65 protein-coding genes, 1 tRNA gene and 1 riboswitch (1 of these 67 running past the window's edge) are annotated in these 57,215 nt (G+C 37.2%); of the genes, 27 read left to right on the top strand and 39 right to left on the bottom strand.

The window, feature by feature from the left end; all coding sequences use genetic code 11:
- Positions 1-485, top strand: partial view of an SCO family protein gene (locus KC820_RS05035; protein WP_212368796.1) — the 3' portion only. It extends 118 nt beyond the left edge of the window; the window shows 485 of its 603 coding nt (coding positions 119-603); its start codon lies beyond the left edge, outside the window; the stop codon is at positions 483-485.
- A gap of 40 nt (positions 486-525) precedes the next feature.
- Here the strand turns inward: KC820_RS05035 and KC820_RS05030 are convergent, their stop codons facing one another.
- Entirely contained in the window at positions 526-864 is a 339-nt protein-coding gene (locus KC820_RS05030; protein WP_212368793.1) for a hypothetical protein, read from the bottom strand.
- 78 nt (positions 865-942) lie between these two features.
- Here KC820_RS05030 and KC820_RS05025 point away from each other — a divergent pair, with 78 nt between their 5' ends.
- Positions 943-2,091: an aminotransferase A gene (locus KC820_RS05025; protein ID WP_212368868.1), complete on the top strand. Its 1,149-nt coding sequence runs from the start codon at positions 943-945 to the stop codon at positions 2,089-2,091.
- Here KC820_RS05025 and KC820_RS05020 read toward each other — a convergent pair whose 3' ends face one another.
- Entirely contained in the window at positions 2,092-2,265 is a 174-nt protein-coding gene (locus tag KC820_RS05020) for an aspartyl-phosphate phosphatase Spo0E family protein (protein ID WP_212368790.1), read from the bottom strand.
- Positions 2,266-2,810: 545 nt separating this feature from the next.
- On the opposite strand from KC820_RS05020, the gene lepB reads away from it, so the two are divergent.
- Positions 2,811-3,320: a signal peptidase I gene (gene lepB / locus KC820_RS05015; RefSeq protein ID WP_212368787.1), complete on the top strand. Its 510-nt coding sequence runs from the start codon at positions 2,811-2,813 to the stop codon at positions 3,318-3,320.
- A gap of 118 nt (positions 3,321-3,438) precedes the next feature.
- On the opposite strand, the gene KC820_RS05010 is transcribed toward lepB, so the two are convergent.
- The 3 genes from KC820_RS05010 to KC820_RS05000 form a co-directional block, all read right to left on the bottom strand.
- Positions 3,439-3,585 (bottom strand): YvrJ family protein, encoded by a 147-nt coding sequence (locus KC820_RS05010; RefSeq protein ID WP_212368784.1) that lies wholly within the window; start codon positions 3,583-3,585, stop codon positions 3,439-3,441.
- 87 nt (positions 3,586-3,672) lie between these two features.
- Complete coding sequence (locus KC820_RS05005; RefSeq protein WP_144088661.1) at positions 3,673-3,888, bottom strand: DUF2922 domain-containing protein; 216 nt, start codon at positions 3,886-3,888, stop codon at positions 3,673-3,675.
- 32 nt (positions 3,889-3,920) lie between these two features.
- Positions 3,921-4,139 carry a DUF1659 domain-containing protein gene (locus tag KC820_RS05000; RefSeq protein WP_212368781.1) on the bottom strand — a complete coding sequence of 73 codons (219 nt, stop codon included), beginning with the start codon at positions 4,137-4,139 and terminating at the stop codon, positions 3,921-3,923.
- A gap of 395 nt (positions 4,140-4,534) precedes the next feature.
- On the opposite strand from KC820_RS05000, the gene KC820_RS04995 reads away from it, so the two are divergent.
- The 3 genes from KC820_RS04995 (at position 4,535) to KC820_RS04985 (ending at position 7,161) form a co-directional block, all read left to right on the top strand.
- Positions 4,535-5,686, top strand: coding sequence for a zinc-ribbon domain-containing protein (locus KC820_RS04995; RefSeq protein ID WP_212368779.1), 1,152 nt, complete (start codon positions 4,535-4,537; stop codon positions 5,684-5,686).
- Between the two features lie 14 nt (positions 5,687-5,700).
- Positions 5,701-6,912 (top strand): S1C family serine protease, encoded by a 1,212-nt coding sequence (locus tag KC820_RS04990; RefSeq protein ID WP_212368776.1) that lies wholly within the window; start codon positions 5,701-5,703, stop codon positions 6,910-6,912.
- 99 nt (positions 6,913-7,011) lie between these two features.
- The gene (locus KC820_RS04985) at positions 7,012-7,161 is read left to right on the top strand and encodes a YjcZ family sporulation protein (RefSeq protein WP_144088657.1); all 150 of its coding nucleotides are present in this window, start codon (positions 7,012-7,014) and stop codon (positions 7,159-7,161) included.
- A gap of 117 nt (positions 7,162-7,278) precedes the next feature.
- Here KC820_RS04985 and KC820_RS04980 read toward each other — a convergent pair whose 3' ends face one another.
- The 3 genes from KC820_RS04980 to KC820_RS04970 all read right to left on the bottom strand — a co-directional run bounded on the left by KC820_RS04980 (position 7,279) and on the right by KC820_RS04970 (position 9,832).
- On the bottom strand, positions 7,279-8,643 hold the full coding sequence (locus KC820_RS04980) for a TrkH family potassium uptake protein (protein WP_212368773.1): 1,365 nt from the start codon (positions 8,641-8,643) through the stop codon (positions 7,279-7,281).
- 168 nt (positions 8,644-8,811) lie between these two features.
- A complete protein-coding gene (locus tag KC820_RS04975) occupies positions 8,812-9,237 on the bottom strand; it encodes a YwpF family protein (RefSeq protein WP_212368770.1) in 426 nt (141 codons plus the stop codon).
- Positions 9,238-9,301: 64 nt separating this feature from the next.
- The gene (locus KC820_RS04970) at positions 9,302-9,832 is read right to left on the bottom strand and encodes an HD domain-containing protein (protein WP_212368767.1); all 531 of its coding nucleotides are present in this window, start codon (positions 9,830-9,832) and stop codon (positions 9,302-9,304) included.
- Positions 9,833-10,020: 188 nt separating this feature from the next.
- Here KC820_RS04970 and KC820_RS04965 point away from each other — a divergent pair, with 188 nt between their 5' ends.
- Positions 10,021-11,493 (top strand): methyl-accepting chemotaxis protein, encoded by a 1,473-nt coding sequence (locus KC820_RS04965; RefSeq protein ID WP_212368764.1) that lies wholly within the window; start codon positions 10,021-10,023, stop codon positions 11,491-11,493.
- Between the two features lie 164 nt (positions 11,494-11,657).
- Here the strand turns inward: KC820_RS04965 and KC820_RS04960 are convergent, their stop codons facing one another.
- Positions 11,658-14,057, bottom strand: a complete 2,400-nt coding sequence (locus KC820_RS04960) for a penicillin acylase family protein (RefSeq protein ID WP_212368762.1) — start codon at positions 14,055-14,057, stop codon at positions 11,658-11,660.
- 163 nt (positions 14,058-14,220) lie between these two features.
- Between KC820_RS04960 and KC820_RS04955 the strand changes: the two genes are divergently transcribed.
- Positions 14,221-14,874, top strand: a complete 654-nt coding sequence (locus KC820_RS04955; protein WP_144088651.1) for a hypothetical protein — start codon at positions 14,221-14,223, stop codon at positions 14,872-14,874.
- Positions 14,875-15,004: 130 nt separating this feature from the next.
- Here KC820_RS04955 and KC820_RS04950 read toward each other — a convergent pair whose 3' ends face one another.
- Positions 15,005-15,481: a glutathione peroxidase gene (locus KC820_RS04950; RefSeq protein ID WP_336511020.1), complete on the bottom strand. Its 477-nt coding sequence runs from the start codon at positions 15,479-15,481 to the stop codon at positions 15,005-15,007.
- 160 nt (positions 15,482-15,641) lie between these two features.
- The gene (gene thiT / locus KC820_RS04945) at positions 15,642-16,211 is read right to left on the bottom strand and encodes an energy-coupled thiamine transporter ThiT (protein WP_236782532.1); all 570 of its coding nucleotides are present in this window, start codon (positions 16,209-16,211) and stop codon (positions 15,642-15,644) included.
- Positions 16,212-16,295: 84 nt separating this feature from the next.
- A riboswitch (TPP riboswitch) is annotated at positions 16,296-16,401 on the bottom strand.
- A 399-nt stretch (positions 16,402-16,800) separates the two neighbouring features.
- Between thiT and KC820_RS04940 the strand changes: the two genes are divergently transcribed.
- Together KC820_RS04940 and KC820_RS04935 are read left to right on the top strand one after the other, a co-directional pair.
- Positions 16,801-17,046, top strand: a complete 246-nt coding sequence (locus KC820_RS04940) for a TIGR04104 family putative zinc finger protein (protein WP_212368758.1) — start codon at positions 16,801-16,803, stop codon at positions 17,044-17,046.
- A 17-nt stretch (positions 17,047-17,063) separates the two neighbouring features.
- The gene (locus KC820_RS04935) at positions 17,064-17,465 is read left to right on the top strand and encodes a thiol-disulfide oxidoreductase DCC family protein (protein WP_236782531.1); all 402 of its coding nucleotides are present in this window, start codon (positions 17,064-17,066) and stop codon (positions 17,463-17,465) included.
- Between the two features lie 93 nt (positions 17,466-17,558).
- Here the strand turns inward: KC820_RS04935 and KC820_RS04930 are convergent, their stop codons facing one another.
- From KC820_RS04930 to KC820_RS04910, 5 genes are all read right to left on the bottom strand, one after another.
- The gene (locus tag KC820_RS04930; protein WP_212368755.1) at positions 17,559-18,764 is read right to left on the bottom strand and encodes a cystathionine gamma-synthase family protein; all 1,206 of its coding nucleotides are present in this window, start codon (positions 18,762-18,764) and stop codon (positions 17,559-17,561) included.
- A 40-nt stretch (positions 18,765-18,804) separates the two neighbouring features.
- A complete protein-coding gene (locus tag KC820_RS04925) occupies positions 18,805-20,013 on the bottom strand; it encodes a M24 family metallopeptidase (protein ID WP_212368866.1) in 1,209 nt (402 codons plus the stop codon).
- A gap of 228 nt (positions 20,014-20,241) precedes the next feature.
- A complete protein-coding gene (locus KC820_RS04920) occupies positions 20,242-21,960 on the bottom strand; it encodes a PucR family transcriptional regulator (protein WP_212368753.1) in 1,719 nt (572 codons plus the stop codon).
- 107 nt (positions 21,961-22,067) lie between these two features.
- Positions 22,068-22,778 (bottom strand): CAP domain-containing protein, encoded by a 711-nt coding sequence (locus tag KC820_RS04915; protein WP_336511019.1) that lies wholly within the window; start codon positions 22,776-22,778, stop codon positions 22,068-22,070.
- A 401-nt stretch (positions 22,779-23,179) separates the two neighbouring features.
- Positions 23,180-24,556 (bottom strand): dipeptidase, encoded by a 1,377-nt coding sequence (locus KC820_RS04910; RefSeq protein WP_212368751.1) that lies wholly within the window; start codon positions 24,554-24,556, stop codon positions 23,180-23,182.
- 205 nt (positions 24,557-24,761) lie between these two features.
- Between KC820_RS04910 and KC820_RS04905 the strand changes: the two genes are divergently transcribed.
- Positions 24,762-25,691: a glycerophosphodiester phosphodiesterase family protein gene (locus tag KC820_RS04905; RefSeq protein WP_212368747.1), complete on the top strand. Its 930-nt coding sequence runs from the start codon at positions 24,762-24,764 to the stop codon at positions 25,689-25,691.
- An 87-nt stretch (positions 25,692-25,778) separates the two neighbouring features.
- Here KC820_RS04905 and KC820_RS04900 read toward each other — a convergent pair whose 3' ends face one another.
- On the bottom strand, positions 25,779-26,306 hold the full coding sequence (locus KC820_RS04900; RefSeq protein ID WP_212368744.1) for a YceI family protein: 528 nt from the start codon (positions 26,304-26,306) through the stop codon (positions 25,779-25,781).
- Positions 26,307-26,440: 134 nt separating this feature from the next.
- Here KC820_RS04900 and KC820_RS04895 point away from each other — a divergent pair, with 134 nt between their 5' ends.
- A complete protein-coding gene (locus KC820_RS04895; protein ID WP_144088640.1) occupies positions 26,441-26,746 on the top strand; it encodes a winged helix-turn-helix transcriptional regulator in 306 nt (101 codons plus the stop codon).
- Between the two features lie 464 nt (positions 26,747-27,210).
- On the opposite strand, the gene KC820_RS04890 is transcribed toward KC820_RS04895, so the two are convergent.
- The 5 genes from KC820_RS04890 to KC820_RS04870 form a co-directional block, all read right to left on the bottom strand.
- Positions 27,211-28,779, bottom strand: coding sequence for an alanine/glycine:cation symporter family protein (locus KC820_RS04890; protein ID WP_236782530.1), 1,569 nt, complete (start codon positions 28,777-28,779; stop codon positions 27,211-27,213).
- A complete protein-coding gene (locus KC820_RS04885; RefSeq protein WP_212368742.1) occupies positions 28,745-29,050 on the bottom strand; it encodes a GIY-YIG nuclease family protein in 306 nt (101 codons plus the stop codon). Before KC820_RS04885 ends, KC820_RS04890 begins: the two co-directional genes overlap by 35 nt.
- 50 nt (positions 29,051-29,100) lie before the next feature.
- Positions 29,101-29,601, bottom strand: a complete 501-nt coding sequence (locus KC820_RS04880; RefSeq protein WP_212368739.1) for a DUF4871 domain-containing protein — start codon at positions 29,599-29,601, stop codon at positions 29,101-29,103.
- 198 nt (positions 29,602-29,799) lie between these two features.
- The gene (locus KC820_RS04875; protein ID WP_212368737.1) at positions 29,800-31,329 is read right to left on the bottom strand and encodes an AbgT family transporter; all 1,530 of its coding nucleotides are present in this window, start codon (positions 31,327-31,329) and stop codon (positions 29,800-29,802) included.
- 94 nt (positions 31,330-31,423) lie between these two features.
- Complete coding sequence (locus tag KC820_RS04870) at positions 31,424-31,915, bottom strand: metallophosphoesterase family protein (RefSeq protein ID WP_212368734.1); 492 nt, start codon at positions 31,913-31,915, stop codon at positions 31,424-31,426.
- A gap of 135 nt (positions 31,916-32,050) precedes the next feature.
- On the opposite strand from KC820_RS04870, the gene KC820_RS04865 reads away from it, so the two are divergent.
- Both KC820_RS04865 and KC820_RS04860 read left to right on the top strand, forming a co-directional pair.
- A complete protein-coding gene (locus KC820_RS04865; protein ID WP_212368731.1) occupies positions 32,051-32,728 on the top strand; it encodes a DUF421 domain-containing protein in 678 nt (225 codons plus the stop codon).
- A gap of 67 nt (positions 32,729-32,795) precedes the next feature.
- The gene (locus KC820_RS04860; RefSeq protein ID WP_336511018.1) at positions 32,796-33,587 is read left to right on the top strand and encodes a putative hydro-lyase; all 792 of its coding nucleotides are present in this window, start codon (positions 32,796-32,798) and stop codon (positions 33,585-33,587) included.
- Between the two features lie 125 nt (positions 33,588-33,712).
- On the opposite strand, the gene KC820_RS04855 is transcribed toward KC820_RS04860, so the two are convergent.
- Positions 33,713-34,396, bottom strand: coding sequence for a Crp/Fnr family transcriptional regulator (locus tag KC820_RS04855; RefSeq protein ID WP_212368725.1), 684 nt, complete (start codon positions 34,394-34,396; stop codon positions 33,713-33,715).
- A 166-nt stretch (positions 34,397-34,562) separates the two neighbouring features.
- Positions 34,563-34,991, bottom strand: coding sequence for a FixH family protein (locus tag KC820_RS04850; RefSeq protein ID WP_236782529.1), 429 nt, complete (start codon positions 34,989-34,991; stop codon positions 34,563-34,565).
- Between the two features lie 231 nt (positions 34,992-35,222).
- Here KC820_RS04850 and KC820_RS04845 point away from each other — a divergent pair, with 231 nt between their 5' ends.
- Positions 35,223-35,642, top strand: a complete 420-nt coding sequence (locus KC820_RS04845; protein ID WP_212368722.1) for a CBS domain-containing protein — start codon at positions 35,223-35,225, stop codon at positions 35,640-35,642.
- Positions 35,643-35,684: 42 nt separating this feature from the next.
- Here the strand turns inward: KC820_RS04845 and KC820_RS04840 are convergent, their stop codons facing one another.
- Entirely contained in the window at positions 35,685-36,239 is a 555-nt protein-coding gene (locus KC820_RS04840; protein ID WP_212368719.1) for a DUF488 domain-containing protein, read from the bottom strand.
- 157 nt (positions 36,240-36,396) lie between these two features.
- Between KC820_RS04840 and KC820_RS04835 the strand changes: the two genes are divergently transcribed.
- From KC820_RS04835 to KC820_RS04825, 3 genes are all read left to right on the top strand, one after another.
- Positions 36,397-36,636: a DUF362 domain-containing protein gene (locus KC820_RS04835; protein WP_144088539.1), complete on the top strand. Its 240-nt coding sequence runs from the start codon at positions 36,397-36,399 to the stop codon at positions 36,634-36,636.
- Between the two features lie 20 nt (positions 36,637-36,656).
- The gene (locus KC820_RS13515) at positions 36,657-37,142 is read left to right on the top strand and encodes a DUF1189 family protein (protein WP_212368716.1); all 486 of its coding nucleotides are present in this window, start codon (positions 36,657-36,659) and stop codon (positions 37,140-37,142) included.
- A gap of 419 nt (positions 37,143-37,561) precedes the next feature.
- Positions 37,562-38,443, top strand: coding sequence for a CAP domain-containing protein (locus KC820_RS04825; protein ID WP_212368714.1), 882 nt, complete (start codon positions 37,562-37,564; stop codon positions 38,441-38,443).
- Positions 38,444-38,531: 88 nt separating this feature from the next.
- Here KC820_RS04825 and KC820_RS04820 read toward each other — a convergent pair whose 3' ends face one another.
- Positions 38,532-39,824 (bottom strand): methyl-accepting chemotaxis protein, encoded by a 1,293-nt coding sequence (locus KC820_RS04820; RefSeq protein WP_212368711.1) that lies wholly within the window; start codon positions 39,822-39,824, stop codon positions 38,532-38,534.
- A gap of 309 nt (positions 39,825-40,133) precedes the next feature.
- On the opposite strand from KC820_RS04820, the gene KC820_RS04815 reads away from it, so the two are divergent.
- Entirely contained in the window at positions 40,134-40,529 is a 396-nt protein-coding gene (locus tag KC820_RS04815) for a hypothetical protein (RefSeq protein WP_212368707.1), read from the top strand.
- A gap of 302 nt (positions 40,530-40,831) precedes the next feature.
- On the opposite strand, the gene KC820_RS04810 is transcribed toward KC820_RS04815, so the two are convergent.
- A tRNA-Val gene (locus KC820_RS04810) sits at positions 40,832-40,904 on the bottom strand.
- An 83-nt stretch (positions 40,905-40,987) separates the two neighbouring features.
- Here KC820_RS04810 and KC820_RS04805 point away from each other — a divergent pair.
- The 3 genes from KC820_RS04805 to KC820_RS04795 all read left to right on the top strand — a co-directional run bounded on the left by KC820_RS04805 (position 40,988) and on the right by KC820_RS04795 (position 42,588).
- Positions 40,988-41,182, top strand: a complete 195-nt coding sequence (locus tag KC820_RS04805) for a hypothetical protein (protein ID WP_212368705.1) — start codon at positions 40,988-40,990, stop codon at positions 41,180-41,182.
- A 100-nt stretch (positions 41,183-41,282) separates the two neighbouring features.
- Complete coding sequence (locus tag KC820_RS04800; RefSeq protein ID WP_236782528.1) at positions 41,283-41,663, top strand: carbonic anhydrase; 381 nt, start codon at positions 41,283-41,285, stop codon at positions 41,661-41,663.
- A 100-nt stretch (positions 41,664-41,763) separates the two neighbouring features.
- Positions 41,764-42,588 (top strand): alpha/beta fold hydrolase, encoded by an 825-nt coding sequence (locus KC820_RS04795; protein WP_212368701.1) that lies wholly within the window; start codon positions 41,764-41,766, stop codon positions 42,586-42,588.
- Between the two features lie 423 nt (positions 42,589-43,011).
- Here KC820_RS04795 and KC820_RS04790 read toward each other — a convergent pair whose 3' ends face one another.
- The 6 genes from KC820_RS04790 to KC820_RS04765 form a co-directional block, all read right to left on the bottom strand.
- A complete protein-coding gene (locus tag KC820_RS04790; protein ID WP_212368699.1) occupies positions 43,012-43,632 on the bottom strand; it encodes a flavodoxin family protein in 621 nt (206 codons plus the stop codon).
- Positions 43,633-43,693: 61 nt separating this feature from the next.
- Positions 43,694-44,497, bottom strand: a complete 804-nt coding sequence (locus KC820_RS04785) for a (2Fe-2S)-binding protein (RefSeq protein WP_212368697.1) — start codon at positions 44,495-44,497, stop codon at positions 43,694-43,696.
- A gap of 171 nt (positions 44,498-44,668) precedes the next feature.
- Positions 44,669-45,478: a hypothetical protein gene (locus KC820_RS04780; RefSeq protein WP_212368695.1), complete on the bottom strand. Its 810-nt coding sequence runs from the start codon at positions 45,476-45,478 to the stop codon at positions 44,669-44,671.
- Positions 45,456-46,280: an ABC transporter ATP-binding protein gene (locus tag KC820_RS04775; RefSeq protein WP_144088548.1), complete on the bottom strand. Its 825-nt coding sequence runs from the start codon at positions 46,278-46,280 to the stop codon at positions 45,456-45,458. Before KC820_RS04775 ends, KC820_RS04780 begins: the two co-directional genes overlap by 23 nt.
- 36 nt (positions 46,281-46,316) lie before the next feature.
- Positions 46,317-47,369, bottom strand: coding sequence for a FecCD family ABC transporter permease (locus KC820_RS04770; RefSeq protein WP_212368693.1), 1,053 nt, complete (start codon positions 47,367-47,369; stop codon positions 46,317-46,319).
- Complete coding sequence (locus KC820_RS04765; protein WP_212368858.1) at positions 47,366-48,367, bottom strand: FecCD family ABC transporter permease; 1,002 nt, start codon at positions 48,365-48,367, stop codon at positions 47,366-47,368. The genes KC820_RS04770 and KC820_RS04765 overlap by 4 nt, the downstream gene beginning before the upstream one ends.
- 228 nt (positions 48,368-48,595) lie before the next feature.
- Between KC820_RS04765 and KC820_RS04760 the strand changes: the two genes are divergently transcribed.
- Positions 48,596-49,576, top strand: a complete 981-nt coding sequence (locus tag KC820_RS04760; RefSeq protein ID WP_212368691.1) for an ABC transporter substrate-binding protein — start codon at positions 48,596-48,598, stop codon at positions 49,574-49,576.
- A 257-nt stretch (positions 49,577-49,833) separates the two neighbouring features.
- Here the strand turns inward: KC820_RS04760 and ku are convergent, their stop codons facing one another.
- On the bottom strand, positions 49,834-50,727 hold the full coding sequence (gene ku, locus KC820_RS04755) for a non-homologous end joining protein Ku (RefSeq protein WP_212368689.1): 894 nt from the start codon (positions 50,725-50,727) through the stop codon (positions 49,834-49,836).
- 150 nt (positions 50,728-50,877) lie between these two features.
- Here ku and ligD point away from each other — a divergent pair, with 150 nt between their 5' ends.
- The 4 genes from ligD to KC820_RS04735 all read left to right on the top strand — a co-directional run bounded on the left by ligD (position 50,878) and on the right by KC820_RS04735 (position 54,070).
- Positions 50,878-52,608 carry a DNA ligase D gene (ligD, locus tag KC820_RS04750; RefSeq protein WP_212368687.1) on the top strand — a complete coding sequence of 577 codons (1,731 nt, stop codon included), beginning with the start codon at positions 50,878-50,880 and terminating at the stop codon, positions 52,606-52,608.
- A gap of 51 nt (positions 52,609-52,659) precedes the next feature.
- Positions 52,660-52,836, top strand: coding sequence for a hypothetical protein (locus KC820_RS04745; RefSeq protein WP_212368685.1), 177 nt, complete (start codon positions 52,660-52,662; stop codon positions 52,834-52,836).
- Between the two features lie 374 nt (positions 52,837-53,210).
- Entirely contained in the window at positions 53,211-53,666 is a 456-nt protein-coding gene (locus KC820_RS04740) for a LytTR family DNA-binding domain-containing protein (RefSeq protein WP_212368683.1), read from the top strand.
- Positions 53,663-54,070, top strand: coding sequence for a DUF3021 domain-containing protein (locus KC820_RS04735; RefSeq protein ID WP_212368681.1), 408 nt, complete (start codon positions 53,663-53,665; stop codon positions 54,068-54,070). Before KC820_RS04740 ends, KC820_RS04735 begins: the two co-directional genes overlap by 4 nt.
- 38 nt (positions 54,071-54,108) lie before the next feature.
- On the opposite strand, the gene KC820_RS04730 is transcribed toward KC820_RS04735, so the two are convergent.
- The 5 genes from KC820_RS04730 to KC820_RS04710 form a co-directional block, all read right to left on the bottom strand.
- Positions 54,109-54,351, bottom strand: a complete 243-nt coding sequence (locus tag KC820_RS04730) for a phage holin family protein (protein ID WP_236782534.1) — start codon at positions 54,349-54,351, stop codon at positions 54,109-54,111.
- 19 nt (positions 54,352-54,370) lie between these two features.
- Positions 54,371-55,060, bottom strand: a complete 690-nt coding sequence (locus tag KC820_RS04725) for an N-acetylmuramoyl-L-alanine amidase (protein ID WP_212368675.1) — start codon at positions 55,058-55,060, stop codon at positions 54,371-54,373.
- Between the two features lie 274 nt (positions 55,061-55,334).
- A complete protein-coding gene (locus KC820_RS04720; RefSeq protein ID WP_236782526.1) occupies positions 55,335-55,718 on the bottom strand; it encodes a hypothetical protein in 384 nt (127 codons plus the stop codon).
- A 142-nt stretch (positions 55,719-55,860) separates the two neighbouring features.
- Positions 55,861-56,517 carry a PepSY domain-containing protein gene (locus KC820_RS04715; RefSeq protein ID WP_212368672.1) on the bottom strand — a complete coding sequence of 219 codons (657 nt, stop codon included), beginning with the start codon at positions 56,515-56,517 and terminating at the stop codon, positions 55,861-55,863.
- 199 nt (positions 56,518-56,716) lie between these two features.
- Complete coding sequence (locus tag KC820_RS04710; protein WP_212368668.1) at positions 56,717-56,980, bottom strand: hypothetical protein; 264 nt, start codon at positions 56,978-56,980, stop codon at positions 56,717-56,719.
- Positions 56,981-57,215 lie beyond the last annotated feature (235 nt).

Here is a 57,215-nt window from a genome sequence, read left to right as displayed (position 1 = left end):
TAGAGAACTTCGAATATACAAATCAAGATGGAGAGACTGTCAGCCTTGAAGACCTTAAAGGCAATTACTGGCTAGCTACCTTTATCTTCACTAACTGTGAAACGGTCTGTCCTCCGATGACTGCAAATATGGCAAAAGTACAATCTGAGGCGAAAGAGGAAGATATTGACCTTCGATTTGTATCATTTACCGTCGACCCAGCGAATGACGACCCAGAAGATTTAAAAGAATATGGCAATAAATTTGGTGCAGATTTTAGCAATTGGGACTTCTTAACCGGGTTTGATCAAAAAGAAATCGAAAGCTTTGCGGCAAATTCATTTAAGACACTTGTTGCAAAAGTAGATGGTTATGATCAGGTAAACCACGGAATATCTTTTTTCCTTGTTTCTCCTGAAGGAACTGTTCTAAATATGTTCTCAGGTACTGACCAAGAAGAGTTTAGTCAGATCACAGACTATGTAAAATATTATAAGAAAGATTAAAAACGAGCTCTTCACAGCTCGTTTTTTTCTTCACTTATATTTAATTCTTGTTTTTCTTCATCTGTGATAAACTTTTAACAGTAATAGTAGCAATCAATAAAAGACCGAATAACATTAATGAAATTAAAACGTTTAATAAAAAGTGATACCTTTCGTTCGCACTTGTTAATTGCGTGGACAAAAAACTGAAATCACTGAATACCCAAAATAGCAATATGAGCGTTGTGAACATAAAGCTCAATGTCTTCGTCCCGTAACGCTTTAAACAAAAGCGAATAAATCGGTTGACTCCTAGATAACTAAAAGTCGTAATAACTAATAATAACAATACAACGAGATAATTTTCTGTAATGATTTGATACATCTCTTTCAAAAACATTTTTCTCACCCCATCAACATTATGGGCAATAAAATGACAATTCAATCAATGAATATAGACAAAAGGAATGATATACCAATGGAGCATTTACTTAATGATACTGTAAGAGGAATTGAAATTTCAGGAATTCGTAAATTTTTCAATCTGGTTGGTGATCGAAAAGATATCTTATCTTTAACGATTGGGCAACCGGATTTTCAAACGCCAAATCATATTAAAGAAGCAGCTAAACAAGCGTTAGACAATAATCATACACAATATACACCAAATGCAGGTTTGTTAGAGTTAAGAGAAGCAATTAGTCATTTCGTCTACTCGAACTACCAATTATCTTATCGACCTGAAGATGAAGTCATCGTTACAGTTGGTGCATCCCAAGCATTAGATATCGCCTTACGGACAATTCTTTCACCAGGTGACGAGGTCATTTTACCAGGACCTGTATATCCAGGCTATGAACCATTAATTCGCATGGCTGGAGCGACACCTAAATATATCGACACACGCTCCAATGGATTCAAGTTAACGGCAGACCTTTTAAAGAAACAACTAACCAGTAGAACAAAATGTGTTATTCTTTCCTATCCATCGAATCCAACTGGTGTTACTTTAACCAAAGAAGAACTTAGGGATATTGCCGATTTAATCGGTGGAAAAGAGATTTTCATTTTAGCTGATGAAATTTATAGTGAATTAACCTATGAACAAAAACACACTTCTATTGGGGTCTTTGACTCTGTTCGTAATCAAACGCTCATCGTACAAGGCCTATCGAAATCACATTCAATGACAGGGTTTCGACTTGGATATCTTCTTGCACCGAAAGAAATTCAGCAGCACGCTTTGAAGGTTCATCAATACAATGTTTCATGCGCGACTTCGATCAGTCAGTATGCTGCGTTGGAAGCATTGACAAAAGGAAAAACAGATCCGAATGTGATGAAAGATGCTTACAAAGCTAGACGCAACTATGTTCTAAAGCGACTTGATCATATGAAACTAGAGGCGGTTGCTCCAGATGGAGCTTTTTATATGTTTGTCAAGATACCTACAGATGAAAACAGTTTTGAATTTGCTATGAGGTTAGTAGATGAAGCAAAGTTAGCATTTGTTCCAGGAAGTGCATTTTCAAAGTATGGAGAAGGTTACATTAGGCTTTCATATGCTTATGATATGGACATATTAGAAGAGGGATTAAATCGACTTGAAGAGTTTCTGAGTCAATAACTACTGTTTTTTCATTCTTTGCTGAAGCTCGATGTATTCATTTATTAGTTGATCAAGCTGTTGGGAGGCTTGGATTGATTCATCACTAAGTCTTCCTTTTTCTGTTGCTTGTTCAATCATTTCTTCTCGAAGTTTTTCAATCTCTTTTTCGAGTTGGTTAATTTTATCTCTCATTTGTTACAGATCACCATCCTGAGGAATTCTTTGTCTATTTTCTCTAAAACTTTAGGGTTACGTTGCTCGCTGGCTTGAGCTCATAAAACATAAACAGTAATACTATATTATAATAACGAACGGAAAAGCAACCTTTTGACCATGCTTTCACTTAATAACTTTCTCGACATATTTTTCACCTCCGCGAAAAAGAAACATATGTTCTTATTATACATTCTAGAAGTTTGATTAGGAAGTGAAAAACTCTACGTAATTATAATTGACAAGAGGCAGTCTAAAGAAGGTTACTTCTATCTTTCTTCACCTGATTATAGAGTGTATTCGTTTAAATCGATAAAGAAGTTAAGGTAATAATACCCTTATATATTTAAGTCCAAACAAAAATTTTTAATAAAGAATTGGATGATCCGTTTAAGATTTATGTATTGGGGTATACAAAACGATGATTTAAGAGATTTACACATAGATATGGTAAACTATTAAATATACAGATTAAAACGAACTTCCTTATATAGAAGGATCAGAGCGGAAAGGAAGAACTAAAATTGAAAAAAGAGATATTAGAATGGGGTAAAGCAATTATTATTGCTTTGATTATTGCTTTTTTCCTTCGTACTTTTGTGTTTGCGACATCCATTGTTGAAGGTGCGAGCATGGATCCAACATTGGAAGACGGTGAAAGAGTTATTTTCAATAAAATTGTTTACTTTGTAAATGAGCCAGATCGCGGTGAAATTGTCATTATCTCGCGTGAAACTAAAAATTACGTCAAACGTGTTATTGGGAAACCAAATGACACTGTTGAGTATAAAAACGACACACTTTTCATAAATGGGAAAGCTTACGAAGAAGATTATCTCTCTGAATCTTTACAACATGAAACAGAAGCATTTGGCCCTGTGGAAGTACCTGAAGGAAAATATTTTGTGATGGGAGATAATCGATCGATCAGTAAAGATAGCCGAAACGGATTAGGTTTAATTGATGCCGATGATATTATCGGCCGTTCCGAATTTATTATCTTTCCTTTCGACCATATTTCAATGACTCGATAAAAAATGAATACAACCTAACAATAACCTCGGTTGGTGGACGCTTATAAGAATCGTCCATTAACCGAGGTTTATTACATCACTAACGAACGTAACTACCTGCTTACTAATTAAATCACTATTACCTTTTATACATACCAAGGTTCATCGGTAACTGAAGTAATGATTCATTTAATTCCTTCAATCGTTGATCAATTCGGTGTAATAAATAAAACGTAACTAAAATCGGAAAACCGACCTCCGGAATCCATGTAACCCATTGCTCCATGCCTATTCCTCCCTTCCCTTTCACTCCAGATTAGAAGCTAATGAAAAACGGCTGAATAGAGTCATCCTCTATCCAACCGCCTTTTAATTAATCAAGAGAAATTTCTTCGACTGTACGGTCGACGACTTGAGCACTATCCATACTGACATATGAGCCGCCGCTTGATGTAAATACATTTTGATCGATAATATCCTGCATCGCTTGTTTAACGGCAACTGGATCTACAGGCTCCTTAGGATCGTCTAGTGAAACGGTTGATAACCGACCTGCTTCATTACGAAATTTTAATTCAATTCGTTTCATTCTTGACACCTCCTTATTTATAGTCTGCTACATTAATTTTGAATATTATATGAGTTGTTTCGAACAATCTGGTGAAGTGGGTGCTTTTGCAAGTTAGCTAAAGAATTCGCTACAGTATAAAGTGCTGTCGCATCCACTTCCGTATTCACTTGGTTGAAATTTTTACGTTTGATAATGACCTCACCCTCATGGTCAATCCCTGTTTCAAACAATAACTGAAGTTGTGTATCTAACTTTAATTCGCTCGCCATTGGCTGCTCCCTCCTTTCAACCTTATAATCGTTAAGAACAGAAAAAAAGTGTGAAATGTATTGAAACATTTCACACTTTCTTTACGTCTAATATAAAGGAGTAGTTCCTTAAGTGATGACTATTGGCTTGCGTTATCAAATAGACAGTTACCAATAAACGTAACAAGAACAGCCATCATGACAATACCTAATACAACTTCCACTTTCGTTGCACCTCCTAAGGTTGCTACTAACAAAAATCTCTATACATTATATCATACCAAAAAACAAAGCTTCTATGGAAATATTCATATAAAAAGTTTTACCATTTAGCCATGAACTTCACCATTTTTTCACAAGAAATTATGCTAAAATAGAGTTAATAGACTAATGAAAGGCGAGCGACAGGTGATTGAATGAAATATTGTACACAATGCGGCACTCAAACTGAAAAAAATGAACGATTCTGTCTCGTCTGTGGTGCTGAAATACCCGACTTAGATGAACGGATTCCAGATGAGGGTTTTAACCGCTGGTGGTTATTACCAATTATTATGTTATCCATTATTTTAGCTGGCGGAATTATTATGCACTTCTATTTAGAGCACCAAAATAGTGAAACAATAAATGCTTTCGAATCAGGGATACAGCATGCAGAAGAAGGTCATTATACACAAGCTTTGGAAGCATTTGAAGAAGCCGTGTCATTAAAATCAAATTTCCAAGCTGCTAAAACTGCTAAGGAATTTATGGAAGTAGCTCTCACAGTAGAGTCTAAAATCCAATCCATTGACAAATTGATTGAAGAACAAAAATTCCATGAAGGCCTACAGCTTGCACAAGAAGCAGAAGATCAATTGGAATCTTATAAAGGTGAAGTGACGCAACGACTACTGGATCGTATTATTTCAAAAAGAAATGAAGTTCAGATTGCACAAATTGAACAACAATTCAGTGAAAGTCCATCTTTTGAAGAATTAAAAATCTTATTATGGCAAATCCATTCCATAAATGCCGAGAAATCAGAAGAGTTAGTTCAAGCAATGGAAGACCGATTTATCAATGATACGTTTTCCCGAGCAAGTGAAAATCTTCAAGACAATCAATTCACAACAGCCCTTAACATTGTGGAAGAGGGGTTAAGGTATCTACCTGAAAGTGAGCGTTTAAAAAACTTGAAATCAACCATCGAAAAACAAAAAGTAGCGTTTGAAACAGAACAGCAAAAACGAATTGAACAAGCTTTAAGTCAATATGAGCTTGAACAGGATCATAACAAAAACAATGCTGTGGAAGTTGTGAAAGTAACAGCGAAGCCCGATGAATATGGTGATATCGTTGTTAAAGGAGAAATTAAAAGTGTAGCAACAGTACCCATTCAGTCAGTTACTGTGAATTACTCGTTATATGATGAAGAAGATGAATTATTAACTGAAAACGAAACATTTTTATATCCAGAAACACTCTATCCAAATGAGACGGGTAAATTTGAATATATTCATTATGAAATGCCTGACAAAGTATCCATTGAGATTAACCAAATTTCATGGTTCCTTGATGACGAATAAAGGGAAGTGATTTGATGTACCGAGCAAAAAAAATAATTCTACCAGTCTTCTTTACCCTCCTTTTACTTATCACTGGACTGTCTCTTTATTACGTCTATTATAACCAATGGCAAGAGCAAGCCATTGGTGTCTCTTCTGATTTAGTAGGAACCGTTAAAAAAGATGAAGATGAAGATGAAACAGATAAAACAAAGGATTTACAAACCATTATCCACGATGCCGAAAAGCATGTCGTCCAGATTGAGACGACCGGTCCTTATGGTAAAAATATCGGGTCCGGCTTCGTTTACAACGATAAAGGCGATGTTGTGACCAATGCGCACGTTGTTCAAAATGCTTCAGAAGTATATGTAAAAACCTCTGATGCTCAAAACTATGTTGGTGCCATTATCGGAATTGGTGAACGTAATGATATCGCCTTAATCCGTGTACCTCAATTAGCAAACAACGGCGGATTAGAAATAGACATACGATTAACACCAAATACGGGTGATGATATTATTGCCATCGGTAGCCCGCATGGGTTTCAAAATACTGTCACGATTGGTACAATTTCAGGAAAAAATAGAAGCTTCACTGTTGATGGTTCTAATTATGAATATAACAATTTGTATCAGATTACTGCAGATATCTCTACAGGAAATAGCGGTGGGCCATTAATCCATAGAAAAACAGGTACTGTTATTGCCGTAAACTCAGCTGCCACGACAGAAGGAGATATGGGCTTCAGTATTCCTATCTCTCAAGTATATGATCGTTTGTTAATGTGGTCAGATACCGCAAGTAATGAAGAGTTAAATTACGATGGAGATCCTAACGGTTTTATGAATGTAACCGATGACCAATTATTAAACGACGTTCAATATCTCATTGATTATTTTTATGAGACATTGAATTTACGTGATTACTTTACGGCTTATTCGTTATTGGGAAGCGAAGAACAAGTCGAGTATTCATATCCGGAGTTCCGTGAACTCTACGTCGTATCAGGTGACATTAAACGGTCAGACATTGAAATTGAAATTAACAAGGACAAAAGTGCTTCTGTGACCGTTCTATCTGATCACCAAATCTTACAAAAAGAAGAAGTCCAAGAAACTCATCATTATCGCACAAACTTTATTATTGGATATGAAAACGATCAACTGAAAATACTTGACTTAAAAAGGGAACTGCTATCAAAGACAGAACATAGCAAAGAAGACGAAAATGCATCAGATAAATAATTTTTTTAAAAATTTGTTTGAAACTAGGTAGATGCCCCTTCCCTGTCATTCCATCGAAACATAGGTATATAGTGATGAATGACATGGAGGTGATGTAATATGGGAGGATACAACCACTGCGGAGGCCAAAACAACTTTGTAAGTCCTGGTTATGGAGGTAACAACTATGGTTGCGGATATAACAATTTCGCGTTAATCGTCGTTTTATTTATATTGCTAATCATTGTTGGTGCCGCATTCTATTGCTAATTGAACGAACAAAGATTATAAATACGAAAAACGCCAATCGTTCTCTGAAACGATTGGCGTTTTTTTGTATTTATTGATATCTGGAAATTTAGAGCTAGTAAATCCCATGCCATTCCATTATCCAATATTAATTTTCTCTTTCGGATAACGGTATGTTGATTCTTGGCGATCACGATTAAGTGAAAAGAGAAAGGTTAAAATACCAATTCTTCCGATGAACATCAATGTGATTAATAATATTTTACTGACATTCGTCAAATCAGGCGTAATTCCCATTGAAAGACCGGTTGTTCCAAATGCCGATGTGACTTCAAAAATAATACTAATCAATGGAAATGGCTCAATCACTCGTACGATTGTCACGACAATAAATGTCATAATCAATGCTAAGAATGTGACGACAACAGCTTTGAATAAGTCTTCTTCTTCAATTTCTCTTCCAAAAACTTTCACTCTAAACCGGCCTCTGGCAAATTGAAGGATAAAAATAATGACCAAAGCAAAGGTAGTCGTGCGTATTCCCCCACCAACACTACTTGGTGAGGCACCAATAAACATCATAGAGGATAAAAATAATTGTGTTTGTTCAGTGAATTCATTAATATCCATTGTCGTTAAGCCAGCACTTCTAGCCGTTGTCGATTGAAATAATGCATAAAAGATTGTTTCATGCCAGCTCTTATCTGCAAAGAAATGATTGAATTCCAAAAGTAATACGACTATAAAAGAGAAACAGAGCAAAACAAAGTATGTCAATGAAGTTAACTTAGTAAATAATGAGAAACGTTTCATTGTACGCTCTTGCTTTGATACTTGTAAGTACTCTTTCACTTCTATTAATACAGGAAATCCGATCGCTCCGGAAATAATTAAAAGCATAACGATGAACTGAATGAAATAATCATTTTGATACGGGATGAGCGATGCTCCAGTGATATCAAAACCACCATTGGTAGTCGCACTCACTGCCGTAAAGAAACCGTGATAAAAAGCTTCCCATATCGAATCATAATATGTCATGAAATATGTGCCGAGAATTAGGAACCCAATGAATTCGATACCCAAAATGACAAAGAACATTTCTTTAACTAAGCGCACGATACCAGAAATAGACTTTGTATTTTGATCTGTCATAATAAGGCGCCGTTCTTTAAAACCGATCTTTTTACCAAGAACAAGCCAAATTAATGTTCCTAAAGCCATGACACCCAAACCGCCAGTTTGAAGAGCCAGCGCAATGGTAAAAATGCCGAAGACCGAAAATGAATCAGCCGTAGATACAACTGTCAAACCGGTTACACTTACTGCACTAGTCGCAGTAAATATGACATCCATAAAACTTAAGTCTACACCTTCTTTTTGCGCAATCGGCAATGAAAGTAGAAATACGGTAACAGATACGGCAGCAAAATAATAAATTGAAATCAGTTGAACAACTGATAATCTGTCCAATAATGGCTTTTTTTGAATAGTTGGATTCATAGTACGTTCTCCTTTGCAGCGGCGGCATAAACCCTTATATTTTTATGTTTTGATAAGCTTCAAGGGCTCCATTTTACACTGACTTCAAGCGGCCTATTGAAAGTGAATAGGTGCTTGTTATTAAAAAATAGGAAAACCCTAACTGAACTTTTGATTTCAGATTAGGGGTTAAAGTATGCTCTCTTGATTTTTTTCCTTGAATTTAATCAATAACTGTTCACCTTGATAGCCGGCTTCGATTAAATCTTGTAATGTTTGTTCTACTAATTCACGTTCACGATTGACCATATTGCCAATGATGACTACACTGATGCTATCATCAACTTCCTCAATCGTTTCAACTTTTCCGACAAGTGTTGCTTTTGGATTTTCTGTCTTTGTAATTCGCACTTGGAAAACCATCTCTCGGTCTTTATCCAGCTTATTTCTGAAAAAGTCTTCATACGTTTTAGGCATGAAACTTTCCACAAGCCAACGATTCCGATCAATTTCACGATCGATAATTAAACCATCGTAAAACTCGATTTCTTTATTTTGCAGCTCATCGCCTAGTTTTTCTAATGTTGTAAGGGAGATTAATTTGAATGTTTTCATACAATCTTCCTTTCCTTAAATTAACCTCATTATATAAGATAGCTAGCGAATAGAAAAGCCCTTATTAATTGGATTGTAAATTGTCGCTTGCTTCCTGGATTTTTTGATCAATCGATGTTAATCGTTCAATCGCTTCTACATTTTCCATTTGCAAATAATGATGCCCACCTTTTGGTAGTTCGTCCAACTCATCCGCTTCATAAATGATTTGTTGTAATGGTGTACGAAACTCTTTTACAGAAAACGGCAAATAAGAGTCTGTATGCAGCAAAATGGCAATGGCAATTTCTTTAGCCTTCACTCTGTTTTCTCCTAAACGAATTAATAGCTTATGTGCTCGTTCGGCACCTTTAATAGCGTGGATATCGTGTCTCCGATATTCATCATAATCCCACTTTCCTTCTCTGTACCATTCAAAATGTCCCATATCATGTAGTAACGCTGCTTTTGTAGCAAGTTCGAGGTTTTCTTTTCGTTCACTTGCAAGGCGGTAAGCAATTTCGGTAACGTTTACAGCATGATGAACGCCTGATCGTCTCAAATATTTCTGGGTGATTGGGTGTTTAAATATCTCGACTAATGTAACATAGCCCATTGTACATCCCCTCCTGATTTTAACCATTAATATACCATAATTTAATGACTCGGGCGATTCCTAAAATGTATAAACTTCAAAAATTATTTACTATTATTAAAATATCGTGAAAAATTTTAAAAAAATCCTATTTAATTATCAAAAATAACCGATAAACATAGTAAAAACTGTTTTTCGGAGGTGAAAAAATGGAAAATACGGCTCAAATGATTATTACAAATACGCTTCACTTGAAGAACCGATTATCCATTATTTTTTTATTTGTTATTATGGTACTTGGCACGAGCGTGACTTATTTGATCGGACAGACGAAATTTGTTATTTTAACCATTTTAATTGGAAGCTTAATTACCTTATTATTAGTTACTACACTTGTGTATTTCAGAAAACTATCAAATACTGTTCCCTACATACTTATTTCCGGGATCGCTTTGATTATTGGAACAATCTTAATCGTTGCGACAACTTCTGGACAAACAGCTGCATTAATTTATTTTTTATTAATTACAAGTTCTTTCTATCTATCTTTACCCATTTTTTTATATGGGTTCACCATTAGTATTGGATTATTCATCACATTTATCTATATCCATGGAGAATCGTTTTTATTTGACTATGCAACGTCGTTGTTAATTTTCACATTGACAAGTGTTGTTCTATTGTTACAACTTGTCATTACATCACGAAACCAAAAAATAATGGATGAACTTCAAAAAAATAATGAAGAAGCAATTCAGAAGGAACAAAAACAGAATCAATTCATCGAGCAACAAACGAAAAAAATCCAACAAAGCATGGACGGAATTGAATGGCAATCGAACACACAAAAAGATTCCTTAAATGAGATGAACCGAGCTATACAAGAAATTGCATCAGGTACGGAAACTCAAGCAGGAACGATCTCTGATATTCACCAGTCCATCGGCACAACATCGATGTTATTGGAAAAGATGGTCAGTGATTTAAATCGGATAGAGTCAGATACTGAAACAACGAGAGCGAATGCTGAAAAAGGAAAGATCGAGTCAGATGAACTCGTTGATGAGATGAGAACCTTCCAAACGAATGTCCAAGAAATGAAGTCTGCATTCAGTGAATTAAGTGAAAAAGTAGATTCATCTGTATCTTTTATTCAGTCCATTCAAGACATTACTGAGCAAACTAGCCTGCTTTCATTAAATGCATCGATTGAAGCAGCTCGTGCAGGTGAGCATGGGAGAGGATTTGCTGTCGTTGCAGAAGAAATTCGTAAGCTAGCAGACCACACAGAGCAAACGGCGAAACAAATCTCGAATAACTTAACAAGTATGAAAGATTCCAATGAAACAACCGATCGGCAAATCCATCTTATTGACAAGCAAATGAAAGAACATATTGAATCAATTACGGAGAACAGTGAGTTATTCGGTTCGTTTTCGGTAAATGCCAATACATTAATGAACCAAATGAGAAACTTCAAACAACTAGCCGATGAAGTGAATGAGCATGCAAGACTCATAGAGGATTCTATGAATGACTTCTCATCAACTGTAGAACAATCGACTGCTTCCGTTGAAGAAATCAGTGCTACTGTTCAAAACCAAGCGAACCAGAACGAAGAGTTACATGGAGAGATTGAGCGAACAACTCAAGCGTTGCATGAATTGAATCAACGAGCTTGATAGAAAAAATCTATTCATAGAGATTTGAGATGCAAGTTTGTAAAAAAATAAAACCCGAACGATTGAAATGTAAATAAATCGTTCGGGTTTTCCTTATGAATAGCGACCCTACATAACAATTTGTTTGCTGTGGTCACTTTTTTTACTATTTGTCTATTTTTTAGTTAAGGCTGCAGGGTAAGTGGTTTACCTGAGTAATTATCGATCCGTGTCTCATGATAATTCCCCTCGATCCAATCATCTAATTGATTCTGATAGAATTCACTGCGATAATGTTCGGATTGACCAGGACCTACAATATGATAGCCTGAATTTGGATCAGCTAGGTCGTTGACAAATCGCCAACCAGCTCCATGGTTAACAATTCCATCTTCTTTGCTTCTGGCTGCCATCACAGTGACACCACTTCCACCAAGTGGCTGAGGTGGATCAGGATTGAAAAATCGTTCTAAAAAAGAGATGCCGGATAGATTGTGTGCAAAATAGATTTGGTGATAATCTCCCCACTTCCACTCATTCAGGCTTTCACCGTATTCATCTGTAAGAAGTTGAACGGTTTCACTGAATGATTTGGAGAGCAATTGATCTAATCCTCCATTTTGCTCAATCCAATGCATTTCTTCACCTTCATAAGAGCGAAGAATCAATTGGTCCGTTGTTTGACCCATTCCTTTGAACATCGACAGGACTTCTTCAGGCAATTCCTCGCCATATAAATTCTCCTCAATTTGTCTCAACATCGTATGGAAAATCAGTGGTGCAGCTTCCTCTTTGTGATCTTCAAAATCCCACTCGGCTAATAGTTTAATCGCCTGCTCTTCCGCTTGCGAATCCGCTTGGTTGCCTAGAACATCCATAAATATTGGCACGAATAATTCTGCTTGTTTATTTTTCTCATCCATTTGCAGCTCCATCATGTCTTCTGCAGTCAAATCATCTTTTGATGATAAATACTCCTCAATCCTTGAATAACGATAAGGTTGGGCCCATACATGGCTAATGTGATATGGATAAGAGTCATCAATGACTTTATTGTTTGCTGTTGCAATAAAGTTTTTATCCGGATTCACTAGTGTTGGTAGTTCATCATATGGAATGAATTCATCTAATGTATACTGACTATCCCAACCCTTCATCGGTAATAGGGCGTCATCCGGGTTTTCATAGATTGGTATTTTACCATTTGCCTTATAAGCAATCGTTCCATCCTTGGAAGCAAACATAAAGTTTTGGGCTGGTGCGTGGAATCCTTCCAATGCTTCCTCAAACTCCTCCCAATTTGTAGCCCGATTGAACTCTAATAAAGCTTTTAATTCTGTTGTAGCGTCTAAAGCTGTCCAATCAACCGATAAAACAGTATCTCCTTCAACTTCACCAACGCCATTGGCAAATTCAGATATGACCGGTCCGTGAATCGTTTCAATCACTTCATAGTCAATTGATTCTTGACCATCCACGTGAATGGTTTCCGTAATGATGTCGGCTTCATACCACTCACCGTCATACTCAAATTTTGTCGGATCGTCTTCGTGTCTTCGTTCCAAATATAATTGCTGTACATCAGGACCGACATTCGTAACTCCCCATGCAACTTGGTCGTTATGTCCTAAAATGATACCAGGTACACCAGCAAATATTACACCGGATACATTATAGTTAGGTGACTCTAAATGACTCTGATACCAAATCGAAGGTGTCGACAATCCTAAGTGCGGATCATCTGATAGAATTGGCGAACCAGATTTAGTCTTTTCACCACTCACTGCCCAATTATTACTCCCATTAAACTCATCTGGGATAACTGCTTTAGAGAGACTGGCAGTTACATCGACATATTCTTCTTCCATGATGTTTGTTGGGCCGTTTTCTGGATAAGCCGGGAATAATTCATAGGCAACTTCTTCATCGAAATGATTCATTAAATAATAATTAAACGCCTGCCGTTCCCAATGCCCACCTAAATCGAAGGCCATAAACTTTCCGATTGTCAGTGAATCCAATGGTGTCCATTCTTTCATTTCACTCAATCCTGCGAGTTTAAATTCAACTGGCATGGAATTTGTCGTTTCCATCTGCTTAATATATGCGTTTACACCATCTGCATAAGCTTGTAATACATTAAGAGATTCCTCGTCATATATTTCTAACGATTTTTCTGCAGCTCTCCGTAAGCCTAATGTACGAAAATACTTATCTTGTTCAAGCATACTTTCTCCGATCACTTCGCTTAATTGTCCAGATGCTTGTCTTCTCGATAATTCCATCTGAAAAATTCGGTCTTGTGCTGTTATGTAGCCTTGAGCATAAAATAAATCTAAATCATTTGCCGCTTGAATATGTGGGACGCCCACTTCATCATACACAACCGTCACTTCCTCTTCTAAACCATTCAAAGTTACTGTCCCTTCTGTCTGTGCAAGCGACCGGTTGATGTAAGCGTTTACGTAAATCAATAAACTTATAATGACGACAGCTAGAATCGCCAAGACGATGAGCGTCCATTTTAACCACTTATTCATCTTTTTCTTCGGATACACTGGATCCAATTGAATTGCTTCTTTCATCGACTTTCCCCCTTCAACTCTATATAGATATAATATTACAAAAATTCTATCTAATTAACAAATTTTTGTACTTTTCATGAATAGCATTTACTCACCCTCTCCCCCTCTATATAATAGATAAAGGAAGAGACACGTTGCTCTCATAAAAAACTGAGGTGATGATTTGAGTAATAAAAATAAGGTCTTTTTAGTATTCGGTATCTTTTTGCTAGGATTAATCATCGTAATCGTAACGGCTACTTATTTTGGATTACAAAAAGATCCTGAGCGAACAGAGGAAGTTAAAGTAAAAGCTGCCGACTATTTAGATAAACATTTTACAGATGAGATGGAAATCGTTGAAGTCATGTATGACAATGCTTCTATCTATGAGCAATTCTCTTATGCAGCGATTGTTCAGCCGGTCAACAATCCTGATTTCCAATTCTTAGTTTACCCTCATCGAAAAACGGGTGAATATACAGATAGTTACGTGGCTGAAGTATGGGAAGACGAATTAGAAGAATTCTTAATGCCTCGTTTGAAAGACAAATTTGGGCAGAATGTTATTAAAGAATTGTGGTTGACATATCCGAAGGACATAGGCGACCAACTGAATATATCCCATGACGATATCCCTTCATTAAAGGGACAAGATACAGGGGTCGTTATTCGTCTCACACTCTCAAGAGGTGAAAAGGATAACGATGAAGAAGCATTAGAAGAATTATTAAATGAAATGAAAAATGAGTTATCTATTGAACGTGGTCACTTTACGTTATCTTTTTCGGAGAAGTCACTATTTCTTAAAGATAAAAACATTAACAAGAATTTTTAAGTACATTAGAAATACGGATACAGTGTATAACGTCAAACCCCAGTTGGATTCAGTATCACATCCAACTGGGGTTTGACGTTAGTAAAACTTCATAGATCTTAAATCTTTTATACGCTGAATCGCTTTCGCTTTAAAGGTATTTTTTTATGTCTGCTTCGATTTTTTCTGGCTTTGTTTGGGGTGAGTATCTTTCAACGACCTTTCCTTCTCGATCAACCAAGAACTTCGTAAAATTCCATTTAATTTCACCGCCAAGCATCCCCTTCTTCTCGCCTGTTAAATATTGAAATAACGGATGTTGCTCTTTACCTTTCACATCTGTCTTTTTATGCATTGGAAACGATACACCATAATTCGTCTGGCAAAAATCCAGGATTTCATCAGAGTTATCGAATTCTTGATTCATAAATTGATCACTCGGAAAACCAAGCACGACGAAACCTTGGTCGTGATAAGTTTCGTATAACTTTTGCAACCCTTCAAATTGATTCGTAAAACCACATTTACTTGCTGTGTTAACGATTAACATTACTTGATTGGCATAGTTACCTAGGGTAGCTGTTTCCCCGTTCATTTTTTCAACGGAAATATCATACACTGTACTCACGATGTGTACCTCCATTATTTTGACTTCTACTCTTAATTATACGAGTACACTTATGACGAAACAAATAATCTGAATCTTCCACTGAACGTTCCTACCAATCTTTTAATGATTCAAAAGCTTTAACTAAAAAATCCCTTTGCTGGGAAAGGGATTTTTTATATTAGCTATTACGTACAACGAGTTGAGGTCTGGAAATGACTAGCATAATAATAATTGCTGCAGATAAAATAAAACCGGGAATCAAATAAGTCGAGTTATACACTAATGAATAAATCCATACAGGTTGACCTTCCGGTGCAAAATGAGCAAAGAAAATTACCCCTGCTAAATAGTGAGCAACGAAACGGATAGCCATGCCTATGAATGTCCCAAAGATTATAAGCATGGACACTTTAGTTTTATCATCATTTTGCAAGCCGCTTTTAATGCCACTTGCAAATATTCCAGCCGCACCAAGTCCAACGAACGCAATAATGTAATCCAGTAATCCTTGTAGCCAGTGGACTACGACACCTCCAAATACTAGATCCAAGACTCCGAAAAGCAACCCAGAGGCAAGTCCTGCTTTTAATCCCCAACGGAACGCAATGATAAAAACTGGAATCATCGCAAATGATACCGAACCACCTTGTGGCCAAATGGTAAATTGCAACCCTGGTATGGTGTCGAGCAGAAAAGCTAACGTTGTTAATATCGCTATTTCCACTAACATCAATGTTTTATGATTCATAATAATTCCTCCCCTTCTGTATCTCTTTCAAGACAACAAAAAAAGCAATCCTAGGGAGGCTTCATTAATGGGTCACCCAGCATTGCACCATTGAAGCCACATCCCTACGCTAGTGCTAACTAACAGGTTCAAAGGGTTTAGAGCATCACACTCAGTCTCAGCCATACCAATGGCTCCCCCTGTGGTCTTGTCGATTCACTTTTTTTGTCACCTTCATTATAACCGACCATCCGTATAACTTCAAGGTAGTCTGACCAACCGCGTCATGCTCTTGGGAAAATTCAACAAAAGATGTATACTTAAGATATGTAGAATGTTGTTATTCATGATAAATGGAAACTTGAGTACGCTTTGATGACTATATAAAGGAGATGGGCGTATGTCTTTAAAATCGAAAATTTACAAGTTCCTTCGTATTTGGAATGATGTAGACGCCGTTAGAAAGGGACGTGTAGGCCGACGTGTCGGGAGGCGTGTTGCTGGTAAAGGATCTGGAAAATTACTGAGGAAACTATTCAAATAGGGAGCGAATAGAATGTTTCAATGTAAACATTGTAGCTATGAATACACCTATTAAGAAGCTTTAGGGATGGCTTCCAGTACAGGGGTAGGAAAACGATGTCCAAACTGTGGTGAGACAAATTATTATACTGCTAGGAGCAGAAGAAAAGGAATGTTTATTGCAATGTTAAGCAATCTCTTTGTTTTAGTACTTAACTTTTTTGATGTTTCAATGGCTATTTCCATCGGTATTCTTGTCATTTTACTCATTGGCTATTATTTACTGATTCCTTTTTTATTTGAACTTACTAATCATGAAGAGCCATTATGGTAGGACGGAGTGAGTTGATTATGGAAAAATCCATAATTTTATTTGATGGTGTATGTAATTTATGTAATGATGCGGTTCGATTTTTAATTAAACGGGATTCAAAAGATCAATTTCGCTTTGCTTCATTACAAAGTGATCTAGGCAGAAAAGTAATGAACCAATTAAAAACGAATGGTGTTAGTAGCATAATTCTTATCGAATCAGGTAAAATTTATACAAAATCAACAGCGGCTCTCCGAATTGCAAGACATCTTCCATCTCCTTGGAAGTATTTCCATCCACTAATTATTTTACCTCATACACTTCGCGATCCAGTATATAACTATATTGCCCGTAATCGATATCAGTGGTTTGGAACTCAAGACTCTTGTATGGTCCCTACGCCTGATAATCGTCGCAAATTCTTATTAAACGAAACATAGGTAACTTTTTCTGTATACCAATATAAATAAGCAGTTCAATTAGGAATGGCCTAATCTGAACTGCTTTTTAAGTGTTCATGACTACCTACCGATTTAATTTACTTCTGCTGTTAAAATCTCCTTTGGTAAGGATTCAAAAGCTTGCTCTAAATCAGCGATTAAATCATCTGGGTCTTCAATTCCCGCTGAATACCTGATTAACCCTTCAGGAATTCCCATTGCAGCACGCTCCTCTGGTGTACACTCAACATGGCTCGTTACCCGCGGAGGTCCGATAATTGTCTGTACACACCCGAGACTCGCTGCCCGCTTCGCTAATTTTAATTTCGGTAACAGTTGATTCATTGTTTCAACGCCACCACGGACGTTAAAGCTAAGCATTCCTCCAAAGCCTTTCATCTGTTTTTTCGCGATCTCATGGCCGACATGATCTTCTAATCCAGGATAAAATACATCGGTTACCCATTCGGAAGTTTTTAAATACTGAGCGACTTTCATTGCGTTTTCATTTTGTTGGCGAATTCGTAATTCTAACGTTTTCATGCCACGCAGTAACAAATAAGCAGCATGAGGGTTTATTGTTGCCCCATTAATTTCACGGTAATGGTAAATCTGATCGACTAATTCTTTGCTGCCTGCGACCACTCCACCCATTGCATCGGAGTGTCCCCCTAAATATTTCGTTGCACTATGCAGAACGATATCTGCACCGAGTTCTAATGGGTTTTGATTAATTGGTGAAGCGAATGTCCCATCCACTACGACCAACGCATCAACTTCATGTCCTGCTTTCGCCATCCGTTCGATATCGATAATCTTCAGTGTTGGATTTGTCGGCGACTCTAAATAAACTAGGTCACAACCTTGTGCGATTTCCGCTTCCATTTCTTCATGGTTTGCGGTCTCACAGAACGTAATATCTACACCCATGTTCGGTAGAAATTCTGTGAAAATTTTATTCGTTCCACCATACGTATCTTTGATGGTAACGACGCGATCTCCTGGACGTAAAAATGTATATAACGTATTAGAAATCGCTGCCATCCCAGAGGCAAAAGCTGTTGCCGCTTCAGCATTTTCTAAATCTTTCAGTTTATCTTCAAAAGCTTGATTAGTAGGATTTGTGTTCCGTCCATAAATATGGCCCTCTCGTTGACCAGTTGCAATCTCATACCACTCATTCATATCATCGTATCCGAAAGAAACACTATTCACGACGGGTACTTGTGTTGCCCCAAAGGCTAATTGGTCCTTTTCCCCTGACCACGAGGCCTTTGTTCCTGGTTTGAATGTTGTCATATAATCTCCTCCTTAATAATTATCTATATTCATTGCTACCTTAACTAATAATTCCTTTTGTATCATCTGGAAAATGGAACGGTATTTTTTGAATCAGTCCACGTTCGAAATTCGTCAGTAATTCCACTCCGTCCTCAGTCACACGGAAGGATTCGCTCGTCTCTATCCCATCTTGGTCAAACCATAAGCCTGGAATAAAATGAAATGTCATATTCGGCTCCAAAACTGTGCGATCATTTTTGCGTATGCTTGCTGTATGTTCGCCCCAATCTGGCGGGTAATTTAATCCTATTGAATAACCTAGACGTGATTCTTTTTCAATCCCATATTTCCGTGTTGACTCCACCCAAGCTTCCTCAAGTTCTTCAAGATAGATGCCCGGTTTCACTTTTTGAAGTACATTCTCAATGCCTTCCTGTACAATCTCATCCAATTTCTTTAACCGATCAGTTGGATTACCGAGAAACACCGTACGTGCTAATGGTGCATGGTAGCGCTTATAACAACCTGCGAGTTCAATAATAACGGCATTTCCTTCTTCGAAATGATCATCACACCACGTTAAGTGAGGTGCTGAAGTTTTGTCACCTGTCGGTAGCATCGGGACGATTGATGGATAATCTCCACCAAACTCTTCTTTACCTTTAATCAGTTCATAGTAAATAGATGCTGCTGCGTCACACTCTCTTGATCCTGTGTGGATTGCATTAATTCCTGCTTGCATAGCTTGCTCTGCCAGCATTCCCGCTCTTCGCATAAATTCAATCTCTTGATCAGATTTAATGATGCGAACCCAATTAACGAGAGAGGTACAGTCTTTAAATGTCCCATTTGGTAAGTGTTCAAGCAACGTCGTATATGATTTTGCTGAAAAATAGTACTGATCCATTTCTACGCCAATCACCCGTTTTTCTTGCTTTAGCTCAGTTAAAAGCTTTGCAATGTATTCCATTGGGTGAAATTGATGCGAATTCACAAAATAATCCGGATAAGAAACAATATTTTCATCATGCATCCAGGTCGTACGTTTCGCCCCATTCGCATCCATATACCGACCAATCCATATTGGTTGTGGTTTATCGATGATAACAATCAACATTTGATGCACATAAAAGGACCATGCGTCATAACCTGTTAAATAATTCATATTTGCTGGATCTGTCACCAGCAAAACATCCACACCGTCTTTCTCCATTCGCTGTTTTGTTTTCTTCAGTCGTTTAAGGTATTCTCCAACTTCGAAAGTCAACAAGGGGTATTCCTCCCTTCTTAATGAAAGCGCTTTATAATTAGAATTTTTAAATAATTTCTCTTACTCTATTGTATTACCGGTAAGGTCATTTTGGTAACGTACAATCTGTATGAAGTTTTGAATCATGTACTTATACACTTTGCTTACTTGCTATGTAGAATGATGTTCATTAAAAAAACCCGTATGAAATTCAAGTTCTTTCATACGGGATCAATCCTTTTCATATTAAATGTCAGTTGAGCTTCTTACCTCTGTTTCATTCCATTCACCATTTTTTAGCTGCCATAATCGGATACTCATTTCCAATAAAAATGAATCATCAGAATCAACGAGTGTCAATCCCGTCAAACTTTCAATTCTTTTTAATCGATACAACAATGTTTGGCGATGTAAAAACAATGCCCTAGCCGTTTGACTAACGTTTCCTTTAAATGTTTGGTATGTCATGAACGTGTGAATCAAATCTGATTTCTTTTTACGATCATAGTCTAACAGTGGCCGTATAGTGTCATTGACGATTGTTATTAATGCATCCGTTCCTTCTATACTTAATAACAACCGGTTTAACTTCGTTTCTTCAAAAAACGTTCTACCACCAAAGGTCGATTGTTCTACATGAAGATCAAGTGCTGTTCTTGCTTCTTGATAGCTTTTGAAAAAAGATTGCAACCCTTGATTATGAATGCCTATACCCCAAGCGAAAGTAATGCCCGCCAGCTGGTCATGTAAGCGTCGTTCAATCATATCAAGAAAGTGACTGATGGTCTTTTGGTGACCTTCTTCATCGATTTCCAAGAAGATAACGACTTCTCCTTCTTCAAATGATGACATCGTTCGTCGATTTAATTGCTGTTCTGCATACGTTATTTCTTTTTGTATATAGTAGTTCAAACTATGCAAAGAAGAGTGTCCTGGTTGGTCTTTCTCTTCATATCGTAAAGTTTCTGGGTAATGATCTGTCGTAAAATCGCCTACAATACAAGCGTATTGTAAGGATAAATCGTATCCGAGCAGGCTTCCTTTTGATAAAACTTTTGCATCAATATGTTCGATGTCTTTGGCCAGCTGCATAACAAAATTATCTTTCAATCGAATCTCTGTCATTTCAATTGCATTTTCCGTTAAAAAATATAACGCACAAGCTGTAAGCCCATGCTCTAACGCATGCATGACAAACCAATCCAACTCATCCGGACTATCAGGCATAAATAATAAATACCCTTGTTTTTTATGGTTCGAAAAGATTGTCAATTCATAACACGTTTGATCTCCTACTACATATTGATTAATATGCTGATACAATGGGTGGTCACTTGATGGTACTACTGGTGATTCCATCAAATGAACCGGAAGATCATTAAACTGATTAATGGCATCGATAATCTCTTGATCGAAATCATAATTCGCTCGAATTTGTTTCTCCTCATCACTGATCGCGACAGGAATATTGATTTCTTTATATAATATTTCCATTAATGTTTCTAACGAGCTGTTATTCAGTACTTGATCCATCAATCGAATGCGTAGATGCTCTGTCTTTTTTCTCCGTTTTTCATTATTTTCATTAATGGCTTGCAGTGATTCCTGTACAATGTCGGAAAAATTGGTCTTCCAGTTCAATAACAAAAGGATGAAATGATTCTCATTAGCCAAGTCAATGATTCTTTGGGGTATGGTTTCTATCCTATTGTCAGTTGCAATTGCAAGAGCCGTCGCACCAGATTGAATGATATCGCTTACAAATTGATAACTCGAATTAGGATCTTGATTAAAATTGGTGGCCGCCGATAGAACGAGTTCATGCTTACGAATAAAGTTCTGAACCGGCAACTCAACAATGGAAACCCATTCCACCTTTTTAGTTTCCAATAAAGATTCACCCGTTATGACGTGAACATCCTGTAAAGAAGGAATATTCATTAATTCTTCCAGCCTGAGTCCCATTTTCCTCACCCACTTTTGATTCCTCTTCTATTCTTCATTATATAAAAGAGAATCATTAACAGTCAATTCGGAAAATTAATACTATTATAATGTGAAGAGCTTCTTACTTATTTCGCAATGAACAATTGCGTCCAATAAGTCCCCATTTCTCCACCCTCTTCAAAGCCGACCCCTATGTGGGTAACATTTTGATTTAAGATATTTTCTCGATGGCCTTCACTTTTCATCCAACCATTCACGACATCTTCAGGATCAAAAAATCCCGCTGCAATATTTTCAGCTGCCACTTCGTAATCAATCCCAAATTCATTTAACATATCAAAAGGTGAACCATAGGTCGGCGATTCATGACTAAAATAATTTAGATCAGCCATATCAGCAGACTTCTCTTGGGCAACATCTTGTAATTCGGGGTCGATTTTCAAAGTCGGTAATCCATTTACTTCTCTTTCACGGTTCGTTAACTCAACAACTTCTTCCAGCAAATCATCTAGCTGTGATTGCGTTTTAATGGAATCTCCGTCTCGCTTTTCAGGTGAACCAATACCTGGACGCGGATCGGTTTCTGATTCAAATCCACGTCGGTTCCTTCCGTTCGTACGTTCGCGTTTCTTCGTTCCTATCGAATATTCAGGATTTTGAATCGAGTTTGAATCGCCATCATTCGCCCACCGATTTTGTCGTGGTCTTACTTCGTCACCATTTCCTCCAAAGCTAACCGGATCTGGTTCAAATTTAAAATCAATACTTTCCTCTTCTTGTCCACAACCGACACAAAAAAGAATAATTGCGAACAAAATTACTGTTACCTTTTTCACTAATATACTCCCTCCTTCAGATGTCGTTAGTTTTTGTGACCGCAAAAAAAATATGCCTCTGAATTATTGAAGACATATCATTAGCACAGGGGCCAGATTGCATGTATAAGACTGTTCAGTTTATTTTTCTGGTCACTCGGGAGTATAGGACGCTCCTATAGGACTTTTTAGCTTTATTTTCTGCCCGCTCGGGGGTATAGAGTGCTCCTATAAGACTTTTCAGCTTTATTTTTTGGTCGTTCGGGGGTATAGAGCGCTCCTATAAGACTTTTTAGCTTTATTTTCTGCCCGCTCGGGGGTATAGGCATACTTAGAGCTTACTTTTAGTTACTCGCTCTTCTCAAAAATTAAAAAACCGCACAGCATCAAATTTGCCGCACGGTTTTCATTAGAGCTAAATATTAACCTTTATAATCGTTTAACATATAATAATAATGGGCCAATGTCTCCATACCTTTATCGAAATTCTCAAGGTTTAAATGCTCATTTGGAGCATGTAAGTTCTCATCTGGTAAGCCGAAGCCCATTAACACAACGGGTACGTTTAAAATTTCATCTAACTCAGCTACGATTGGAATTGAACCGCCACCTCGAATATAAGCCGTTTCAGCTTGATACACTTTCTCATAAGCTTCTGCTGCCATTTTGATAACCGGATGATCAAATGGTGTGACATACGGCTTTCCTTTATCGAATGGTTTAATGTCTACATGAACTCCATTCGGTGTATGTTTTTCTACGTGATTAGCCAATAACTCGACAATCTCATCTGGATCTTGGTCAGGGACTAGACGACAGGTAACTTTTGCGGTAGCTTTATTCGGCAAAACGGTTTTGATGCCTTCACCTTGGAAACCACCATAAATCCCGTTTACCTCAAGTGTCGGTCGAACAGAAGTCCGCTCGACATAGCTATAACCTTCTTCACCATCTAACTCAGGAACATTCAATTCATTTTTCAATTTTTCTTCATCAAATGGAACAGACGCAAGTGCATCCCGTTCTTCCTGAGATAATTCTGGAACTCGGTCATAGAAACCTTCGACTTGGATTCGATTTTTTTCATCTCGGAAGCTGTCGACAATTTTTACAAGTGCATGAATTGGATTGACGACGCCTCCACCGTATTCACCTGAGTGCAAGTCACTTTTCGCACCTGTCACATCGATTTGAATACCTGCTAGACCTCTTAAGCCATACGTAATCGTCGGTTTACCTCTTTCCACGAGTGCGGAATCAGATACGACAATTAAATCCGCTTCGAGCAGATCCTTTTTCTCTTGGGCAAATTTCGGTAAGTTCGGACTGCCGACTTCTTCTTCTCCTTCAATCAGTACCTTGAAGTTCACAGGGGCTTTATCAGATGTTTTCAAGATCGCTTCCATGACCTTTAAATGCATGAATACTTGTCCTTTGTCATCTGTAGCACCGCGGGCATAAATTTTATCATCACGAATAGTCGCGTCAAATGGTTCTGAATCCCATAATTCTACAGGGTCGACAGGTTGAACATCATAATGTCCATATACAAGTACGGTTGGAGCGTTCACATCGCTTATGTACTCACCATAAACAACCGGATGGCCATCAGTAGACATAATTTCAGCGTGAGCAAAGCCGATGTTTCCTAATTCTTTCTTCACCCATTCTGCTGCCTTTTTGACATCTTCATTATGAGATGACAACGCACTTATACTTTGAATAGATAAAAAATCCTTCAGTTCACTTAAATGCTTTTCACGATGTTTCTTTAAATATTCAATTACTTCATTCTGCATAACAATAACCTCCTCTAATTTCTATTATAAAGAAAACTGATATAATTTACACGAGAACAGCAAAGAATTCTTTATAGAGATATTTCTACAACTTTTATTTCAAAACGTTAACAATTTCACAAGTTATCATCTTGATGTTATATGACCTTCATTAAAAGGTATGGATAAAGTATAGTTTTTTGATTACCTAAAGGTGGAACTGACGATGAAACAGCAGACGAAAATCAGATTAAATAAATTTTCGCTCATACTATTGGGTGTTGTAGTCGTTTTTATTGCATTAAATTATTTACCCGTAAAACCGATTGATCAGCATCCTTTTTTTAAAAATGATGAACGTGGAGGGCCAATGGTTATTGCTCACAGAGCAGGTGATCAAATCGCTCCTGGCAATACGATGACCGCTATTAAAATGTCTTCTGAAATGGGTGTCGATATGATTGAAGTCGACTTGCACATCACAAAAGATGGTGAAATCGTTCTCGCTCATGATCCTACAGTTGACAGAACGACAGATGGCACAGGATATGTTGCAGATTATACATTAGAAGAATTTTTAGCGTTAGATGCTGGTTATCATTTTCAAAATACAGAGGGAGAGTATGCATTCAAAGGGATCGGTGTTTACAAACCGACGCTTCGCGAAGTATTTGAACGCTATCCGGAGATGAATTATATGCTTGAGGTCAAACATACAAACCCTGCTGAAGTTCACCAAGAAATTGTTGAAAAGCTTTGGGCTATTATTGAAGAATATGAAATGCATGATCAAGTGATGGTTTCGTCGTTCAATCAAAAGATCATTAATCGGTTTGATGCCTTAGCTAAAGGGCAGGTAGCTCTTGGAACTGGCCGAGAAGTAGTATTTAACTTTACGATTGCACATAAATTCTTTTTACGTAACCTATTTCAACCAACAGGTGATGTAATCCAACTTCCACGAGCAAATAAATACTTCAATTTCTTTACAAAAGAAATGATGGATGGAGCTAGAAGACTTGGAATGGATATTCATTATTGGACGATTAATGATGAATTAACGATGAGGCAAATGGTTGATGCAGGTGTAGATGGAATCATCACAGACCGGCCGGATTTATTAATTGAGATATTGGAAGAAAAGGGATTACGTTAGCTCTTTGATTGAATGAAAAGAATGACATATAAAAAAACCCAGATTGGAAAATAACTTTTCTCAATCTGGGATTTGTTTTATCTTCGTTTATTTGATGATTAACTCAATTTCGCCATTTACTTTAACATCTTTACCAACTAGTACGCCACCTGTTTCAAGTGCTGCGTTCCAGCTCAAGCCATAAGCTTCACGGTTGATCGTACCAGTGAAATCGAAACCAGCAATTGTATTACCTTGCATTGGTTCTTTTCCTTGACCGTTGAAGTTTACAGTGAAAGTTTCTTCGTTTGTAACACCTTTCATTGTCACATCACCAGTTAGCTCGTACGTATCTCCACTTACTTTTTTCATGGATTTACTTACAAATTTAATCGTCGGATAAGTTTCTGCATCAAAGAAATCTTCTGATTTTAAATGTGCATCACGATCAGCCTGACTCGTATCAATTGAATCTGTTTGAATGACTGCTTCAATACTTATATTTTCTAAGTCGTTAATATCACCATCAACTTGAATATCGAAGTCTCTGAATTCACCTTTCGCTTTTGATACCATCATGTGTTTCACCTGAAAGTTAATGGAACTATGCGGTTGATCTAATAAAATGTTTGACATATTTATTCCTCCTAAAAATTATTTAATTACTTTATGTAAGTTAGTATACTTTAGATATACACTTGCGTCAAGTAAGTTTGTTTAGTTTATTTTTTTACTTATATTTTGTATACTATAAAAAAGAGGTGATTTTCATGGCAGATTCAGCCGTATGCGATAAAGTTGAAAAAGCATTAACATTGATGGGGAAACGTTGGGTTACATTAATCATTTATCAACTCCTTGAGAGCCCAAAACGCTTTTGCGAATTCGAATCCTCGATTGGCATAAGTGGTAGAGTATTGTCTGAACGCTTGAAAGAACTAGAAAAAGAAGGAATCGTTCAGCGTAAAGTTTATGACGAAACACCTGTACGTGTCGAATATACGTTAACAGATAAAGGAAAAGCAATGGAACCAGTCATTCGTTGTACACAAGAGTGGGCAGAAGAATGGTTGTAAAATTAAACTAATCAGCCGAACTGCATAAAGCTCGGCTGATTTTTTAATGTAAACTTTGAATGGAACCGATATATGTGTCATTAAATTCGATCTATCATTTTTAAGATAAAGGAGTTACCGTTAACTTTCTTTGACGAAAATGTCATCGAGATACATTCTCGACGACAAAATGTACTGCTTGGATGGTGAAAAGGTCTTCGAGATGCGTTCTCAACGACAAAATGCACTGCTTGGATGGTGAAAAGGTCATCGAGATGCGTTCTCAAAGACAAAATGCACTGCTTGGGTGGTGAAAAGGTCATCGAGACACATTCTCGACGACAAAATGTGATGCTTGAATGTTCAAAAAGTCATCGAGACACACTCTCGACGACCGAATGGGCTGCCCAGGAAATGAAAAGGTCATCGAGATTTGTTCTCGATGACCTAATGGATTGCTCAATTGCCGAAAACGGCGTTGAGACCTATTTTGGAGGTTGATTTTTTTCATCTTGCATTCCCCACCACTCTACATTCTTTAATCCTTTGATACGAGAGTAGTGGAATTGTGGATCGATTCCTTCTTTCTTCTGATCAACATAATCTTGTAAGATTCGGAAAGCAACTCTTCCCAATAATAAAATAGCGATTAAGTTAACAACTGCCATTAACGCCATAAACAAGTCAGCCATATTCCATACGATTTGTACAGAAGCCAAGGAACCAAACATGATCATTCCTAAAACGATGACACGATAAATATTTAACATGATCGGATTGTTTTTAAGAAATGCGATATTCGTTTCACCATAATAGTAGTTCCCAACTAATGAACTGAAGGCAAAGAAAAAGATGATGATTGCCAAGAAAATGGAACCGAATGCCCCGATATGAGCATCAAGTGCTACCTGTGTCAATTGAATACCATCTTCTGAAGCGCCATAGAAATTATCGTAAAGGATAACGATAAATGCCGTAAAACTACAAATAACAATTGTATCGAAAAATACAGCTAAAGATTGAACTAAACCTTGCTTTGCAGGATGGCTGACACCAACTGTTGCCGCTGCGTTTGGTGCACTACCCATACCTGCTTCGTTAGAGAATAGACCTCTACGAATTCCATACATGATTGCAGCTCCGGCACCACCACCAAAGGCTTGCTCTAATCCAAATGCATCTTTAAAAATTAGTGAGAATACGGCAGGTACTTCTGTTATGTTCGTGATCACTACGTATAGGGCAACCAGTATATAAATAAATGCCATGAACGGAACAATTGCCCCTGCAACGGTTGCAATCCGTTTTATTCCTCCGAAAATAACTATACCAGCTAACGCAACGAGAACGAATCCTGTCCACATTGGATCAATGTTAAAGGCTTGATCAACAGCTTGCGAAATTGTATTCGCTTGTACTGAGTTAAAGATTAATCCGAAAGTGATAATGATTAAGATGGAAAATAATACACCCATCCATCTCTGACCAAGAGCCATTTGCATATAATAAGCTGGCCCTCCACGAAATCCGTCTTTATCAGGAATTTTATATGCTTGTGCCAGTGTACTTTCAATGAATGCTGTTGCCATTCCGACTAACGCAACCATCCACATCCAAAAAACAGCCCCTGGACCACCGATGGCAACCGCAAGTGCAACACCTGCCAGGTTACCTGTCCCGACCCTGGAAGCGATCGTGATACTGAAAGCTTGGAAAGCGTTAATTCCCCGCCGTCCACTTTGTTCAACGGCCTCCTCCGTAATAACCTTAAACATATTGCCAAATAAGCGGAACTGAACAAATTTAGTTCCTAGGGTGAAATAAAGACCCGCACCTATAAGTAAGTAGATTAAAATATAATCCCAAAAAATTGTGTTTCCAAAACCAATAATATCATTAAGTACGTCTTCTACTGCATTCAAGTGATATTCTCCTTTCAAGCATATTCTGTAACCAGTTCCCCACTTCATACACGGACAAACCGATAATTTTAGTTGATAAGTAACTATTTTCATCCGATCAATCTTTAAGAGTGGTAAATCTTCCTTTTTCATTCACAAGCTGATTCGTTAATGAAGCAATCAAGTCTTCTTTTTCATTCTTTTTCAGTTTTTTCACATTAGCTTCTTTTTTCATTGCCTCACTCTTTGTGGCAAGCTGTTCTAAATAAACTAATTCAACAGGTCCCCTTGAGCGAGTATATTTAGAAGCTTTACCGACTTGGTGTAATTTCAACCTATTTTGCAAGTCAACGGTATAACCCGTATATAGAGATCCGTCTTTACAACGAAGCATGTAAACAAAAAACTCCCCATCATTTTTCATCTAAACTCACCCCAAAGAAAAACCACAACCTAAATGGCCGTGGTTATCAATTAAGCTTCCTCACTCGCTTGAACCTTCACATAAATATGATCAAACATTTCATCGCCCAGATAAACATCTAAACGCCAAACACCTTCAGTCGGTAATGACAACACTAAAGGTAAGTGAGCTTGCTCCTTACCAATTTGCGGTGCAGTTGCTTCCCATATTTTTTCTTCGTTCTCAGTTCCGGCCAAGTCAACGATGGCTTTCTTTTTTTCCTCATCATCTTCATGGAATGCTTCTATTTTTACGGGACCATTCATTAATTCTTCCTGTTCGCCCCAGAAGTACATGACATATTGTTCATTTTCTCCTGCAACAAAAGGAATGTGATCAATAGCTAAACGCTCTTCTTTTCCGATTACCTCATACTCTCCTACTTCAAAAACAGGACTTTCACTCCAACCATCATCGTTTTCATTTTGAGACTCTTCCGCATCATCTGAGCAAGCAACCAAAATAACGGCTAATAAGACGAGTGTGATGATTGAAATCATAGACTTTCTCATCGTCGTTCCCCCTATGTAATTGAATCAACTATTTTACAAATATATCATATCTTCTAAAAATCAGCTATATAAGATTTTGTAAAATTTTTTATAGAAAAATACTTTTTATTCTAATTACGCGTTGAATGAACACTGTTTTGATCGAATGAAACCAAATAAAAGAGACCCCATGATATATGAGGTCTCTCTTCATAAAATCTATGGATTATATATAATTGGTGCGCCTGGTCCTAAATCAATTCCTAATAACATCCAAACAATTAACATGATTGTCCAAGAAATTAAGAAAGCGATAGAGTAAGGTAGCATGACTGAGATTAATGTACCAATACCCATTTTCTTATCATATTTCTGTGCAAATGCGATAATTAACGCAAAGTATGTCATTAATGGCGTGATAATATTTGTAGTCGAATCGGCAATACGATAGGCCATTTGGGTCAATTCTGGTGAATAACCCAATTGCATCATCATCGGAACGAAAATTGGTGCAATCATAGCCCATTTAGCTGTCGCACTTCCGATGAATAAGTTAAGAAAACCAACGATAATCACAAAGGTGATAATCAGTGGGATACCACTTAAGTTAATCGTATCTAAAAATTCAGCTCCGTATACCCCTAAAACAAGTCCCATGTTGGACTCACTGAAGTATGCAACGAATTGACCAGCCGTGAATGCCAATACGATAAACATACCCATTGTCGCCATCGTATCCGTCAATTGGTCAGCAACATCTTTGTCACTTTTAATCGATTTCGTTGCAATACCATAGAATAGTCCAGGTACGAAAAATAATATTAAAATAACTGGTACTAAAGAGCTCATAAATGGCGAGTCAATAATACCGCCGTCATCTGCACGAAGAGGAGCATTCGGGAATGCAACGAGCAAAGCTAATAAGATAGCTGTTATTAAAACAGATAGACCCGCCCATTTTATTCCTTTCTTCTCCGTCGCTGTAAGCTTTTCGATTTCGCCTTGATATCCACCGTCATATTTACCTAATCGAGGTTCAACGATTTTTTCAGTTACCCATGCACCTACAATGGTCAGGAAGAATGCAGATGCAATGATAAACCACCAGTTCATGGCAATGTTCATTTGTTCCGCGTAAGCAGGATCGATAATACTTGCTGCTGATGTAGTCAATTCACTGAGCAAAGCATCGAGTGATGACAAGGTTAAGTTGGCACTGAAACCTGCTGATACACCTGCGAAAGCCGCACTAATACCTGCTAATGGGTGACGACCGAGCGCAGCAAATATAACCGCACCTAATGGAGGTAATACGACATACCCAGCATCTACTGCGACACTAGACATAATACCTGCAAACACTAAACCTGCTGTAATCAATGAATTTGGAATCGCCATGACAAATCCACGAAGCAACACACTAATCAACCCTGTGCGCTCAGCGAGACCAATTCCAAGCATTGTCGCAAGGACTACACCTAATGGAGCAAATCCGATGAAGTTGTCCACCATACTGTCAAATAAGTAGCGGACTCCTTCTTTACTTAATAAGTTGGTGACTTCTACCATTTCTCCTTCTTTACCAGGATGCTCGACGCTAATTCCTAGGCTTGAGACAACAGCAGAAAGAATAATGACAATAAGGGCTAAGATCCCAAAAAGTGTAATTGGATGTGGTAGCTTATTCCCCGTTTTTTCAATGCGATCTAAAAAACGTTGAAAAAAGCCTTTTCGTTTCTCTTGTTGCATTGGTCTACTCCTCTCTTTTTTTGATTCAGACCTTGTGATTGATTGTAATACAGACTTTTGGAAGTGAAAAGTAAAAACTATTTCCATTATTTGATTAAGAATGAAAGAATTTAAATGATGGTTCAATCGTCTCTTCTATCGTTAAAACAACAAAAGAATTTACAGGAACTCTTCGTTTGTCCGTTGGTGAACCCGGGTTAATCAATAATGTTTTTTGATGATAACGAAGATACGGTATGTGCGAGTGACCGAATAACACAACGTCTACATCGTCATCTTTAAATGCATTTAAAGCTCTCTTTTCTGTCGTTCCCGTTGTACCATCTCCATGGATTACACCTATACGAAAGCCTTTTACAGTCAGAAGTAATTTCTGAGGAAAGCGCTCTACTATTTCAGCGTCATCAACATTGCCCCTGACTCCTTTTACTTCAGCAAACCGACTCAATTCTTCGTAAACATCAAGTGATGACCAATCTCCTGTATGTATAATTAGGTCTGCTTGGTTCAATTTAGAAACAAGTCGTTTTGGCAGTCCTTCTGCTTTTTTAGGCATGTGCGTGTCACCGATGACAATGACCTTCATGGTTGACTCCTTCCTATTCCTATTTATTTTAAAGCAGCTGCAATTCATCTAAAATCGCTACAAATTGCTTTTAATGTTTGCTTGGTCGCTTACTCGGGTACTGTTAATGCGACTAGAGAAAAGGAGGATAAGTCAATGATGTTTCAAACAATTGCCGTATCATTAATTATCGGCTTGGTCGGTATCGTCATTATAACCCGATTGCTTGGTAGAAAAGAGCTTTCCCAAGTAACACCTTTAGACTTTGTGTATGCACTAATATTAGGTGGAATCATCGAAGAATCAATTTACGAAGACCAAGCTAAATTTTATCATATTATTTTTGCACTTGCACTATGGGCTTTTTTAATTTGGGCAATTGAAACTTTACTCGTTAAATACGATAAATTACGTCCTATTGTTAAAGGTCGTGCTATCACACTCATTAAGGATGGAAAGTTAAATATTAAAAATGTAGAGAAAGCGAAGTTAGAAACAGAACAACTTCGCACGCTTTTACGCATGCAAGGTATTTTCTCTATAGAACAGGTACAATATGCCATATTAGAAACAAGTGGTTTAGTCAGTGTCATTCCAAAAGCGAGATATGACCAAGTAGATAAAGATGAAATACTGGACGATTTTGAACAAAATCATCCGAGTTATTTACTTATCGAAGAAGGAGACATTAGTGAACGGGACCTGGAAGCTGCCGGTCAAACGAAGGAATGGTTGCTTGAGCAACTAAAAGAGAAAGAGATTGAGGTAGACAATGTTTATTTTGCTGAATGGCATCCAACTGGAGGTTTCAACATACAAACTTATGACAATTAACCGTGATTGACTAACTATATTTTTAAAGATACGCTATCATTATCATTTAAATGGGGGCGTTTTGGTCGTGAGAGATTATCCGAAATTATTAAGAGAAAAAATTCGAAATGGTGAATTTGATCAAACAACTTCCGGACATTGTGAAGATTTTGTTCAAGCAAATGTTGTTATTTTACCAATAGAATACGCTTTTGATTTTTTTCTATTTGCTTACCGGAATCCAAAATCATGCCCGATCATCGATGTCTTAGAACCAGGTGAAGTAGAGTCGAACTTGGCGAATGGTTCAGATGTTCGGACAGATGTGCCGAGATACCGAATTTATCATGATGGGAAAGTCGATCGAGAACTAAGCTCTATTGAATCTCTTTGGAAAAGTGACTTGGTGACCTTTTTAATCGGCTGTAGCTTTACATTTGAAAAAACATTGCTTGATGCTGGAATTTCGTTAAGACATATTAAAGAAGGAAAGAATGTCGCCATGTATACGACATCTATTCCGACAACACCAGCTGGAAAATTCCATGGACCTCTCGTCGTCTCGATGCGACCAATTAAAAGGAATTTGATTGAAAAAGCTCGTCAAATTACAGCAAACTATCCAAACATGCATGGGGCGCCTATTCATATCGGTGACCCAAATCAAATTGGAATCGAAGCAATTGAACGGCCTGACTTCGGAGATACGGTCAAAATAGAAGACGATGAAGAACCTGTCTTTTGGGCTTGTGGGGTGACGCCTCAAATGGCTGCAGTAAAAAGCAAAGTCCCATTTATGATCACCCACTCACCAGGCCATATGTTTGTTACTGATATTACAAATAAAGAATTTTTAGAGAATCGCAATTCATTTAAATAAATAATTAATAAAAGAACCGAACGACTATCTGATGGATAGCCGTTCGATTTTTGTTTTTATGCGTTATATTTGATAGTCTCTTATAGACCTTTCACTCTACTACTACCTCAACGCCATAAAACATTTTATGTATAATCAATCAGTTTCTTTTCATCCAAAATGCTAATTTCCTTACGATTATGAGTAACAATCCCCTCTTTTTTTAATCGGTTCAATGTACGATTGACCGATTCTCGCGTCACACCAATTAAACTAGCGAGATCCGTATTGGTCATTGGCATACGTATTATGATTGTTCCGTCTTCTTGTTGCTCACCCAATTCCTTTGAAAATCTCAACAATGTGCTGATGATGCGTGAAAAAACACTTTGAGTAGTAATCGACTGTATCCGGTTCTGCATTTCTAACAATTTTTTCCCCATCACTCGCATCACTTTTATTGAAATCTCTGGTTTACGAAGCATTAATATTTCAAATTCTTCAATGGGGATAGAGAGCAAATCAACCTGGTTAATCGTGACTGCCGTTGCCGGATAGGGTGTTTCATCAAAAAAACCTACATGAGGAAACATTTCATCTGAATGTAAGAAAGAAATGACTTGCTCTTGTCCTTTTTCATTTACTTTATATACTTTTACTAATCCAGACAAAATAAAATAAACAGCTTTCCTTTCTTCCCCCTCAATAAAAATATTTGTGCCTTTCGGGAAAATCCGGTGGTTAGAAATCTCGGCCACTTCATTTAATTCACTGTTTGTTAAATCAGAAAAAACAGGGAATTGCTTAAAAAATTCAGGGAAACATACCATTATGAAATCCTTCTTTCCTATTTATCATTAATTTCATTATATAGATTCATATATAGTATTCATAATCGTTTTTAATTTCAATAACACGAAAGATTACAATAAACTAACTTTCTAATAAAAAAGCAATCTTCAATTGTTTTGAAGATTGCTTAAAATCCACCTGTTATTATTCTTCGACATCCCCAACAGTAATCGATGCTTGTGGCATATTATGTTGACCCTTTGCAGTCGTATGTGCAAACATCTCATATACGCCTTTTTCTTCAAACGTAACTTCTACCGTATAGCTACCGTCTCCATTATTCGTTGTTTCGACGGTCTCACTATTATCTTTATTTCCTTTTTTCCAGTACTCGAAGTTCATCTCTTCTGCATCAGTTACATCCTCTTCTCCATAAGTAACCAATGCTTTCAGCTCAACCGTTTCCCCTACTTCAACTTGCTCCGGAATATCTACTTCTACTTCCAATGCTGTTAATTCATCTGATTCATTTGAATGATTAGCGTGTTCTTTTTCCTCTTCCTTATCATTACTTGAACAAGCAGCTAATACAAGAACTAATAAGGTCAATACGATGAAACGTTTTATGTTCATTTGCTTTTCCCTCCATTGATTTCAGTGATCTATGTTCCTATGTTTAATTTAACATATCCATCGTCGGTCGTTTAATGAAGTATTTGAAGGGTTTATGAATTTTTAATTATAGTCACATACTGTACAAATTAACTAGTTTTAATACGACTTTTTCAGGAAATAATATTAGTGTGGGATGAACAAGCCCGAAAGTTTAGAGGCATAAAAATTTCACCTAAGGAGGTTTTCCACATGCCAATGCTTAAAGAAGTGATGACAGATACCGTAATTGCTGCAGATGCAACAGATAACCTTACGGCGACAGCAAAAGAAATGAAAAATAATGATATCGGAGATCTTCCCGTATTGGAAGGTAATAAACTTAAAGGTGTTGTAACCGATCGTGATATCGTCACTCGCGGTTTGGCTGAAGGAAAGAATCCAGATAATACGGAAGTTAGTGAAATTATGACAAGCAAGGTCATTAGTGCTTCACCTGATACAGATGTTCATGAAGGCGTTCAACAAATGGAGAGTCATCAAGTAAAACGCTTATTCGTCGTTGAAAATGATGAGTTAAAAGGTGTTGTGTCAACAGGTGACTTAGCTAGAAATCAACAGACGAAAGATATCGTTGACGAAGTACAGAGCGCAATTAAAGAAGAAAAATAAATAACATTTAAATGCCCACCTTCACAGTGAAGGTGGGCATTTTTATGAGTTGAGCTTTGGATAAACAACAGAACCGTCTGCTTCGATGATTGGCATTGCTCCCCAGCGCCCTAATTCATGCTCAACAAGTTCGATTTCGCTTTTGGAATTGTCAATGATATGAAACACATTCCACCCATTCACTTGAAGCCAGTTACTGATTAGTAAGCGGTGACATCGTGATGGATGTCGTTCTGAACAAAAATAAACAAGGTTGTGTTTTTTTGCTACATGTTGAAGTTCGTTAACTCCTTCTAAAAAATCTTCGGTTAATGTATAGTCCGCATAGTTGTGAAAGGATTGGTTGTTCCACCCCTCATTCAATTCTTCTTGAAAAGACCTCGATTTCGTTCGTCTTCCCCCAAGAAGGGAAAAGTGTTGATAGGCAATTGATGATTCTGGTAGCCATTGTTCCATTCGTTCTTTTTTAAAATGAGGGAACTTTCGACTACCTGGGAAGGCTCGAACATCTGCAACGAAATCAATATTAGCATAGAACAACATCTTCAGAAAAAAATCTTGGCTATGAACAGAGTGACCAACTGTATAGATGTTCATTAACATACCCCTTTTTTCGTAGCTCTTTTTTACTTATTTCCCTTCCCTAGTGAGATTAATCATAATTAATTTGAAACGGAAAGCTTTTGTAATTGAACAATTTTCATTATAATGAATGAAGAACATTTTTGAGTAGTCAACATTGGAGGAATAGATAATGGCTTTTGTTATTACTGCGCCTTGCCAAGATGAAATGGCAGGTGAATGTGTAGAGGTTTGTCCTGTCGATTGTATAGAAAAAGGTCCAGATCAATATTATATCGATCCTGAAATCTGTATCAATTGTGGTGCATGTCTATCTGTATGCCCGGTCAGTGCAATTGTTGAGGATTTTGATATGATGCCTGATGAAGAAAAATACCTGAAAGCAGCAGAAGAATTTTTTAAACGCAGCTAAAGATTGCCGGAGGAACAGCCGTGAATTTCTTAACAAATGTTAAAAATAGTATTCAATTACCAAATAAAGCAGCACTATTTCGTTTAAACCGAGTTAGTATGAGAGATACTATGGTTTATGCGTTGATTTTCACTTTTATTTTAGTACTCCCTGATATTTTCCATGCGTTCACATCATATAAGGAAGTGGACTATTTTGGAATGCCAAGAGAGTTGTATTTTATTCAGCTGATCATCCTTTATCCAGCAACGATTTTTCTGTTCGTCGTAATTGGTTTATCGGTTTTGTCCGGAATCGCCGTCATCATACGTAACTTTTTACATAGAAAACTAGCCTATCAACAATTGTGGAAAATGACTGCGTTCGCCTTAACAATTCCTATGATTATTTACCTCATATTTCGTATTTTTCAAATTGAGACGGTCTGGATTAATTTACTGCCTCTTCTCATTTACTTTTTCTTGATCACGAAAATGATTTTAGTATTTCCAAGGATGAAAGAATAAAATATATTTAATTGTAGCACTGACTCCGGTCGGTGCTTTTTTGTTGTTTAATTACATAACTGTTGAAGACTGGAATCTACAGCATCCCTTTCTATCAACCCACTTTGAATGAGATGCCCTTCTCCTTAAATTCAACGATGAAATCAAGTAACATTTTCATTACATTTAGGCTGTTTTTGTAACAAAAGACGTTTTTTAAAATCTGTCAACATATAAATCTATGTAAAAGTTTCCTGCTGTACTTCTATTAACCAATCAAGAAAATCTCACCAGTTTGTCAACTCCTTGCTACATAAAGGTTATGCACTTTTCCACAGAATTGCCTATTAAACAGGTAATTTGTGCCACAAATATGACAGAAAAACGCATGCTATGATGATGTTGCAACAAAAAACAACCCAAAGGAGTGTAAAGCACACATGAAGAAAAAAATTAGTATTCTAGCGATTGCTTTAACTATTCTGTTTGGCGGAGTGTTTGCATCTTCTGCATCAGCAGCGACGTCCGATCAAACACAAGTACAACAGAATTTCTCATATAAAGTCTTCTATTCTTTTAACGGTTGGTCAGACTATTTCTCAGGTAATGACTGGTGGAAAAAAATCTTTAGCCCATATAAATGGCAAAGCAACCAAGATCAGAAAGACGTAAATCAACAAGATCAAAAAGAACAAAAGCCATCTGACAATAAAGCTAATGAGCCAAAGTCAGAAAAACAGCCTGCACCTGAGCAGCCTAAAAAAGAGCAACCTAAAAAAGAAGTAGAAAAAGAACAAGAGAAGGAAATTGAAAAAGCTCCAGAAAAAGAGCAAGAGAAAGCACCTGAAAAAGAGGTTGAGAAAGAACAACAAGTCGAAGAAACACCAGTTAAAGAAGAAGTGACGGAGCAAAAACAAGAGCAACCTGAACAAACAACTAATGAATTGAATGAGTTTGAACAACAAGTCGTTCAATTGACGAATGAAGAGAGAAGTAAACATGGTTTGCAACCATTGAAAATCGATACAGAATTGAGCAAAGTTGCTCGTGAAAAATCTCGTGATATGGCGACAAATAATTATTTTTCACACAATAGCCCAACGTACGGTTCACCATTTGACATGATGAAACAATTTGGTGTTGACTATCGTACAGCTGGTGAAAATATCGCTAAAGGACAGCGTACGCCACAGCAAGTCGTCAATGCTTGGATGAACAGTGAAGATCACCGTGCCAACATTTTAAATGGCAACTTCACGCACATCGGCGTTGGTTATGTAGAACAAGGTAATCACTGGACACAACAGTTTATCGGAAAATAATAGTAAAGAATGACCACCAATCATACAGATTTGGTGGTCATTTTTTGATTATATTAGCATTTAGATTATTAATTTACTTTTAGCATACCTATTTTAACCGAAATCGTTGAATCTGTTTATTTAAGCTTTGAGCTTGGTTCTCCAATTCATTTGCAAAATGATTCACATTTTCAATAGTGCTGGCTTGCTCTTGAATCGAGGCATTGACTTCTTCCGTTCCAGCTGATGTTTCCTCTGCGACTGCAGCAACCTCTTGTGATTGTGCTGCTGTTGATTGGATGGCCTCCAACTGTTCATTAACTAATTCAGAAATGGCGTCAATCTCTGTTGCGATTTCTTCGACAGAATCGGCAACTTCTTCAATCGCTCGATTTGTTTTAACACCATTTTCAGATTCAGCTCTTGCTGTCTCTACATTTTCATTAATTCGGACAACGACATTACTAACATCTTTTTGAATCGCTGCAATTAATTTTGAGATGTTTTTAACAGCTTCAGCACTTTGATCTGCGAGCTTACGGATTTCTTCAGCAACAACGGCAAACCCTTTACCGTGTTCCCCTGCTCTTGCCGCTTCAATCGACGCATTCAGTGCAAGTAAGTTCGTTTGTTCAGCAATATCGCCAACCATCGTAATGATCGTTTCTACTTGCTTCGTATTATCTTTTAATCGATTGACATCCGTTAAGGACAGCTCTTGATTCTCCGTTAATTGCTGAATGCCGTCAACTAATTGATTAACGACCAATTTACCATTTTGCAGGGTATTTAACATCGAACGAGACTTGTTTCTTGATGTAGAAGCTTTCTCTTGAACATTTTCTGCAAGATTAGTAATCCGCTCAACCGATTCCACTGTTTGTTGGATTGCTTCTGCTGAACTTTCAGATCCACTGGCAATTTCATCAGTAGCTGAACGAATCGTATTAGAATAAGTCGCCAATTCTTGTGAAATAGATTTCATCTTAATAACCGTATCATTCGTATGGTCAAAATGTGTATCAATATTCGTGACGGTATCTCTTAGATTTGTCAGCATCTGATCAAAGGCCTGCCCCAATGCTCTAATCTCATCATCTGACGAATGAATATCAATTTCTTGGTTTAGTTGTCCATTGGCAGCTTCTGAGGCTGCATGTTCCAATTTTTCAAGTGGCTTTGTAATGAATCGAGCAGCAAAGAAAGCAAGAATTCCTGACCAAATAACCCCTGCCAATAAAGTTAACGTCGTAAATATTTCCATGGAAACTGCCCAATATTGAGTAACGTAATCATAGACTACATAAAGGAACAAAGCGCTCATTGAATATGTAATAATTGCTAAAGCAGTTGTAAAAAACATTAATTTTTTACGAAGTCCAAACCGGTATTTCTTTTTCATGTACTCTCCCCCGATTGATGAATTGGTTGATTAAAAGCTATGTATATATAAAATCCGATCTTCATTGATAGAATAATTCGATCGGAGTTGATACCTTAGTCCTATAATTATATCGGAGTATTCTAAGTTTACTAAACAGTTATTTGGACAATTATTTGACAATAATACGTCCTTAGTATGTTTCTACTATGGATAATATCGGTTGGATTTCGCAAATTTGAAGTATAGATACGGGTTGAGAGAGTCGAAAGGTAAGATTAAAATAATTTGTGACAGGTCAAAAATCCTTGGAAAGGTAGTGAATAGTTTATGAAGAAAATAATCTTCTTAATCAGCATCGTTACACTTTGTTTAATTGGATATTTCATATATGTCAATCTCGGTTTCGGTAATCCCACTGCTAGAGAAATTTTAGATGATAATCCTGATGCAGATATCATCAAACTAGATAATCTGATATACGTAAAGAATAAGCAAGAAGATATTTCATCTAAATATAATATTGAACATGGTGAATTTATCGGGGAAATTAAAAAACGTTCAACAAATAAGTGGTGGTTTAGGAATTTATACGCAAGCAAACTACCAAAAGGTACTAAATTATATACAACCGATGATCAATACGAGAAAGGTGATGCCCCATTCATCATTTTGGTAGAGTATAATGATGAAGTGCTTGTATATGATGCACTTGTTGAAGGGTAATACATGAAACAAGTTTACATTCTTATCGAGCTTATCCAATTTCAATTAGTAGTTAAATATTTTTTTCTTACTTGATGTATTTTCAAAGTGTTACGGGAGTTTGTTGGTTCAATCAATCATTAAAATTCAAATACTCTACAACTTACGTTAATTGATTCGCTTGCTTTTATAGTATCGCTTCATGATAATAAATTCTTAATTAATATAAAAAACCTCCTTAGACTATGTCCAAGAAGGTTTGTTATCTACCGCAATTATGAATTCAATTCTATACATTGCGATTCATTGGGTTTGGCACCCTATGACTCCGATTGGGCTCGAACCAACGACCTCCACCCTGTCAAGGTGGCGCTCTCCCAGCTGAGCTACGGAGTCATTTGATAAATAAATCTTTTGTCGACAATTACTAATATAATGTTTTATACTGAACTTGTCAATCTTTTTTTGGAGGTTTTATGATGATCGCCAGAATACTTACTTTTCTAATAATTGGCGGCCTATTATTGGCAGCTATTGCCGTAGCAGCACCTCACTATTTAACTGAATTTTGGATTGTTTCAGCTCTATTGTTTTTGATTGGTATATCGATCCTAGTTATTATCTATTTGAGAAGAGTAATATATTTAATCAAACAAATGAAGGCTAAAGAGTAAATTGTTCAATTGTCTCATTTTTTAGATATTACTTTCAATTCACACTTTCTTCGAATAAACTATAATTAGTGTGAAAAGAGAGTTTTTGGGAGGAGTTATGATGTCAAACCAATTCGTAACAGCAATTAATTGTATGGATGGCCGTGTACAAGAGCCGGTCATTAAATGGATGAAAGAAAAATACAATGCTACCTATGTTGACATGATCACAGAAGCAGGTCCGAATAAAACACTCCTCTATGGTTCCGATGAAGACAGAAAAAGAATTATGGATAAAGTGGATATTTCATATCATAATCATGGCTCTAAAGTTCTCGCCATTGTTGGTCACCATGACTGTGCAGGCTATTCACTTGAAGATTCTACTAAAAAAGAAAAGATTAAAACGAACGTACAAACTTTTAGAGAATTGGATTATGAAATGGAAATCATCGGACTTTTTGTAAATGCAGACTTTGAAGTGGAAGTCGTAGTTGATTAATTAAATGCCGTTCAAGTGAACATAGTGCTTGGCGGTTTTTTGTTGCATATTTTTAATCAGTTTGGGGAACCTCGTTTGTATGGGGATTGGAGGATTATGAATGGTAGATGTTCAACTGACAAAAGAAACGATTGAAATTAATAATACGAAGATTTATTGTGAACACACACTAAATGACCGACCACCATTATTCTTAATTCACGGCTTTCTTGCCTCTACATATACATTTAACCGAGTGATACCGTTACTAGCTGAAGATTTTTCAATAGTAGCCTTCGATTTACCTGGATTTGGGAACAGTGAAAAATCTACTTCTTTTGATTATTCATTTGAAGGTTATGCACAAATGGTCAATGATCTAATGGATCACTTTCAATTAAATAAAGTTTCCATCGCAGGTCACTCCATGGGTGGGCAGGTTGCTTTGTATACTGCGAGAAATTTCCCCGACCGAGTAGACAAGTTGATCTTGCTGAATAGTTCAGGCTATTTAATGAAACCTGCACAAAAATATGTGGCAGCTTCTTATCTACCTTTTTTCTCACTATTTTTAATGCGTTACTTTAAACGAGTAGGTGTTGAAAAAACATTACAAAATGTTTTATATGACCAATCGCTGATCAATCAAGAAATGATTCGTGTTTATGAAAAACCCTTCTTGAAAAGAGATTTCTATCGATCGTTAATCCGTCTGATTAGACAGCGAGAAGGCGATCTGTTTTCAGAAAAGCTCAGTTCGATTAAACATCCTATATTATTGTTGTGGGGAAAGAATGATAAAATCACCCCTCTTCGAATAGGAAAAAAGCTAGCTGGAGATTTACCGAATGCAACCTTGAAAGCATACGATCAAACTGGTCATTTAATTACAGATGAACGACCGAATGAGATTGTCGATGAAATGAAGCATTTTTTACTTGAATAATCCATCTTTAATTCCTTCTTATTAACTGATGATCGAGCGGTTAGATTGCATAGTCGAGTGGTTCAAATGCTTCGTCGATTTTTGATTGAAAACTTTTCCGTCAACTCAGGGACAGATTCTCCTTCAAAGAATAATTCGACAACCTGCTTCTTTAATTCATAGGGATACTTTTTGATTTTCATTTTTTTCGACCTCCAAATAGTCATGATAACATTTTTCTATCTGTGCGTTTATTTGGTGTCTACTTTAATGGTACAGTAACACGTTCATCGAGCGGTTACACACGTTTATCGAGCGGTTAGAACGCTTCGTCGGGCGGTTGCATCGCTTTGTCGAGCGGCTCGAGTGTTTTTCAATTCCGACACCAACAATAAGCCCTGAACGAAGAACTACTCCTTCGTCCAGGGCTTTTATAGTTACATTTTATTTTGTCACATTTCCTTCTGCTGGAATCGGTTTTGCATTCAACATGCGAGCGAGATGGATCGTGTTATATGCCATTGTAGTAATTGCATTTTGAGTAAAATCGCTGTCTGTACCTGCTTTTATATAGGACGGACCTGGTCCTGCTTCGCCTACCCAATAGGCATCAACGTTTGGTGGGATTGTAAATCCTAGATGGCTCAATCCATAAATGATATCGTGTGAAGCATGTTTTGCGCCGTCTTCATTTCCTGTAACGACTGCACCTGCTACACGGTTATAGAATATTTCTTGTCCTTTGTCATTCGTTTGTCCACTGCTTCCATTCAGTCGCTCTAAAGCCTTTTTGGCCAAGCTACTTTTTTCGCCTAACCAGACCGGTGAACCAAGGATAAATATATCTGCATTGAGAATCTTTTGAAGGATTCCAGGCCATTCATCGCCCTCACCTAAATCATCAGAAATTCCAACAGGAACATTGTAATCGGCCAAACGTAACACTTCTACCTCTACGCCTTCTTTTTCATATACTCTTTTCGCTTCATCAAACAAAGCTTCCGTATTGGATTGTTCACCACTTTTTTTAAGTGACGTGTTTAAAAATACACATTTTAAAGCCATAAAAAATACCTCCTATCTATAAAACCTTTTCCCGTCAGATAGGAGGATTAAACGAAGTTGGTTAGTGAACCATCTCTACAGCCATGACATGACGTTTCGTTCGCATGCACGCTTCTTTATTAACATCCGATTTCGGACAACCTTTACAATACTTACCACTATTCGTTTCATAATTAAAGCAGCATGTCCGACGTACTCGGACAGGTTCTTCTTTGCCTTCTACCTCAATTTTATTTGTATAAAACCGTTGTAATGGATTAAAGCTAGTCTGGAAAATATCGCCCTTCAACTGAAGAAGATAAGCAAAGTCATTCCATGCTTCCTTTTGTTCATATAAATTCAATTCTTCACTTTGTAACTTCGATTCATACAATTTATAAATATAAACAGCTGCATTCTCCCACAATAAAGGAGTTGGCACTTTTGCGACTTTATTGATCGCTTGAACATAATAGGATATTTCACGAATGCTTTCTTCCAAATACGCATTTCGGTCTACCCGATTAGTCACTGTTGTAACTTTATCTGTTTCGCTATACAAATACGGCATCCATTTTTGTTTTTTCATTGCCGAAATGATAAATCGATTGCCGGTACTTAAATCCATTTTTTTATTAAAAACGGCAAGCGTATATAGCGCGGGAACGAGCAGAGTGTTTGTTAAACGCTTTATAAGTTGCGACCCTACAACCAATAACTGATCTGTTTGTAATATTTCATCCGTTTCCTTTAGATAATCATATAAAATGTTTTCATCTAATAATGATTGAATTGCCATAGGTTGATCAGTTAAGTTGTTTTGAAATAGTATTCGGAATGTTTGTTGTAGCTGATCTTTTTCATTTCTAGTTAGCATCATTTCCATATCAATCATCCTTTTCGAATTAACCTATTCATAGCATTCAAACATTCTTTACAACTGCATCTACTATTCATTATAGCTGAAATGATAATCATTCTCAACGAAAGTATATAATTGCTTAAAAACACCAAAAAAATACCACAGTATATTTACTGTGGCGTGACTCTCTCTATATCATTGTTTAATCGCTTCTATAGGTAAAACCTGTCTCTTCGTCACCATACAGGCAGCCTTATTAACGTCTGTTTTCGGACAGCCTTGGCAATACTTTTTCTTAGCATTTGTTTCATAGTTAAAACAACACGTTCGTCTGATACGAATCGGTTGATCATTCCCTTTCACATCAATTTTATTCGTATAAAAACGATGCAATGGATTAAATCGTTCATCAAAGCATTGCGGATCAAGCTGTAACAAGTAAGCAAAATCATTCCATGCTTCTTTTTGCTCGAGCAACGTAAGATTTTCATCTTGTAACCGTGTCTCATATAGCCAGTAAATATAAACTGCGACATTTTCCCATAATAAAGGCCTTGGTACTTTTGCTACTCGATGAACAGCTGAAATAATTTTAGCGATCTCTTGAATAACTCGCTTCAAATAAGATTCACGCTCTGACCTATGCTCAACAGAGGGTGCATCCCAACCTTTTTGATACAAATGTGGCATCCATAGATCTTCTTTAAATTTTGAAACTAAATATAGATCTTTCAATTGTACATTAAGTTTCTTTTGAGAAGTCGCCAATAAGAATAGAGCCGGAACAGTCAATATAAACCCAAGACGTTTAATGAACTGTGAGCCTAAAGCCAATAGCTGATTCGTTTGAAACTGCTCTTTCAAATCCGGCAAATAGGATGATAAAAACTCTTCATCAAGTAGCTGTTGAAATGAAACCGCACAATCAGTTTCCTTCAAATCAAATAGAATTCGAAATTGATTTTGAAATAACTCTTGATCTTCAAGCGTCCATTTTTCTGGCATGGCTAGCATCCTTTTTCCGTCTTCCCCTACTGAATGGGATACACATTGGCGTTCCACTATGTGGGTCATTCATGATTTGACAGCGAAGACCAAAAACATTCGCCACTAACTCTGGTGTGACAATCGTGTCTGGGTCGCCTTGATGATAAATCGTTTTATTACTGATCGCCACGATATGGTCGGCATAACGACAAGCGAGATTAATATCATGCAATACCATGACAATTGTGCGATTTTCTTCTTCATTCAAATCACTTAATAAATCCAAAATATCGATTTGGTGGGTCAAATCTAAATAAGTCGTCGGTTCATCGAGTAAAATAATATCTGTATCTTGCGCCAAGTTCATTGCAATCCAAGCCCGTTGACGTTGACCGCCGGAAAGTGAATCTACTTTTCTTTCGGATAAATCTTTTACTCCGGTCACTTCCATTGCCCGTTGCACCGCTTTTTCATCTTTCTCAGACCATTGGTTCAACCAACTCTGATACGGATATCTCCCCTGTTTAACAAGTTCAAGAACAGTCAAGCCTTCCGGAGCGACAGGTGATTGAGGTAAAATTGATAGCTTCTGGGCAATTTTTTTCGTTGGCGTTCGGGCGATGTCAGCTCCATCTAAGACAACCGAACCTTCTTTCGGCTTCAGCAAACGTGCGAGCGAACGAAGTAATGTCGATTTTCCCGAGCCATTTCCTCCGATGAATACAGTGATTTTTCCTTTTGGAATCACCAAGTCAAGCTCTTCAATGATGTCTTCTTCTCCATAGCCTAGCGTCAATGCATTCGTACGAATGGCATCCATTCCAAACACTCCTTTCAGGTCGATCATTCTGAACCTTTATTGATTTCTACTTTTGTATAACAAATAAATAAAATACGGGGCACCTATGGCAGATGTCAGCACACCTACCGGAACTTCAAGCGGTGCGAATGCTGTCCGTGCAATTAAGTCCGCAGCGATGACAATACATCCACCGACTAAAGCGGATACTGGAATTAGTGAACCAAAGGAAGAACCTACTAACCGTCTAGCGATATGCGGTGCCATTAAGCCAACAAACCCGATGCCTCCTGCAAATGCAACTGCAATACCTGCTAACGAGGTACTCAGCGTAATCAGCATGAACCGATCACGTTGAATTAAACTGCCTGCATTCGCTGCAAGATCCTCACCTAGCTCTTGAACGTTTAATCGTCTTACATAAACAAACAAGATGGCCATCAATAGAAAGAACCACGGGATAATTGTCCAAACTTCACTCCAATTAGCTCCATTGACACTTCCGGTAATCCATATATTTGCGCGTGAAGCTGTAAAAATCGGCCCTAATATCATAATCATTGTTGTAAATGCTTGTACCGCTGCTGAAACACCTATACCAATCAAAACTAACCGCATCGGTTTGATTCCGCCATTTTTCCAAGCAAGAAAATAAACGAGAAAGCCCGTAACAATAGCTCCTATAAATGAAGCAAGCGGTAACCATTGAATACTGACAGTCAATGTATTGCTTCGATCACTGAAGAAAGCTAAGAATCCGACTGTCGCGAACGCCGCTCCGCCCGTAATCCCGATAATATCCGGAGAGGCTAACGGATTGCGAATCATACCTTGTAGTATCGCTCCTGATACTGCTAATCCAGCCCCTGCAAATAAGGCCATTAATACGCGGGGCATACGAAACGATTGCACGACTAAGTTATTCATATCTGTACTAGAATCAAATAAAGCTCTGATTACTTCTATTGGTGCAACGTTTAATTGTCCTATGCCTAAGCTTAAAATAATTAATATGATTGTTAAAAGAACTAACCCAACCACATACGCTATGGATCGATAATTCATTAAAAAAGAAATATTTCCGATCCGAAAAGGCACATATCTCTTCATTCATTAATCCCCCTTCTTGCAATGTAAATAAAGAAGGGAACCCCGATGAATGCAGTCATGACACCTACTGGAACTTCTGCTGGCATAATGATATATCTCGCTCCAATATCGGCTATCAATAATAATACTGCTCCTAACATGCCACTATAAGGAATAACCCACCGATAATCAATGCCTACCATCCATCTGGCAACATGTGGAATAACGATACCAATGAAACCAATCGGCCCTGCAACTGCGACCGCTCCACCTGCCAATAGAACTATTGTCAATGCGGCCAATACTTTTATTAGCCACGTTTTTTGTCCTAATCCTTTGGCCAAATCTTCTCCCATTGCAAGGACGTTGATTTGTTTTCCAATTAGTAAGGATACGACCAAGCCAATAAGTATATATGGAAAAACCGCCGCTAATATGTCCAAATCCCTTCCTTGTACAGAGCCTGCAAGCCAAAATAATGCCTGATCTAATGATTGCTCATTTAATGTAAGCATCCCTTGTGTCATAGATGAAAATAATGCTGCAATGGCCGCACCAGCTAATGTCATTTTTATTGGTGTCAAGCCATCTTTTCCTAAGGTGCCCAATGAATAAACAATGATCACCGCTAATGCTGCTCCTAAGAAAGCCAACCATGTAAAAGACATGAGAGATGTCATGCCAAAAGCGGTAATTCCAAGGACGACAAAGAAACTAGCACCAGCATTCACACCAAAAATACTCGGTGAAGCTAATGGGTTATTTGTAATACCTTGCATAATTGCTCCGGCGATCGCTAAACTCGCCCCAACTGCTGCAGCGATGAGTGACCTAGGAATCCGGGTATCTTGGATGATAATATGCTCGTTGGATCCATCGAAATGGAGAAAGGAATCAATGACCATTTGCGTATCAATTTTAGTCAACCCCCAAATGACACTTCCCCACATAAAAAACAACACAACAATTGAACCCAATCCTAGTCCAATCCATTTCCCTTTATTTTTTTCTATCATAATGATGTTACCTTTCTACACTGAAACTCCGTAGTACGGGCAAAATAGCACAAAGCTTTCACTAGTCTAGATGAACATGCCTAGCGTGTCAAAACAGAAAACCCTTATAAATTAGCTTTTACATAAAAGGTAAATAAAATTTAATAATTTTGTTGACACTCTTATTATAAATGATTACGATTGTTATTGTAAATGATAATCATTCTCACCAAGGTGAATGGAGGAAAAGAAATGAAAAAAAGCATATTTTATTTGATTACCGGTTTACTCGTACTATTCCTAGCTGCTTGTGGCGGAGATGATTCGTCAGAAGAAAACGGTAGCAATGATAACGAGGACAACCAGACTGAAAGCGAATCAAGCAATACTTATGAAGTAGAGCATGCGATGGGCACAGCAACCATCGAGGAGAATCCTGAGAAAATTGTCGTATTGACGAATCACGGAACGGAAGCTTTACTCTCTTTAGGCATCACACCAACTGGCGCCGTCCAATCGTGGGTTGGCGATCCTTGGTATGAACATATTAGCGACGATATGGAAGGTGTCGAGGTCGTCGGTACGGAAAGTGATATCAATCTAGAAGCAATTGCTGCTCTTGAGCCAGACTTAATCTTAGCGAATAAAATGCGTCAAGAGGAACATTATGAAGCCCTTAATGCGATTGCACCGACGGTAATGGAAGAAACGTTACGTGGCGATTGGAAAATCAACTTTGAATTGATTGCTGAAGCTGTCGGCATGCAAGACGAAGGACAGCAAGTACTTGACGATTATCAAAGTAAAGTAGAAAAACTATCTGCAGATTTAGAAGAAGCCGATAAGTTAGATACAAAAGTCTCTATGGTACGCTTCATGCCACAAGATGTACGTATTTATTATAAAGATTCCTTCTCAGGAATTATCTTGGAAGAAATCGGATTAGACCGCCCTGAATCTCAACAAAAAGATGAATTTGCGGCAAAAGGTGTTACAAAAGAACGAATCAATGAAATGGATGGGGACGTCATCTTTTACTTCACTTACCAAAAAGCAGAAGATGGCCAACAAGTCCAAAACGAGTGGACAGAAGATCCATTATGGCAAAACCTAGAAGCCGTTCAAGAAGGAAAAGCATACGAAGTCAGTGATACCATTTGGAATACAGCTGGCGGCGTCATCGCAGCTAACATGATGCTCGATGATTTAAGAGATAAATTGTTAAGTGAATAATCTGAATAAAAAAAGTACCGGAGTTTGTTTTCCGGTACTTTTTTTCATTTTATGAATTATGTGATATGTGCCCAAAATCAATAAATATGTGCCCAAAAAAATATTATATACGTCGTCGATTGCAATATATGTTACCATCTCTCTTTTTTATGGTCCCTTCATCGAATTATATGGGACCAATTTAAAATTATATGGTCCCAACCAACTGACGTCTTCATAAAGGAAAAGTCCATGAGCGACCACTCACGGACTTTTTACTAACCTGTCTTCTTCTCTTTTTTCTCAGATGACTTTTTCTTAGATGTGCTTTTTTCAGATGACTTCTTGGCGGTCGATTTCTTTTGTGTTGACTTTTTCTTTGTTCCGGTCGATTTTTTCTTATTTTTCTGCAACGATTTTTCTAGTGCATCCATCAAATCAGTGACATTATCCTGCTTTTTCGGTTCTTTCGGGATGGTGACCTCTTCCCCATCCTTTTTCTGTTCAATTAAATTCTCCAAGTTTTCACGGTACTCATCTTTATATTGAGTCGGATCGAACTCTGCTGTTAGTTGATCAATAAGCATTTTCGCTGTCTCGAGCTCTTTCTTCCCTACATCTTCCTGCTCGGGAACATTCGGTACTTCTCCGACATTTCTCACTTCATCGGGATAATGGATGGTTTCCATAATTAACGTGTTTTCGTAAACTCGAACGACAGCAAGATGTTCTTTTGAACGGATTGTGATTTTGGCCACTCCGATTTTCCCTGCATCTTCTAATGCTTTTCTTAATAATGAATACGCTTTTGCCCCTCCTGAGTTCGGAGACAAATAATAGCTTCGATCAAAATAGATCGGATCAATTTCTTCTAACTGAACAAAGTCCAAAATCTCAACCGACTTATCATCATTCTCTTCTTTTAGCTCTTCTAACTCTTCATCGGTTAAAATGACATACTTCCCTTTGGCATATTCAAATCCTTTAACAATTTCATCATTTTCAACATCATCTCGACCACATTCTGGACATGTTTTTTTATATCGTATTGGCGTTTTACATTCCTTATGAAGCTGGCGTAATTTGATATCTTTATTTTCTGTTGCAGAATGTAACTTGACTGGTATATTGACAAGACCAAAGCTAATGGACCCTTTCCACATCGTATGCATAAGGATCTTCCCTCCTAGTCGAATTCAAAGTAGTGGTCCTCTTTATATTCCCGAAATCTTATGAACTTATTCATTGGATAAAGGTGTAAAGAGTTCAGTCTTGTGGTATCAATAAGTACGAGCGCCGTATACATGAGGATGGTGATAGCCATGTGGAAACCAATGTTAACTACATACCGAGATGAACCGCCGATTGGAGATCAATGGCGTTATGAAGTGAAATATGATGGTTTTCGTTGTGGTTTGGAATGGAAAACAAGTGGCGTTACCTTGTGGTCCAGAAATGGGAAAAAATTAAATGATCAATTTCCAGAAATCATCCAAGCTTGCGAAGAAAATCAAGCAACCTTTAAAGATAATCTCCCTTTCATGCTCGACTGTGAATTGGTGATTCCTGTGACGGAATTACGCACCAACTTCTCAGAACTGCAAACACGCGGCAGGATGAAATCAAAAACAGCTATTTCCAAAAAAGCGGCAGAACGGCCTGCCAGCCTATACGTATTTGATGTACTCAAACAGAATGGTAAGTCTTTAAAGAAAAAATCATATCAAGAACGTCGAAAGCAACTAGAAAATCTATTCGCAAAGAATCCAATCAAAGAGTTAAAGCTGGTAGATCAATACAAAGATTTATCCAGTATCAAGGGAGATGTGTTTTTACATCAAGCTGAAGGTCTATTAGCCAAAAATGTTAACTCGACTTATCAAGAAAACACCCGCACAAAGCAATGGTTAAAAATTAAAAACTGGCGACAGATTCAAGGTATCGTTACAGGTTGGAATCAAGAGAACGATTATTACGACCTCAGTGTTTATAACGAGGAAGAACTTGTTCCACTCGGCAAAGTCAAGAATGGCTTTCCTGATGAAGATCGAGAAACGTTAAATCAATTTATCCGAGAAAATGGACAAAAACTAAACCGATCTACTTGGCAAATACCTGCAGGCGTCTGTATTGAAGTGAACTGTTTAAATGCACGCAATGGAGAAATTCGCGAACCGATGTTTCATCGGTTTCGATTTGATTTAAATCCTGAGGAGTGCACATTGGACAGAATTCAAAAACAGCTTGCTCAATTACCTGAAGACATTGACTACTCAAATTTAGATAAAATTTTGTTTAAAAATGCATTAAAAATTGATTTGTTAATTCATTTACGGAAAGTGGCACCAGTGATGCTCCCTCACTTATACAATAAAAAACTAACGGTCATACGTTTTCCGGACGGTATTTATGAAGAATCATTTTATCAAAAACACGTACCGGACTATGCCCCCGAATATTTCCAAGGAAATGAACATCTTGTTTGCAATGATTTAAGGAGCTTGATTTGGTTGGGCAATCATGCTGCACTAGAATACCATGTCCCTTTTAATCGTTTGGATGAAGAGAACCCACGCGAAATGGTATTTGACATCGACCCACCAAATCAAAGCAAGTTTCCAGTTGCTGTAAAAGCCGCTCAACTGATCAAAGAACTATGTGACTATAAAGAGTTGGTTTCCATCGCAAAAACTTCCGGGCGGAAAGGTTTACAAATCCATATTCCTACAGATGGAACGTGGGCTTATGATGAAACAAGAGAATTTATGGAAACGGTAGCTAAAGTACTTGTTCAAAAATACCCGGACTTATTTACGATTGAACGAATGAAAAAAAATAGAGGTGAACGCGTTTATATTGATTTTCTGCAACATGCTGAAGGAAAAACAATTATTGCCCCCTATTCTCCCCGTGGACAAGGTAATGCCACTGTCGCAACACCCCTGTTTTGGGAGGAAGTGAATGAAGACTTAGACCCGAATGATTATACCGTTTTCAACGTAGCTGAGCGGCTGCGTAAAAAAGGCTGCCCCTTTCGATATTATCAGCCGTAAGGAATACTTTTCTTTGGTAAGGGTATTTACTGTTATAAGGAGTGATTAATAATGCCTTATATCCAAATAAACGATCTCGATATCGAAGTTGCACCGTTTGAAGACCTCGCACAAGCAAGACAATTTTGTACAGATGAACAGATTGTCGTGAAATATGAGAATACCTTTTATGTCGTAAACAAAACATTTGAAGAAAATCTAATAAATCATGGATATGAAAAAGTATAATGTAATCACCACCGAACAAAAACGTTCGGTGGTATTTTTATGATTTGGCTCATATATTTTTAATTTGGTCGCATGTTTTCGTTCAACAAGATACATATTTTTAAAATTCAGTCCCGTATAGAACACCCATGGATAGGTATCGAACTCAGCTGGAACATAAAAACACTAGCAGGTTACATATAATTGCTACTCAGCAATACTTACGCTGAATTATAAGAGGATTTTAATCAACAATTATCGAAATAATGATTGTTGAACATCATTTCATGAACATAGTAAAGTAACTTATCACAACTTAACTACCTGTCATGTAAATTTAACGATACATAACTTTTGAATCAAGTACACTTTAGTTACCGGGAGGAGGTATGTTGTTGAAAGTAAAAATTGATCTAGATGAAAACCATCATGAAACGACCATCACAATTCATGCAAAGGAGTGGTCTAAAGAATTGGAGCTATTAGTTGAAAAATTAAAGGAACAAACAACAGGTAAATTGATTGGTACTGAAAATGACAAATCAATATTACTTCATCCAAAAGAAATCGACTTTATCTATGCACATGACCGTAAAGTATTTGCTGTCGCTAACGAAAAATCAATAGAAATAAACATGAAGCTTTATGAGGTTGAAGAATTGTTGGAAACTTATCATTTCACTCGCTTCTCTAAGTCGGTCATTGGGAATCTCCAACAAATAAATTCATTCGAATTAAGCTTTAATGGGAATCTTTGTGTCTTTTTCCGTTCTGGTAACAAGGAGTATGTGTCACGAAAATACGTAATGAACGTAAAAGAAAAGCTTATTCTAGGAGGTGGTACGAAATGATTGCAGAAGCATTCAAAAGAAGTATTAGTGGAATTGCATTCGCAGCTTTATTTACCTTTATCTTTATCACTGTGCTTTTATTCACTAAAACAGAAGCAAATGTGTTCGAGATCTGGAAAGGAATGTTCGGTGCTTTGATTATGGGCATTTACTTTGGTTCTGCTTCGTTGATTTTTGAAAACGAGCGGTGGAGCCCATTAAAACAAACAATAATTCATTTCTTCTTGTCAGTGACCGTTTGGCTTCCACTTGCTCTCCTTCTTGGTTGGGTACCCGTTGGTCTCATTCCGATAGCGATTGGTTTAGGTGGTTTTGTGTTTGTTTACGCTGTTTTTTGGTTTGTTTTGCAAAGTTACTTTTCGAAAGTCGAAAAGGATTTGAATGAACAAATCAAACGAACGTAAAAAATGGCTGGCAACCTGTAAAGGAAGCCAGCCATCAATTAGCGATTTCTCATTTGCTTAAATAGTTGATGGCTAAATACTGCAGCACCAGCTATCAAGACTGATTGGATAAATGTCTCGAATGATAGTCCTAACATAACACCTGTTAACAAAAAGCTCAGTCCAAGTAATGTGATTGGGATAAAACGTGATGGGAGATTCGTTGATATTTTTAAAATTCGACCGATGATGATTAATACGGGAATTAAAATATACGCCTCTTCCATAATAAAATCTAGCATCGCCAATGTTATTCCCCCTTTACTTGCGAAGGATATCGATGAATGCTTCGTACCCTGCTTTCTTGAGCTGTTCGATTCTTTTCTCAGCATTCTCCCTTTTATGAAAGGAACCTGTGACAACACGATATAATGTTGTTCCCTCATCCGTGGGTTCCTGGGATGCTTGTCTATAAGGAACGCCTTCTTCTGCACAGATAGCTTGAACGACGCATTCGTAAAGTCCTTCGCGATAGTTCTTGTCTTTTAATCTATGCAAGTTGGGTCCATCTAAGAAGCCATATTCTACAATTGTTACTCTGGCACTACCGGTTTCGCGATTCATATAATAATAGTCTCGCTCACGATTACCTGGATACGTTTTGGTGAAAATTCGTCTAAAAGGATACCCTGCTTCTTCAAATTTCTGCCGTAGGTTTTTTTCGAAAGACCCATCCGCATAAATGCTGTGGATTAATTCTGCTCCAGATCCTCCACCAGCGTTAAAATGGTGAGATATTGCTTTTTCATATTTTGATACTGTAGCGGTACGTTTGTCCCTTGATAAATCCTGATCTGATTTTCGTGTGACAGTACTAGAAACTCCTAACTCATTCAGTCTTTGATTGACATATAGAGCTGCTTCAAGTGTCCAATTCTTTTCCGCTATACCATCATGGAAGGCTCCAGTATCACTTCCACCATGACCAGCGTCTTGAATCCATTTAGTCATATAATCCCTCCTTCATTAATAGATTATGAAAATATATGAAATCTGCTTGAGTATCTGTTTATAGAATCGTATATTTGTCGAAAAATGGGTGGAGAATTATTAAAATGGAGGTTAAGAAGTGTGCGCTTATGCGAAAAGTGTTTATAATGATTCCGTAGAGAAGTGATTATTTCAATCACCTTTCTAAGATTTTACAACAACTAAAAGAATAAAAGTGCATAAAAAAAACCTCTTCAAGAGGTTTCTATACGTGTGATTTTAAATTCATAGTGGACTAATTTAAATCTAAAACAATTTCAGATAATCTGTGTCTTATAACTAATTGTGTTTTTCTAGCTTTTTCGTCTAGTTCCTTGATATCTTCTGTTTGTCTTTCCCAAGATAACTTTGTTTCATCCTCTAAATTATTTACTTCACTTTCTATCCATGAACAGTATTTGTCATAGACTTGTACAGCCTTTTCTTCATTTTGAAATTCATCAGGACAATTAAAATGAAGGTTTACAAGCCAATTTTTAAATTGTTTTTCACCTTGTTTATCGATCCTTTGCTTAAATGCCTGAATAATCTCTTTTATGAAATCATCATCAAAGCCTTTTTCGTTCATTTTTTTCTCTAAATTATTCAATGAAATGTTATCTAAGTTTTTATTATTCATCCATAGAAAATCTCTCACAAATTTTATAACCTTATCGCTAATTATAAGCACCACCTTTTATAGGACTCTCTTTTATTAATATAGCATAATCTACTTATATATTTTAAAAACAGCCAGGCAAATGCCTGGCTGTTCATGCCGATTAATCATCATATTCAACATTCAACACTTTTCCTGTCTTAGCATCAATTTCGACTTCTACTTCTTCTTCATCATCTTCAAACTCAATTTCAAAAATTTGTTGTCCATCGTCTTCATCTAGTTCAGCCTCTTGAACGGTTCCGTTATGAACTTCTTTTGCAATGTCAATTGCTTTCTCACGACTAATGATTTCATTTGTTGATGTTTGTTCGGATGACTTTACTTGTTTATGGTTAGCTGAGTTTTTCTCGTTTTCGTTTTGATCAGACTCGTTAACATCCTCTTTCTCTGTTTCTTGTTCGTCGTCACGATCGTCATATTCAACTTCGATGACTTCTCCGGTATATGCATCTACATATACTTCAGCGTCTCTATTTTCTTTGCTCTCTATTTCTACTTTGAATAAAAGCTTGCCATTTTCATCTTCCAGTTCAATTTCTTCAATGTTTCCTTGAACTTTGCTAAGTACGATATCTTCTAGTTCATGGGCACCGACTAATTTATTTGTATCTATTTCCATATGAGTGTCCACCTCTGTTTCGATACCGTCTTTTCCATAACTTTTATCAAGGGTTTGATCACTCAATGCAGATACCCCAAAAGCTCCTCCTGCAGTTACAATGACGGCTACTGTACCTAATAATATTTTCTTCTTCACTTAACTTCCTCCTTTTGTTTCTTGGTATACTCTTACTTTAAACGTTCAATATGAGAAAGAACGGATAGAATTATGAGAAAATGATTAGAAAAGAGTAAAAATCCACAAAAAAAAGAACGAAGGCTAACGTTGCTTCGCTCTTTCTATTTACGGGCAAATCACCTCGGCAGTTTTGTGTTTTACAAAGGCCTCGATTTGATTAGATGATTATATTAATTAGGAATATAGAACCCAATAACACAATTAAAAGTTCTATAATTGCCCCCTTCTTATTTCTCTCTATTAAAGACTTATAAAGTCCATACACACCACTTATGAAGAGAGCAACTATTATTAATAAAAGACCAACGCGATCATTGGTTCCTTCATTACCCAGAATGAGATCTGCTGCAAACAAAAACAAAATAGTAACTACAATTCCATAAACAACTTTAATCGTTTGATTAATTTTTTCTTTACTCATCAGATCCCCCTTTATTTATCCCCATTTAACTAAAATGTCTAGTTTATAAATTGAAAAGAAATTGGCGAGTTCAAATTATCTTAATTTTACCATAAAATTAAACATTTGTAATTTAGTCTTAGGTTGTGGATTAAAAATGTGAGACAAATAAAGTAGTGAACTATATGATTTTTCAAGAAATCATAGAAGCATTTTATACAATAGTTTATAAGCGTTCGCTAATTACATAAATATA

The sequence above is a fragment of the Allobacillus saliphilus genome (genome assembly GCF_018138385.1).
Lineage (GTDB): Bacteria > Bacillota > Bacilli > Bacillales > Alkalibacillaceae > Allobacillus > Allobacillus saliphilus.
This window is presented reverse-complemented; position numbering and strand designations above follow the sequence as displayed.

Excerpts from the sequence above, each read along its gene's own strand:
- ligD (WP_212368687.1), top strand. The coding sequence starts at position 50,878 with ATGTGGAAACCAATGTTAACTACATACCGAGATGAACCGCCGATTGGA.
- KC820_RS04730 (WP_236782534.1), bottom strand. The coding sequence starts at position 54,351 with ATGCTAGATTTTATTATGGAAGAGGCGTATATTTTAATTCCCGTATTA.
- KC820_RS04835 (WP_144088539.1), top strand. The coding sequence starts at position 36,397 with ATGGCTTTTGTTATTACTGCGCCTTGCCAAGATGAAATGGCAGGTGAA.
- KC820_RS05025 (WP_212368868.1), top strand. The coding sequence starts at position 943 with ATGGAGCATTTACTTAATGATACTGTAAGAGGAATTGAAATTTCAGGA.
- KC820_RS04825 (WP_212368714.1), top strand. The coding sequence starts at position 37,562 with ATGAAGAAAAAAATTAGTATTCTAGCGATTGCTTTAACTATTCTGTTT.
- KC820_RS04800 (WP_236782528.1), top strand. The coding sequence starts at position 41,283 with ATGTCAAACCAATTCGTAACAGCAATTAATTGTATGGATGGCCGTGTA.
- KC820_RS04745 (WP_212368685.1), top strand. The coding sequence starts at position 52,660 with ATGCCTTATATCCAAATAAACGATCTCGATATCGAAGTTGCACCGTTT.
- KC820_RS04930 (WP_212368755.1), bottom strand. The coding sequence starts at position 18,764 with ATGACAACATTCAAACCAGGAACAAAGGCCTCGTGGTCAGGGGAAAAG.
- KC820_RS04870 (WP_212368734.1), bottom strand. The coding sequence starts at position 31,915 with ATGAAGGTCATTGTCATCGGTGACACGCACATGCCTAAAAAAGCAGAA.
- KC820_RS04910 (WP_212368751.1), bottom strand. The coding sequence starts at position 24,556 with ATGCAGAATGAAGTAATTGAATATTTAAAGAAACATCGTGAAAAGCAT.
- KC820_RS05020 (WP_212368790.1), bottom strand. The coding sequence starts at position 2,265 with ATGAGAGATAAAATTAACCAACTCGAAAAAGAGATTGAAAAACTTCGA.
- KC820_RS04890 (WP_236782530.1), bottom strand. The coding sequence starts at position 28,779 with ATGAAAAAGGAAGATTTACCACTCTTAAAGATTGATCGGATGAAAATA.
- KC820_RS04735 (WP_212368681.1), top strand. The coding sequence starts at position 53,663 with ATGATTGCAGAAGCATTCAAAAGAAGTATTAGTGGAATTGCATTCGCA.
- KC820_RS04785 (WP_212368697.1), bottom strand. The coding sequence starts at position 44,497 with ATGGAAATGATGCTAACTAGAAATGAAAAAGATCAGCTACAACAAACA.
- KC820_RS04725 (WP_212368675.1), bottom strand. The coding sequence starts at position 55,060 with ATGACTAAATGGATTCAAGACGCTGGTCATGGTGGAAGTGATACTGGA.
- KC820_RS04895 (WP_144088640.1), top strand. The coding sequence starts at position 26,441 with ATGGCAGATTCAGCCGTATGCGATAAAGTTGAAAAAGCATTAACATTG.
- KC820_RS04880 (WP_212368739.1), bottom strand. The coding sequence starts at position 29,601 with ATGAGAAAGTCTATGATTTCAATCATCACACTCGTCTTATTAGCCGTT.
- thiT (WP_236782532.1), bottom strand. The coding sequence starts at position 16,211 with ATGAATCATAAAACATTGATGTTAGTGGAAATAGCGATATTAACAACG.
- KC820_RS04875 (WP_212368737.1), bottom strand. The coding sequence starts at position 31,329 with ATGCAACAAGAGAAACGAAAAGGCTTTTTTCAACGTTTTTTAGATCGC.
- KC820_RS04760 (WP_212368691.1), top strand. The coding sequence starts at position 48,596 with ATGAAAAAAAGCATATTTTATTTGATTACCGGTTTACTCGTACTATTC.
- KC820_RS04820 (WP_212368711.1), bottom strand. The coding sequence starts at position 39,824 with ATGAAAAAGAAATACCGGTTTGGACTTCGTAAAAAATTAATGTTTTTT.
- KC820_RS04985 (WP_144088657.1), top strand. The coding sequence starts at position 7,012 with ATGGGAGGATACAACCACTGCGGAGGCCAAAACAACTTTGTAAGTCCT.
- KC820_RS05000 (WP_212368781.1), bottom strand. The coding sequence starts at position 4,139 with ATGGCGAGCGAATTAAAGTTAGATACACAACTTCAGTTATTGTTTGAA.
- KC820_RS04935 (WP_236782531.1), top strand. The coding sequence starts at position 17,064 with ATGGAAAAATCCATAATTTTATTTGATGGTGTATGTAATTTATGTAAT.
- KC820_RS04780 (WP_212368695.1), bottom strand. The coding sequence starts at position 45,478 with ATGCCAGAAAAATGGACGCTTGAAGATCAAGAGTTATTTCAAAATCAA.
- KC820_RS04720 (WP_236782526.1), bottom strand. The coding sequence starts at position 55,718 with ATGAATAATAAAAACTTAGATAACATTTCATTGAATAATTTAGAGAAA.
- KC820_RS04940 (WP_212368758.1), top strand. The coding sequence starts at position 16,801 with ATGGCTTCCAGTACAGGGGTAGGAAAACGATGTCCAAACTGTGGTGAG.
- KC820_RS04975 (WP_212368770.1), bottom strand. The coding sequence starts at position 9,237 with ATGAAAACATTCAAATTAATCTCCCTTACAACATTAGAAAAACTAGGC.
- KC820_RS04960 (WP_212368762.1), bottom strand. The coding sequence starts at position 14,057 with ATGAAAGAAGCAATTCAATTGGATCCAGTGTATCCGAAGAAAAAGATG.
- KC820_RS04965 (WP_212368764.1), top strand. The coding sequence starts at position 10,021 with ATGGAAAATACGGCTCAAATGATTATTACAAATACGCTTCACTTGAAG.
- KC820_RS04795 (WP_212368701.1), top strand. The coding sequence starts at position 41,764 with ATGGTAGATGTTCAACTGACAAAAGAAACGATTGAAATTAATAATACG.
- KC820_RS05030 (WP_212368793.1), bottom strand. The coding sequence starts at position 864 with ATGTTTTTGAAAGAGATGTATCAAATCATTACAGAAAATTATCTCGTT.
- KC820_RS04865 (WP_212368731.1), top strand. The coding sequence starts at position 32,051 with ATGATGTTTCAAACAATTGCCGTATCATTAATTATCGGCTTGGTCGGT.
- KC820_RS04970 (WP_212368767.1), bottom strand. The coding sequence starts at position 9,832 with ATGGGCTATGTTACATTAGTCGAGATATTTAAACACCCAATCACCCAG.
- KC820_RS04790 (WP_212368699.1), bottom strand. The coding sequence starts at position 43,632 with ATGGCTTTAAAATGTGTATTTTTAAACACGTCACTTAAAAAAAGTGGT.
- KC820_RS04845 (WP_212368722.1), top strand. The coding sequence starts at position 35,223 with ATGCCAATGCTTAAAGAAGTGATGACAGATACCGTAATTGCTGCAGAT.
- KC820_RS04840 (WP_212368719.1), bottom strand. The coding sequence starts at position 36,239 with ATGAACATCTATACAGTTGGTCACTCTGTTCATAGCCAAGATTTTTTT.
- KC820_RS04815 (WP_212368707.1), top strand. The coding sequence starts at position 40,134 with ATGAAGAAAATAATCTTCTTAATCAGCATCGTTACACTTTGTTTAATT.
- KC820_RS04990 (WP_212368776.1), top strand. The coding sequence starts at position 5,701 with ATGTACCGAGCAAAAAAAATAATTCTACCAGTCTTCTTTACCCTCCTT.
- KC820_RS04850 (WP_236782529.1), bottom strand. The coding sequence starts at position 34,991 with ATGAACATAAAACGTTTCATCGTATTGACCTTATTAGTTCTTGTATTA.
- ku (WP_212368689.1), bottom strand. The coding sequence starts at position 50,727 with ATGCATACGATGTGGAAAGGGTCCATTAGCTTTGGTCTTGTCAATATA.
- KC820_RS04995 (WP_212368779.1), top strand. The coding sequence starts at position 4,535 with ATGAAATATTGTACACAATGCGGCACTCAAACTGAAAAAAATGAACGA.
- KC820_RS05005 (WP_144088661.1), bottom strand. The coding sequence starts at position 3,888 with ATGAAACGAATTGAATTAAAATTTCGTAATGAAGCAGGTCGGTTATCA.
- KC820_RS04885 (WP_212368742.1), bottom strand. The coding sequence starts at position 29,050 with ATGAAAAATGATGGGGAGTTTTTTGTTTACATGCTTCGTTGTAAAGAC.
- KC820_RS04710 (WP_212368668.1), bottom strand. The coding sequence starts at position 56,980 with ATGAGTAAAGAAAAAATTAATCAAACGATTAAAGTTGTTTATGGAATT.
- KC820_RS04805 (WP_212368705.1), top strand. The coding sequence starts at position 40,988 with ATGATCGCCAGAATACTTACTTTTCTAATAATTGGCGGCCTATTATTG.
- KC820_RS05010 (WP_212368784.1), bottom strand. The coding sequence starts at position 3,585 with ATGGAGCAATGGGTTACATGGATTCCGGAGGTCGGTTTTCCGATTTTA.
- KC820_RS04980 (WP_212368773.1), bottom strand. The coding sequence starts at position 8,643 with ATGAATCCAACTATTCAAAAAAAGCCATTATTGGACAGATTATCAGTT.
- KC820_RS04900 (WP_212368744.1), bottom strand. The coding sequence starts at position 26,306 with ATGTCAAACATTTTATTAGATCAACCGCATAGTTCCATTAACTTTCAG.
- KC820_RS04775 (WP_144088548.1), bottom strand. The coding sequence starts at position 46,280 with ATGGATGCCATTCGTACGAATGCATTGACGCTAGGCTATGGAGAAGAA.
- KC820_RS04770 (WP_212368693.1), bottom strand. The coding sequence starts at position 47,369 with ATGAAGAGATATGTGCCTTTTCGGATCGGAAATATTTCTTTTTTAATG.
- KC820_RS04920 (WP_212368753.1), bottom strand. The coding sequence starts at position 21,960 with ATGGGACTCAGGCTGGAAGAATTAATGAATATTCCTTCTTTACAGGAT.
- KC820_RS04905 (WP_212368747.1), top strand. The coding sequence starts at position 24,762 with ATGAAACAGCAGACGAAAATCAGATTAAATAAATTTTCGCTCATACTA.
- KC820_RS04855 (WP_212368725.1), bottom strand. The coding sequence starts at position 34,396 with ATGGTATGTTTCCCTGAATTTTTTAAGCAATTCCCTGTTTTTTCTGAT.